Origin of the sequence: Psychromonas arctica (assembly GCF_038155225.1) — a bacterium.
Classification (GTDB): Bacteria; Pseudomonadota; Gammaproteobacteria; order Enterobacterales; family Psychromonadaceae; genus Psychromonas; species Psychromonas arctica_B.
Genome location: NZ_JBAKBA010000031.1, coordinates 1 through 45942, shown reverse-complemented (window position 1 = coordinate 45942; position 45942 = coordinate 1). Strand labels below are relative to the sequence as shown.

Sequence of the window (45942 nt, the reverse complement as noted above, 5' to 3'; positions counted from 1 at the left end):
AGCAGGCTTCAAATATTCTATTTAATTAAACTTATTTAGAAATAAGTGCAACTAGGACTAGCACTTTATTTCGTGTGTTAACTTAGTTCGATTTCGTTGTTTTCTGCTATGCCATTTAATGCATTTAATTTAATGTATTTTATTGCCGGCACAAAAAAGCCTGCGTATAGCAGGCTTCAAATATTCTATTTAATTAAACTTATTTAGAAATAAGTGCAACTAGGTCTAGAACTTTATTAGAGTAACCGATTTCGTTGTCGTACCAAGATACAACTTTAACGAATTTGTCAGTTAGTGATAAACCAGCTTTTGAATCGAATACAGAAGTTTGAGTTTCACCGATGAAATCTTGTGATACTACGTCATCTTCAGTGTAACCAAGAACACCAGCCATTTCATTTTCAGAAGCACGTTTCATTTCTGCACAAATTTCTTCGTATGTAGCTGCAGTTTTAAGGTTAACTGTTAAGTCAACAACTGAAACGTCAGCAGTTGGTACACGGAAAGCCATACCAGTTAGTAGACCGTTAAGTGCAGGAATTACTTTACCTACTGCTTTAGCAGCACCAGTTGAAGATGGGATGATGTTTTGAGAAGCACCACGACCACCGCGCCAATCTTTAACAGATGGACCGTCAACAGTTTTTTGTGTAGCTGTAGTTGCATGAACAGTAGTCATTAGACCAGATTCAATACCCCATTTATCGTTAAGTACTTTAGCGATAGGAGCTAGACAGTTAGTTGTACAAGAAGCGTTAGAAACGATATCTTGACCAGCGTACTCAGAGAAGTTAACGCCGTTAACGAACATTGGAACGTCACCAGAAGGACCAGTAAGAACAACTTTCTTCGCACCAGCTGTGATATGTTTACGAGCTGTTTCGTCAGTAAGGAAGAAACCAGTTGCTTCAGCTACTACGTCTACATTTACAGCATCCCATTTAAGGTCAGCTGGATCACGTTCAGCAGTTACACGTACAGTTTTACCGTTTACGATTAGGTTACCGTCTTTAACTTCAACAGTACCGTTGAAACGACCGTGCGTTGAGTCATATTTAAGCATGTAAGCCATGTATTCAACGTCGATTAAGTCATTGATTGCAACAACTTCAAAATCAGCACGTTCACATGCTGCACGGAATACGAAACGGCCGATTCGACCGAAGCCGTTAATACCTACTTTAATTGTCATTTTATTGTTCCTTATGGAGGTTTGATTTTTTAAACTTGTCATCATTATAAGCGCCAAATGCACCTAAGACTTGATGTTAGTCAAGTTATAAGCTCACAAAACAGTTTCTTAATTGTTTTTCTAAAAAAAGATACTGTATTTTTGAACTAATATCACAGTAATTAAATTACTAGGGCATATTAAGGGCAATTCCTCATAAAATAAAGGAAAACCATCATTAAACTATTATTTCTCGAACTATTTTAGCTTTTTACTTAAGTCAATAGCTAACTGTAACTAGTTCCATAACCTTATTTCATAAAATAGATTTTTTTATTTCAATTTTTGTGAATATTTTTATATTTATGAAAGTTATTATTTATTTTATAACCGTTTTAAGTGTGTGAGAGCATCCTGATTTAACTAATACACCTTGTTTAGCAGTAATTGCAGACTCTACACATAACATGGTTTTATAGCCATCATCAGGTAGATCTACGAATTTTTTGGCTATCTCAATCCATGGATTCCACACAACAACTGAGTCATTACCTTTATTATTAATGACTATCTTACGCTGATTACTTTCATCATTAACTACAATTTTTTGTTCATTTGCATCATAGATTGAGTCTACTGAACCGTTAATATTTAAAATTTGATCGCTATTCTTACGTTTACCGTTATCTAGAGAGTCTTTATAGCTAGCGGCAAGCCCTTCTACTGAGCAACGCCCACTGTCAGCGACATGTAAATAAGTATGAAGCGCACCACCATAAGTGAAGTCTTCGTTACTTGTATTATCAGTTACCAAACTTAATTCAATATGATCAGATAAAGAGGCTTTAAGTGTCAATGAGAAGTCATGATTCCAAATGGCTTTAGTCTCAGCTGTTGCCGTCAATGTAAACTCAAGATCGACACCCGTTTCATATTCATTAACAGCGGATAATATCCATTGACTAATTCGAGCAAATCCATGAGAAGGTAAATTTTTACTTTTACTTTCTTCAGTATTACCAAACCATGGCCAACAAATAGGAACACCTCCTCTAATCGCTTTACTGTGATTATAAGGCGTAGATTTACTGAGGTAGATAAGCGGTGCTTGTTGTTTGATTTGGAAATGAATTAAATGAGCGCCATGAAGAGAAAAAGTAGCGTCGAAATTTTTATGATTGATAACCACAAATTCAAAACCATTATCATCAACTTGCATGTTGATGGATGGGCTTAAATTTTTTGTTGTTTTAAGTCGCAAATGTGAAATCATTTTTGTTCCCTATGTCATGAATTGTATTTACAGCTGTTATCTTACTTCACATATTCTACTATATTGTTGATTAAAAATAATAAAACCTATTATTTGAATATTTTAAATGTACTCAAAAGAAGTTTAAATCGAAATTTCCTATGATTATTAATAGTATTTAATTTTATTTAATAAAAAAAATATCTTAATACGTGGTTGTTTATGGATTAAGTCGTTGCAAATATTCTGTATTAGTTAAATACTCATTTTAAATGATTAAAAACAGCAATAAATTAACCATATATATAGGTGTATTATGAGTAGTTCAACATTAGATTCATTTATGCAATTAAAAGGTATTGATCTTAATTTTATTGATGCTTGGGGTAAACCCACCACCGTGCTTGATGAAAACGTTAAAACGCTCATTAACCATATGGGATTCGATGCGTCAGACGATGCTGCTTTATCAGCTTATTATGAACAGGAAGAGTTACAGCATTGGTTATCTTTGTTAGCGCCTGTCTGTGTATTACAACAAGCTCCTGAATATCAACTCGAAGTTCATCTTCCTATCGACTTTGTAACAGACCCTTTGATTTATAGAATAACCACAGAAGATGGTCTGCAAATTGATAAAACAATTACCGCCACTGATTTTCCTTTATTAGGCTGCAAAGATATTTCTGATGTCGAATTTCAATTATATGAAGTGACTATCGAAGTTCCCCTTGCCCTTGGTTACCATCAATTAACTTTACTAGAAAAAGGCAATGATGAACCATTGGCTGAAATGTCTTTAATTATCACTCCTGAAACTTGTTTTACGCCAACGGCTATACAAGACGGTAAAAAGCTTTGGGGAACAAGCGTTCAATTATATTGTTTGAAAAGTCAAAATAACTGGGGAATTGGAGATTTTTCTGATTTAAAACAGTTATTAATCAAAACTGCTGAAAATGGCGGAGACTTCATTGGCTTAAATCCAATTCACGCACTCAATCCATCACAGCCACAAAATGCGAGCCCATATAGCCCTTCATCACGTAAGTGGTTAAATATACTGTATACCGATATCACTGCAGTAGCTGAATTTTCTCATTGTGATGCTTTACAAGCTGAGTTAGCCACATCTGTATTCCAACAACAACTATCAAACCTGAGAGATTCGAAATGGGTTGATTATGTTAATGTCACCACCGTTAAATTGAAGGCGCTCAGGGCGCTTTTTGATACATTAATAAATGGTAAAAAAGAAAATCAAATACGTTTAGATTCTTTGCATGAGTTTGTTACTCAGAAAGGGGACTCATTAACGCAACAAGCAGCATATGATGCGTTGCAATTTAAATTCTTAGCTGAGAATGAAGATTCTTGGGGGTGGCCATCTTGGCCTGAAGAGTTTCAATCATTTTCTAGTGAAAGTACACAATGTTGGATAGCTGATAATGAACAAGAGGTATTATTTTGGAGCTATTGCCAATGGGTTACAGAGACTCAATTAGCTGAAGCAGATGAACTTGCTCGTTCATTAGGAATGACGTTAGGTTTATATAGAGATTTAGCAGTTGGTGTAGGCAAAAGTAGCAGCGAAATTTGGGCAAATCATGATTTGTATTGTGAAAATGTTAGTATCGGTGCGCCACCTGATGTATTGGGACCGTTAGGTCAAAGCTGGGGGTTGCCGCCGCTTTCACCAGATCAACTATATAAGTCGGGCTATCAACCTTTCATTGAATTATTACAATCTAACATGAGCCATTGTGGTGCTTTACGTATCGACCATGTGATGGCCTTATTACGATTATGGTGGGTACCTGAAGGTTCAACCGCTGATAGTGGGGCTTATATTTATTACAATGTTTACGATATGTTGAATATATTAGCGCTAGAAAGCACACGTAACCAATGTTTAGTGATTGGTGAAGACTTAGGTACCGTACCCGAAGGCATGGATGTTTTATTAAAAGAGGCTGGCGTTTATTCTTATAAAGTATTTTTCTTTGAGCAAGCGCCCGATGGTGGTTTTATTTCTCCTTTACACTATATACAACAAGCAATGGCGACATTATCGACGCATGACATGCCGACGATTAAAGGTTACTGGCATTGTGAAGATCTGTATTTAGGTAGAACCCTAGGGCTGTATCCTGATGATGAAGTATTTAATCGATTACTTGCAGATAGAGTTGAAAGTAAGCAACAGATTTTAAATAGTTTACATGGCCATAACAGCGTACCGGATGATCTTTATCTGGATGCGAATACAACGGGTATGGATAAAGCATTAAATTTTGCACTTCAAAAGCACCTTGCAACGGGCAGTGCTTCATTGCTCAGTTTGCAGCTTGAAGATTTCTTAGAGATGGATCAACCCGTTAATGTTCCAGGAACAAGTAATGAATACAGAAATTGGCAACGTAAGTTAACGCATGACGTAGACGCTATTTTTACTGATACTGATATTCAGCATTTAATGAAAGCGTTAACAGAAGCGCGCGCTAAATAATTAAATTCAGGCTAGATAAACTTCGAATTAGGTATTTAATATGACTAAGAAACCAACGGTAAAGAAAGTAGCTACAAAAGAAAAAACTGTAAAGAAGACAACAGTCAAAAATGTAGTAACTCCTAAAGTAGGCGAAGAAATCAATACAATGCCATTAAAATTAACGTTACTCAACCAACTTGAAAAAGCAACATTAGCCAATCCTTTTGAACAACTAGGCTTAATTAAAAACGCCAACGGTATAGGTTTTTTATTAAGAGTCTGGTTACCAGAAGCAACAGCCGTTTCATTTTCTGCGCTTGATGGTTCGCATCTTTCTGGTGAGTTAATAAAAGTTTATGATGCTGGCTTATTCGAAGTTAGTTTACCTTCTGTTACTGATAAGTTTGTTTATCAATTAAATGCTAAATATCTAAATGATGTACATGAGTTTGTAGACCCTTATCAATTTCATGATATTGCATTTGAAGGATTATCGACATTACATGAAGCACCACAAAATGTTTATCATACACTTGGGGCACAATTAAAAACGATTGTCGATAATGACGTTAAAATTTGTGGTGTACGTTTTATTGTTTACGCACCCAATGCGAGTAGTGTTAGTTTAATCTCTGATCATAATCATTGGAATGGGCAAATTCATCCCATGCAGCGAAGTTGGTGTGGTCATTGGGTATTATTTATTCCTGGTTTATCAGCTGGTTGTGCGTACAAATTTGAATTAAAAGATGCGATGGGTAATCGTTTACCACATAAAGCCGATCCCGTTGGTTTTCAAGCTGAATTATACCCATCACATTCATCGATAGTAGTTGATCATGATGCTTATCAGTGGAATGACCAAACATGGCAAAATACTCATACCGGTGACAAACGCTTTACGGCGATGAGTATTTATGAAGTTCATTTAGGGTCATGGAAACGTAAAAATGAAAACGGTGTAGAGCGAATGCTTAGCTACCGTGAACTTGCTGAGGAGCTATTACCTTATTTAGTTGAAATGGGTTACACGCACTTAGAAGTACTCCCTATATCAGAGTTTCCATTTGATGGATCTTGGGGTTATCAACCCGTCGGTTTATTTGCTGCAACCAGCCGTTTTGGTGATGCAGATGATTTAAAATACTTTATTGACCAATGTCACCAAGCCGGTATTGGCATTATCGTTGATTGGGTACCCGCACATTTTCCTGCCGACCCACACGGTCTAGCGCGTTTTGATGGAACACCTTTGTATGAATACGAAGATCCTAAGCGTGGTTGGCACCCTGATTGGAATTCTTACATTTATGACTTTGGTCGTGACAATGTCCGTCAATTCTTAGTTGCTAGTGCACTTATTTGGCTAGATAAATTCCACGTTGATGGGCTGCGAGTCGATGCAGTTGCCTCTATGCTGTATTGGGATTACTCACGTGAAGAAGGTGAATGGGTACCTAATGTTGATGGTGGCAATCATAACTATGAAGCGATTAGCTTATTAAAATGGTTTAACGAAGAAGTGTATAGCCAATACCCTAATGCCATGACTATTGCTGAAGAATCAACAGCATTTAGTGGCGTTTCAAAACCAACCTTTGAAGGCGGTTTAGGCTTTGGTTTTAAATGGAACATGGGTTGGATGCATGACACGTTAAGCTATATTCAACAAGATCCGATGTACCGTAAATACCATCATCATGAAATGACCTTCGCGATGGTTTATCACTATAACGAACATTTTGTTTTACCTATTTCACATGACGAAGTGGTACACGGTAAAAAAAGTATGTTGAATAAAATGCCAGGCGACGAATGGCAAGCAGCTGCTAATTTACGTGCTTATATGGGATATATGTATGCGCACCCTGGTAAAAAATTAAACTTTATGGGCGGCGAGTTCGGACAAAGCCGTGAGTGGAATCATAATCAAAGTTTAGATTGGGACTTATTGGCTTTTGATAAACATAAGGGCCAACAAAAATTGATTGCTGATTTAAATCATTTTTACAAAGATAACTGTGCCATGTATGAATCAGATTATGAACCACAAGGTTTTGAATGGCTGGATCATAGTGATGGTGTCAACAGCATCATCTCATTTATTCGCTATAATTTAGATAAAAGTGAATATGTTATCTGCCTTTCTAATTTTACACCTGTGCCTCGCGAGAAATACCGTGTGGCAGTAGAAGAAGCTGGCCAATATGAAGTCGTTATCAATACTGATAGTGAATATTATTGGGGAAGCAACTATTCAATGGGTGATCTAATGGGCGTGTTTGTCAGCGAACCTTACCCTTGGCAAGGCAAAGGCCATTCAATTGTTGTTAATTTACCTCCATTATCATCAGTTTATTTGAAGAAAAAGGAAGTCTAAATGTCAAAACATGATATTAAAATAGACCTAACCACCATTAATGCTAAGCACCTATTCACTACTTCTAATGGGAAAAGCCTTCCTTTAGGAGCGACTTTAGATCAGCAAGGCTGTAATTTTTCAGTGCATAGTCAAGGCGGGAAAAGTGTTGAGTTATGTCTTTTTGATAAGCATGACAATCAAATAGACAGTTATTTTCTAAAGGTTTCTCATTCACATCTTTGGCATATTCATTTACAAGGCATTAAAGCGGGACAAAAATACGGTTATCGAGTTGATGGTGAATATCAACCTAAAAAAGGGATGTTATTTAATAATAAGCATTTATTAATTGATCCTTATGCGAAATGCTTGAGTAAAGTGCAACACAGTTTTGTACAAGCTCAGAGTGATGTTGATGATCTGTATGTCGCTAAATCGGTTGTGGTTGATGACAGCTTTGAATGGCAAGGCAGTGAAAAACCTAATATAGACGATCAAGATCGTATTTTATATGAAGTCCATACTAAAGGGTTTACTCAAACAAACCCTAATATACCCTTACCTATGCGCGGTAAATATTTAGGTTTGTCACATCCCGAAAGTATCAAACATTATCAATCATTAGGTGTGACGAGTTTACAAATCATGCCTGTTTTTAGTTTTGTCAGTGAGTCTCGTTTAAGTGGTTTAGGGTTAACCAATTATTGGGGATATAACCCCATTAATTTCTTTGCTCCGGAAACGCGATATTCTCAATATGATGCGATTTCTGAATTTAAGACCATGGTGCGAGAGTTACATGCCGCTAATATTGAAGTGATCTTAGATGTTGTGTTTAACCATACTGCGGAGTCTGGAAATGATGGTCTCGTATTAAGCTTTAAAGGATTTGATAATAGACAATATTATACTTTTGAAAGTAATAAACAGGGAATTGACTTCCAGCGTTATAGTAATCATTCCGGTTGTGGTAATACGGTTAATTTAGATTTTTCTTGGTCATTAAAGATAACACTCGATGCTTTGCGTTACTGGGTGACTGAAATGCAAGTTGATGGTTTTAGGTTCGACTTGGCAGTGACTTTAGCGCGTGAGCCACAAGGATTTACTGAAAAAAGCGCTTTTTTTAAAGCTTTATCACAAGATCCTATTTTAAGTGATGTTGTATTAATTGCTGAACCTTGGGACATTGGGCCAGGTGGTTATCGTCTAGGCGCTTTTCCTGAACAATGGAAAGAATGTAATGATCGATACCGAGATACTATGCGTTCTTTCTGGCGAGGTGATACAGGCAAAGTCTCTGAAGTGGCAACACGTTTGATAGGTTCTCACGACTTTTTTCCATTAAGTAATCGAAGTAATACTACTAGTGTTAACTATATCTGTTATCACGATGGTTTTACATTAGACGATTTAGTGTCTTTCCAAGACCGTCATAATCAAGCTAATGGCGAGAGTAATCGTGATGGTCATGGAAATAACCTTTCTGCCAATTATGGCTGTGAAGGCCCGACTAAAGATAAACGTATCAATTGCTTAAGACAGAAGCAAAAACGCAACATGATTACGACCTTGTTTTTGTCTCAAGGTACCCCGCATTTTTTAGCAGGTGATGAAATGGGGAATCACCAATCAGGCAATAATAATGCGTATTGCCAAGATAACCAAATTAGCTGGATTAATTGGGATCGTTCAGAAGCTGATTTCGCCTTGCTTGAATTTACCTCTAAGTTAATTGAATTACGCAAACAGTCGCGTTTATTTGGTGACTTGCTGCTCGACGATAACGATGAGAATAGCGATAAAGTGACCTGGTATCACCCCGACGGTTATTTAATGGAAGAAGTAGATTGGCATGCCTCTAATTCACAGGCCATTGCCGTTGAGTTAAGTGAAGCAGATCCTGAAGGTGAACATTGGTATTTAATTTTAAATGCTTCAACTTACCAAATTGCTTGTGAGTTGCCTGCATTAACAGATAACAAAGATTGGTTTATGGCATTGGATACCAGTTGTGCAACCGGTAAATTAGTCGAAGATTCAAGTAAAGTAGACATTCCTGTTCATGCCAAAGCACATTCAATATTGTTATTTAAAGCCGTTAGTCAGAAATAACGGTTTGTGTTCTTTTATAGCTTCGTATGACTATTTGCGATTTTTATTTGTAATTTTTACATCTAATTTATTATGTAAACTGCTTAGCAATAAGTGGCTTTTTCTTTTTAAGGGTTAGCTAATGGTTGCTAACATTAGTTACTGTTAGTTGAAGTTAAAGATAAAGTTAAAGATAAAGATAAAAAGTAGACCAACAGCAAAAAATTATTGCTCCACAAAAACATCACTAGATAATTTCAAACAAATAAATATACTTCATCACATTCAAATTAAAGTAGTAAAAGGCAAAAACAGTGGCAAATATAAATGACTATGCAAAAAATATCACTCCAGCGCTTTATCAGAAGCTAGCAACTGCTGTTGAAACAGGAAAATGGTTAGACGGTGCCCCGTTAAGTGAAGAACAAAAAGCACATTCTCTACAGCTAGTTATGGCTTATCAAAAAGAATTTAATATAGAACCTGATCATTTTACTATTGCTCAAAATGGTGAAATTTACATGGAGTCTAAAAAAGTATTAAAACAACAGTTTGCAGATCCTGATGATAACTCTGAAGTGCATCTCATTAACTTATAAATATTGAACGCCTATAATTAGGGCTAAGCTACGGCTAAGCGTCACTCAGTATCGGCGCTCAATAAATATGTGAGTGCTTTACACATGCCTAGCGCATAAATGATCCAGTTAAAAGCTAACTCATTTATGCACTAATGTTTCAAATATGTTTATCCACTATGTTTCTGCTTAAACTTCCTCCATTATTTATTGTCTTTAAGTTACTCTTCTATTAAACAATTTTCTGAATGGCTTAAAACCTTCATAAAAGTTAAAAATATAACAATAATTTACGTCATTAGTACCTTAATAAGTTATATTAACCACGATAGAATTTTTCTTTTTTAAGTTTAATAAAATGAACTTAAAAAGCACAAAGCTTAACTTTGGTGACTATTTAATACAGAAAAATGCCTATGAATAATGATTACAATAATCAAAAGCTATAATGCTCGGTTCGTTTGTATTGAAATTAATTAAGTTTTATTAATCAAGCTTAATCAATAGCTCTTAACCAATGGAATGTATTTATAGTCAGAAAGTGGCGCTAATAAGCGATATGTTATTAGGCTCTTTTTGAAAGAGTTGTTTAGAGGATTTGTTTAGAAGAATAAAATATTCGTCACCGGCATCAAGCTGCTGGTGGATAGTTATACCCAAGGTATTAATCTCAATTATGTAAGTAGGTATTATGAATTTATCATTAATTAAAGATGAGTTGTTAGAAGCACAAACAGTCTTATCTGCATTCTTATCAGATCAACAAAATTTACAGAATATCGAAGATGCTGCTTCGTTATTAGCGGAATCTTTCAAAAATGAAGGTAAAGTATTAGCTTGTGGTAATGGAGGGTCTCATTGTGATGCAATGCATTTTGCTGAAGAATTAACGGGGCGTTATCGTGAACATCGTCCGTCGTATCCTGCGATTGCTATTTCAGATGCCAGCCATATTTCTTGTGTCGGTAATGACTACGGATTTGAATACATATTTGCGCGTTACCTTGAAGGCGTTGGCCGCAGTGGTGATGTGTTATTTTGTTTATCAACCAGTGGTAACTCAGGCAATATTCTAAAAGCGATTGATGTTGCTAAATCTAAAGGCATTAAAGTCATTGCCTTAACAGGGAAAGACGGTGGAAAAATGGCTGGACTAGCGGATGTTGAAATTCGTGTACCGCATTTCGGTTTTGCCGATCGCATCCAAGAAGTACATATTAAGATCATTCATATCTTGATCTATTTAATTGAAAAAAAGATGGCTTAGGTTTAAACAATGTGTGAATTATTAGGCATGAGTGCCAATGTCCCAACTGATATCTGTTTTAGCTTCAGTGGATTAGTAAAACGCGGCGGTGGTACTGGCCCGCATAAAGATGGCTGGGGTATTACTTTTTACGAAGGTAAAGGCTGTCGTAGCTTTAAGGATCCTAGCCCAAGCTGTGATTCTAAAATTGCTGAGTTAGTTAAAAGTTACCCTATTAAAAGTAAATCGGTTATCAGCCATATTCGTCAAGCGAACCGTGGTGGCGTTAATTTAGAGAACACACATCCTTTTATTAGAGAATTGTGGGGACGTAATTGGACGTATGCTCATAATGGACAACTAACAGGCTATGAAGACCTAGAAATGGGCTACGCGAATCCAGTAGGCCAAACGGATAGTGAACGTGCCTTTTGTTGGATCATTGATAAATTACATAAAGAGTTTAAACAACCACCTGAAGACATGTTAGATATGTTTAGATTGGTGGCTCGTTATGCCGATCAATTAAAAGCATTAGGTGTTTTTAATATGCTATTAAGCGATGGCGAATATGTCATGTGTTACTGCACTAATAATTTACATTGGATAACCCGCCGTGCACCTTTTGGTAAAGCACAGTTGATTGATGAAGATATGACGGTTGATTTCCTAGAAGAAACCTCAGCAACGGATGTTGTGACTGTGATTGCCACTCGTCCATTAACCAAAGATGAAGCGTGGACAAAAATGGAAGAAGGGCAGTTCTGTGTTTTCCATTTTGGTGAACGAGTATTGTAATTAATTCACTTGTTATTAGTCATTTTTATTCGTCCTTTTATTTGTTAATCGTTTGTTCAAAACTATAAGCGAAATAAAAGTTGTTAATGACAAGTGTCCAATTTAATTAAACAAGCCTATCAATAGCGCTGTTGACTATAAATAAGGTGGCACATAGATGGCTGATTTATTAAAAGATGTCTATAACCATGACTACCTTAATCATGTCGCAAATGCGGTAGCTGATTATTACCCTACTTTTCATAAAAATGATTTTATTGATGCAGTTTTTAATGAAGATTGGAAAAATAAAGAACTAAAAGCACGTACAGAACATATCGCACACCAATTAAATACTTTTATCGAACTCGATTATTTACAAACGCTCGCCGTTATTAAACAAATTTCACTGCACTTCACTAGCTACAAAGGCATGTTTATCCCTGCTTTTGTTGAGTTATTTGGCTTAGATGAATTAACCGCTTCTATCGATGCACTGGCTCATATTACACAGTTTGCCAGCGCAGAATTTGCCGTTAGACCTTTTATTGAACTACACCCTGAACAAATGCACTGCATCTTATTAGCTTGGACAAAAAGTGATAATCATCATATACGTCGATTGGCTTCAGAAGGTGCACGTCCTCGATTACCTTGGGCAATGGCATTACCTTCATTTAAAAAAGATCCAAGTTACTTATTACCTATTTTAGAATCGTTGAAAAATGATGAGAGTGAATACGTTCGTCGTAGCGTAGCAAATAACCTAAATGATATTGCCAAGGATCATCCTGATGTGGTGATTGATATTGCTCAACGTTGGTTAACAGAAAGTGATTCGATACACACTAAACGTCTTGTTAAACATGCTTGCAGAAGTTTATTAAAACAAGCCTACCCTGATGCGTTAAGTTTATTTGGTTTTTTACCACCAAAAAACATAAACGTTATCGGTTTAATGGCGGATCCAAGCGTACAACTTGGTGAAGTTTTGTATTTTTCTTGTCAGATACAACATCAAAAAGGTTTACCTCTTAATAAATGTCGTATTGAATTCGCTATTGATTTTATGAAAAAAAATGGCAAGCAGGCACGTAAAATATTCCAACTTTCTGAAGCGATTATCCCTCAATATAATAAAATGATTTCGAAATCATTTAGCTTCAAAAAAATATCCACAAGACAATATTATGGTGGACAACATACTGTTGCAATCCTTGTCAACGGCGTGCAATTAGCCTCTACCGACTTTTTTTTGATAAATTAATATTTTCTTATCTTCATATTATTATGGTATATACCCGTTATCGTTCAATGTACTTTGTTCAGTCGTTAGCTTGGGCTCCAAATCAAGGCGCAACATGATGACAAGGGCAAGCCCTTATCGAAGGTTGTAATACTGAGTTGGTTTTAAAGCTAACGACCCAGAGGGCAAGCGGTGAAGTAATACCGATTACATTAAATAAGCGATCTAAATTTTGCGCAGGAAAAATGACTTAGTTTAAGGCGTAAATTGAGCCTTTCGAAGATTAACTTCGTTAATCGTCTATCGGAGAATTAACCAAAGGATGTTAATTCTTTAATGGTTATTCCCTTTACGAAATTTACAACGAAGAAATAAGTTATTTTAACAAGTAAAATAGATCAGTTAATTAGTGTGATTGGTATAAACACCTTCGTTGTTAGAAAGTGTCGATTTAACCCGTTAAATCTTCCACTTTCTGCCTAGCATTTGTTCACTTCACCGCTTGCTGATTTTTGTACCTTGAATGATAACGGGTATAGGTACTGCCGCTTTAAGTATCAGCCCCTTTATTTTTATGAACATGTCGCACTAATTCAGATATTAGCATTAAGAAAATACGAGAAATTCGACTTGTTTGTAATGGATTACGAGAAAAGTTTAATACTCATATTCCTAGTGCGATATCGTCATGTTTATAAAAATTTAAAGGGTAATTTTATGAAATATAAGGAATTATTATGACAGCAGTAAAAAATAAAATGTCATTGACCAAGAAAGTCTTAATCGGCATGGGGATTGGTATATTTACAGGGTTCTTAATCCGTACAATCTTTGCTGACGTTGCATTTGTTCAAGATTATATTGTTAATGGGCTATTTTATGTGGGCGGTAAGATCTTTATTGCCACGCTTAAAATGTTAGTTGTTCCACTTATTTTTGTTTCTTTAGTTTGCGGAACAAGCAGTTTAAAAGATATGTCTACATTAGGGCGTTTAGGCGGAAAAACCCTGTCTTTTTATATGGTGACAACTGCGATTGCTATTTCACTTGCTATTTTGATGGCTAATATCTTTGAACCAGGTGTTGGTATCGACTTAGCTCAAGCAACTACCTTTGCATCTAAAGAAGCACCATCGTTAGGCGATGTAATTATTAACATGTTCCCAACGAACCCTATTAGCTCAATGGCTGAAGGTAATACTCTACAAATTATTGTGTTTGCAATATTGTTTGGTGTCGCTGTTAGTTCATCGGGTAGTGCAGGGGAGCGCATAGCAGCAACCTTTTTTGATCTCAACAAAGTGATCATGAAACTAGTAGTGATGTTAATGAATATTGCACCTTACGGTGTATTCTTCTTAATGGCGAAGTTATTTAGTGAAATTGGTTTAGATGCGATCTTTAATCTCATTAATTACTTCTTAGTATTAAGTGCGACACTGATTTTGCATGCTTTAATTACTTACAGTACTTTCTTGAAAGTATTTACAGGATTAAGCCCTGTTAAATTCTTCAAAAAAATGGAAACAGCAATCACTTTTGCATTTTCAACGGCATCATCAAATGCAACAATCCCAGTAACATTAGAAACAGCAACTAAATACCTAGGTGTTAATAATAAGGTTGCTTCATTTACTGTACCTTTAGGGGCAACTATCAACATGGATGGTACTGCCATCATGCAAGGTGTTGCGACTGTATTTATTGCACAAGCGTTTAATATTGATTTAACTTTATCTGACTATGCTGCAGTGATCATGACCGCTACCCTAGCTTCTGTCGGTACTGCTGGTGTACCAGGCGTTGGTTTGATCATGTTAGCAATGGTATTAAACCAAGTTGGTTTACCTGTTGAAGGTATTGCAATGATCATTGGTGTTGATAGATTGTTAGACATGATCCGTACCGCCGTTAATATTACCGGTGATAGTGTAGTGACTTGTATCGTTGCTAAATCAGAAGGTGAGATGGACGTTGATGTATTTAACGACCCTAATGCAGGTAGAAATGAAGAACGTGTTGAACTAGGCTCGTTAAAAGAAAAGAATAATTAGTTTTCTTTCGATTTGATGATACTTTTCACTAAAGGTATACCTCAGTAAAATATTGAGACAAATAAAAAACCCAGTTTATAACTGGGTTTTTTATGGTTCGTTCTTTATGACTGTTTTTATTATACTTATTGAATGTAATCGGTAACGGGTATATCAGGTTCAATATGGCTTAAGAGCGACTAAAAGCATCGATGATACTACAGTCTGAATGTTCATCACCCGGACACTGTTGAGTTATTTTAGTTAACTGATCGACTATTGCTTGTTGCTGCTTAATACGCTCTTCGATTTCTTTAATTTTCTCTAATGCTATCTTCTTAACATCGGCGCTGTTTCTATCTTCATTTTCACATAACAACAACAACGCTTTACACTCTTTTAACGTAAAGCCAGCTTGCTTTGTTTTATAAATAAAATGCAACTGCTGGATAATTTCCTTGGTATAAAATCGATAATCATTTTCCTCTCTTGGCGGAGGGCTGATCAGGCCAATAGATTCATAGTGTCGAATAGATTTGACTGATAACCCTGTCTCTTGAGCTACTTGGCTAATTGACAACATATAGATTCTCCAATATTTAAATAAGTCCGTTAATGAATTTATTAACGGACTTTGATTCGTTTATTTAAGACGAGTACGTTTTAATAACAATGAGTTACTTAATACCGTTAAGCTCGATATCGTCATTGCTATCGCCGCAATCGTTGGGTTGAGATAACCAAATGCTGCCGCAGGAATCGCTAACGTGTTAAATATAAACGCCCAAAATAAGTTCTGACGAATCGTTGACCAAGTTGCTCGTGAAAGTTTAATCGCTACTGCAATTAAGCGAGGGTCATCACGCATTAAGGTCATCGCTGCCGTTTGTTTTGCAACATCACTGCCGCCACCCATTGCAATACTCACATCTGCTTTAGCTAAAGCTGGTGCATCGTTGACGCCATCTCCGACCATCGCAACTAATGAGTCTTGTTGTAAGTCCGATAATTGTTGTAGTTTTTGTTCTGGGGTCTGCTCGGCATAAAAGGTTTTAATACCTAACTGCTTACTCATCGCCTGTACAACACTATGTTTATCGCCGCTAAGTAAAATGGTCGATAAACCTAATTTATGAAGATCTTCAATCGCTTCTTTACTCTCTGGGCGAAGTTGATCTGCAATGACAAAGTAACCAATTAAAGTCTGTTGATAACAAACATAAATGATATTTTGCTCTTGATCTACATTCACCGCATGTATGGCAAGTTGTTCAGTTAAATTAATATTAAAACGTGCTAATAATTTGCTATTACCTGCAATAAGATCGTCATCATTAAAGCGACCATGGATACCTTCACCATGAATACTTTGAATGTCACTTACTTCTACGGCTTTAACATCAAGTGATTGGCAATGATCAATGACCGCTTTAGCAATAGGGTGCTTACTTGCTTGTTGTAAACCTAATAATAACGAAAAGAAGTCATGATGAAACGACGTAATATTATCTAAGCTGACTTGTCCTTTCGTTAATGTGCCTGTTTTATCAAATGCAATATGGTTAAGTTTATGAGCAAGCTGTAGCGTGTTGATATCTTTTATTAGAATACCTTTTTGAGCAGCTAAACCTGTACCAACTACCATCGCTGTGGGTGTCGCTAAACCTAACGCACAAGGACAAGCAATCACTAATACGGCAACACTGTGCATCAAGGCTTGTTCAAAGTCGCCACCGACGAACCACCAAGCACCAAAAGTAATGACTGCAATCCCTAAAACGATCGGCACAAAAATAGAACTTATTTTATCGACCAACTGCAAAATAGGGGCTTTACTCATTTGAGCTGATTCAACAAGTTGTATTATTTGGTGCAACTTAGTTTGTTCATTAACGGCGGTACTCTTCATTAATAACACACCATCACCATTGAGTGTGCCTGCAAAAACTTCATCACCTATATTTTTTAAAATAGGGCGACTTTCACCCGTTAATAACGCTTCATCTAAATAACTGCTACCTTCCACAATCACACCGTCAACAGGCACTTTATCGCCAGCTGCAATTTGTATCAGGTCATTAACTTGCACATGTTCAATTAATACACGTTTAAACTCTTTACCTTTTTTAACTAATGCGCCGATCGCTTGTAATTGACTTAATGCACTGACGGCTTTGCTACTCGCTTGCTTAGCACGAAATTCCAAGTATTTACCTAATCGAATCAACACAATGACTAATGCACTTGTTTCAAAATAAAGGTGGGCAGTACTGCCTTCTAGGAGCATATACAGACTAAAGAAGTAAGCTGCTGACGTCCCTAAAACAACTAATACATCCATATTAGCGGAGAAGTTTTTAATACTGCTCCAAGCGCCTTTATAAAAGCGAGCCCCAACAATAAATTGCAGTGGTGTTGCTAATGCTAATTCTAACCAAGGTGCTAATAATGGCGTGTCACTAAACACCATGTTTATCATTGCTAACCAAAATGGCAAACTTAGTAAAACAGCGAACGCTAGACTTAATTTCTCTTTTTGCTGCTTTTTTTGTTCTTGTTGTTGTTTTTTCTGTAATTGTTGTTGTGAAGTAATTGCAATTTTACGTGTTAACTTATAAGGACTTAACACGATTAACTGTTCAATAAATTGATCATTAATAAAGCTTTCTAAGGTTTCAATGTAAACCATTTGTGTTGCAAAGTTTGCTTTAACATCCAGAACTAACGGATGTTTTTTAAGGGCATTCAAGGTGGTTTCAACACAACTTGAACATGACCAATCTGCTTCAAAACTGATTTGTTGATAATCAGTTTGGTAGCCTTTTTTTTGCAATACCGATACAACTTCAGTTGCTATCGGAGTCGCTAATGCTGCTTCATCAATAGAGAGTGTCGCTTTTTCTAAAGTGATATTCACGTTGGCTTCAATGCCGTCAATCTCGTTAAAAGCAGTCGTTAATTTGCTCGCACATGATGCGCAGTTCATTCCATAAACGGGAAACGTTACTTGTTGTAGTGCTGTCATAGAAGTTACCTCCGGCTTAATGTCTACTCAGAAATTACTGAATAGTTATTCGATATACAAAGCCTAACCCTTCCCCTAAGGGTAATGTCAAACGTATCACAGAATTTTTATTTGTACTTGTAATTTTTGATTATTACCATAAAATTAACTGGATATAAAAACAGGTTTTAAATAGGTAGGGATGTAGTTCATGAGGTTGTTAAATCGCCATCTTACTTTTGTGTATTAAGGTTACCCTAATATGTGTGCTGATGTGATCCTCCCTGAAAATAAGGCGACCTCTAAAGCTCAGGTTCAACGTAAAATTGTACATATTGATATGGACTCATTTTTCGCATCGGTCGAAATGCGCGATGAGCCAAGTTACAGAGATATCCCGCTTGCCGTCGGAGGTAGCACACTTCAACGTGGTGTAATAAGTACATGTAACTATGATGCACGTAAATATGGCGTACATTCAGCAATGCCAACTTCCCAAGCTTTAAAATTATGCCCTCACTTAACCGTGGTACCAGGGCGCATGCAAGTTTATAAAGATGTTTCTAAGCAGATTCGAGCTATTTTCCTACGTTACACACAAATTATCGAACCTTTATCGTTAGACGAAGCTTTTCTAGACGTAACAGATTGCAAGCAATTACACGGTTCAGCGACATTGATTGCAGAAGCGATTAGAAATGATATCCGTAATGAATTAAACCTAACAGCTTCAGCAGGCGTTGCCCCTATTAAATTCTTGGCCAAAGTAGCGTCAGATATGAATAAACCTGATGGGCAATTTGTGATACCGCCTAATGACGTTCAAGGCGTCATTGATATGTTGCCATTAGAGAAAATCCCTGGGGTGGGAAAGGTGAGTTTAAAGAAACTTCATCAAGGCAATTTCTACCTTTGTGAAGATATTAAACATACCGATTATCGGGAGTTATTGAGAAAGTATGGTCGAATGGGATTGTCATTGTGGAACTACAGTCATGGTATTGATAATCGAGAAGTGATCACCGAACGTGAACGTAAATCAGTCGGAGTAGAGCGTACCTTTTCAACTAATATTTCTACTTTCGAACAGTGCTGGGAGTTCATTGAACAAAAGCTTTATCATGAATTAGATAAACGATTAGAGCGAGCTTCGCCATCGAAAGAGATCACAAAGCAGGGCATTAAGGTAAAGTTCGCTGACTTTCAATTAACAACGATAGAGCATGGACAAAATCAGTTAGATCTCGACCATTTTCGTGAACTTCTGCAAGAAATACTTCAAAGGCAAAAAGGTAGAGAGATTAGATTACTTGGTCTCAGTGTCATGTTAAAACCTGAAATAAAAGAACAACAACTTAATTTAGACTTTTAATCTTCCTCGGTTTCAGATAAACAGTGCAATTTATTCCTTAAGTGTCGTTGATTATTCCAGAGAAAATGTCAGATAAAATACATAAGTTGAAATAGGCTAAGTTGTTTTTAGATTGAAAATAAAAACTAACTCAGCCTTATTATGCCAACACTGACCAATTGAATTAATTTAATCTGATCACCAAGGTTGATGCAGGAGATTTGCGCACAATTCTTGAGGCATTTGGTCCAATTAATCGATCGATCACATTCGGTTTATGTGCCCCTAATACAACCAAATCAATTTTTAGTTTTTTAATATTGTTCAATACCTGTTCATAAACAACGCCTACTTCAACAATACATTTAATATTTTCTTGATCGGGTAAAGTGTTTTTGACCAGTTCACGAAGCTCTTCACTTGCTGCTAGTGCTGCTTTTCGTAACGTGCCTTCTTTAAAAAATGACCCTACCCAAGAGGATCTGTAATCAGGTATCACGGTAATGATCGTCAGTTTTGCGTCATCCAGACTCGCTTGTTTTTCTGCTTCAACTAATATTGCAGCCGCTTCTTTTGTATAAGCTAAATCGATAGAGCAAAGAATGTGTTTTTTCATGTGAAAATCCTTCTAATGTTGAGTCTTATTGTCGGCTTATGTTGCATGTGCAACTGAATTTATTATTTTATTCTTCAACTGTTTTTTTTGAAATAACCTTTAAGTTTCCTTTTAAATAGCCTTTCAAATTTAGCTTTTAAACTTATTCTTTACATTGAGCCTTGAAAGAAAAGTTCATCGATCTATTTTGAATGATCTCATTTAGTGTCTTATTGATATTAAGCAATAACGTAGTGTTGAATGATTGATTATTTAAACAGTTTATACCTGTTACCTAGAATGGTAACGGGTATAGAGTATGCATGGTTTAATTATTTTTACTTTTAAGTTGCTAGAAAAGTTGTAATAAATGTTATGGAAGTGTTGATAAGCAATAACGATGACTTTTTTTAACAAACAACTGTTAACAAATAACTGAGAATAAACTCCGTCTCATCTATTAAAAAATACTCCCAGTAAACAAGGTGTTTATTGGGAGTAAAGGCAATTTTCATTCAACGTTTATCTTCACTTTAAAGCGATTGGCTACATCGAAATATTACGAATACCTTCATAAATAAACTGGATTGCTAATGCAGCAAGAATAACACCTAAGAAGCGACGTAATATTTCATCACCTGTTTTACCAATCATTTTTTTAAGGTATTTAGAGGCAACCATAGCGACTAAAGTGATGATTAATACACTCACAATCGCAGCACTCACGGAAAGAATTGAATCATGTCCTTCGGTATTTTGTGAGAATAAAAGAATTGCTAAGGTTAATGTACCTGGACCTGCTAATAAAGGAATGGACATTGGGAAGACTGAAATGTCAGAGTTTTTTCCTGTATTCGCAAACTTCAACTCTTGAGTGATCATAATAAACGCAGTGTAAAACAGTAATAAACCACCTGATATACGTAGCGAATTGATATTAATCCCTAACTGTAAAAATAAAGCCTCACCATAATTACCAAATAAAATAAGTGTAATACCACTAATAATAACGGACTTGACTGCCATTAAGTTGCGGTGTTTTTGGTCACTATTCGCGGTTAATGAGTTAAAGATTAATGCAGAACCGATAGGATCGATGATAACTAATAACCCCGTCATTGCGTGAAGATATAATGCAATATCCATGTTGCTTTCCCTTTGCTTGTTAATCTAAATATGAGCACGTTTAAAGCGCTTGAACTTTTAAATTCGAATATTCAGTGCATCCATTTATGATGAAAAAGCGAATGATAATTGTCCTGTTATCATTCGCTTTTATCGTTTACTATCAATCTGTTTCGACTGTTTTTTACTTTACTTCATATTGCGTTAGATAGCATAAATTTTACGTTCTTATCTTCGCAATTATTTAAAATATAAGATGTGCGATAGCAGTAATAACTGGTAACGTTACCAAAGTACGTAGAATAAATATAATAAACAATTCGCTAATGCTCACTGGAATTTTACTACCTAGCAATAATGCGCCCACTTCACTCATGTAAATTAACTGTGTGACAGACATCGCCGCAATAATAAAGCGTGTCATGTCTGATTCAATAGACGCCGCTAAAATCGAGGGAAGGAACATATCTGCAAACCCAACCACAATGGTTGTTGATGCTTGCTCTGCTTCCGGTATTTGTAATAACTCAAGTAATGGAATAAATGGCATACCAAGGTAATTGAAGATGGGTGTATATTCAGCAATCATCAACGCAACAGTACCAATAGCCATCACCACAGGAATAACACCAAACACCATATCAATGACATTTTTAATGCCATCTTGTAATGTTGATTTTATACCATTCGATTGCTCTGCACGGGTTAATGCTTGATGAAGCCCCCATGATAAAACATGATGTCCTTCAGGCGTTTTTTCATCGTTTTCTTGACGAGCAGAACCATCAATATAAAGATCTTTTTTATTGCGTAACGGAGGTAATTTAGGCACCACAATCGCCGCCACAATACCCGCAGCACATACCGCTAAATAAAACGGTAAAAATAAGTACTCTAATTTAACTTGTGAAATAACCACTAATGAAAAGGTAATTGAAACCGCAGAGAAGGTGGTACCAATAACCGCCGCTTCACGTTGAGTATAAAAACGTGACTCATACTGTTTGCTGGTCATTAAAATACCAACACTTCCATCGCCTAACCAAGAGGCCATACAGTCAATGGCACTGCGCCCTGGTAAGTTAAATACTGGTCGCATCACTTTCGTTAACAAAGTGCCAAATAATTCTAATAAGCCAAAGTTCAATAACAAGGGTAATAACAGTCCAGCAAAAAAGAAGACACACAGTAAAACTGGCAATAAGTCATTTAATACCAATGCACCGGTATTTGAAGAGTAGATCATTTCAGATCCAAAGCGCCAATAAGTTGCAGCAATGAAAAATGCACCTAATAACCGAATAGCTAACCAAACAGGACTAACGTTTAATAAACCGTGGATAAATTTAGATTGCTGTAAAATCATCGGATTAAACAACTTACAAATTAAGCTTAACACCGCGGTAATTAACACGACCAAAGTCACGATCAAAGTAATCGAGTCGCCTAAAAAAGCTTGCAACGCTTTTGAAATAATCGCAATTGGTATAGTCAGTGCGTTATCGTATTGAATTGGTGCCATAAACAATATCAATCCAACCAATGATGGAAGGATAAAAGTTAATATTGTGCCTAGCGTAAATGATTTTCTTTGTGTCACTCTGTTTTACCTTTACTTAAAATTAAGTTGCATAATTAGTAGGAATAAGTAGCGCCATAATGCGCAGGGGCGCAAGAATACTTGCTTTATAATGTCTTGTAAATGTACATGTGATAACAATTATTGAGTAAGATCAGTGAAAATAGGTTTTGCTTTTTTTTTAATTAAAATCAGTGCTTTAAGGCTAGCTTCTAAGTAAATTAAAAATATTTTCAATTAAATTTTTGTTGCGCCATGTCTAATTATCAACTTATAACTTCATATAATGTTTTCTAATAAACAATTTTTATACATAGATACCTCTTTAGGGTTTATAATTTTAAGTATTAAATTCATGGATAGATAAGAAAGTGACCGATGAGCAAAGAACTAATTGTAGAATCTGCGAATAATTTAAAAAAAGCACTGCCGTTAATGATGAAATACTCAGTGCCTACTACACCAAGTAATTATGCACTTTGGTATCATTATGTGGCAGAAAAGAATTTAGCTTTAAAAGAATCGATGGATCACCTATTAGCTTCCTCCAGCATTTGTCCGCCAATTCAAGCTGAATCATTATATAGAGAACATGTTAGCTCTCCTTTAGAGGCCGGTACTTGGGAGTTTCGTTCAACCATTGAAAAAATGATGACGCAGCTTGATCAGCTAGTAACGGATACTCACTCCGATACCAATGAATTTGCTCAATCCTTTGAAAAAAATGTCGCCAATATTAGTAAAGTAGAAGAAGAAGGGTGGTCACTTGATGAAGTGGTTGGCTTGCTGAAAACATTAGAGAAAGATGCAAAACACATGCGCAGTGCAACGCAGTTTTTTGGTAATAGTTTAGCGATGGCAACCAAAGAAATTGGAAATTTAAAAGTACAGTTAGCAGAGAGTCGCAATGCAGCCATGTATGACTCCTTGACGGGGTTGTTTAATCGTTATGCATTTGACACTGAATTATCTGCCTACCTGCAAGCGGATACCAAAGGCTTATGCCTTATTCTTTGCGATATTGATCACTTCAAAAAATTTAACGATACCTGGGGACATTTATTGGGTGACCAAGTCTTAAAGGCAGTCGGTCGAAAAATTAATGAAAGTATGCGAGACGAAAGCACTGCTTACCGTTTTGGTGGTGAAGAGTTTGTGATGTTATTACCTAAAACGAACATTCGCATTGCTCGACACTTTGCAGAAGCGATACGTAAAAAACTAGAAAAGTTATCATTAAAAGACAAACGTTCTGGTCAAGTCATTAATAGTATTACTGCTTCATTTGGCGTGGTTGAAAGTAAACCTGATGAAACGATGACTGACTTTATTGCACGTGCAGATGAATATCTCTACAAGGCTAAAAGCTTAGGACGTAATAGAGTGCTGCCTATTTAACAATGAATGATAACGGTAATCGTTTGATACTAGCGCTAAATCTGAACCATTAGTTACATTAATAGATTTAGCTAGTTGACTAATAATTAGTATGCCCATAAAGTAAGTTTCCTTTACAGTGTTAGTCGTTATACATTGTTGTTTATCATCATAAATTGTTATTTTAAATGTAAGGTCTCCTATGGAATTATACGGTAGCTATACTTCACCTTTTGTTCGCCATTGTCGTATTGCTTTGTTACAAACAAAGCTTGATTGTGACTTTATTGAAATAGATGCAACGCAAAGTGCTGAATTATCACCCACTAAAAAAGTACCGCTATTAATTGATTGTGAATTAAAATTAACGGATTCAACCTCAATTTTAACGCATATCTATGAACTAGCTGGCGAAGGTTTTTTAACTGATGTGGAAGAAGTAGAGCTATACCATATGACCAACACAGTGCTAGATGCTTGTGTTAATTTAGTCATGTTAGGTAAGTTTGACGGAATAACACCTGAAAAAAGTGTTTACTTAACACGTCAACAAAAACGTATTGAATCTGGATTAGCGGCGATTAATGACAAAAGCTTTAGCGATGCATTACCACTGACAGATGCTGAAACAAGATTAGCTATTTTTCTAGATTGGGCTCTATTCAGAAACCTTATCTCATTAGAAAGCTACCCTGAATTACAGAAAGTATTAGATCTTGCTAACACTGATCCAATGTTTTCAGAAACAGCACCAAAAGAATAAACACAGCTTTTTAAAATTATACCAGCAAGAATGATCACCTTATTAATTCTTTTGGTATTAGCTATGCCTTAAGCCTAGCGTTTATTTTTTAAAGAGTGATAAAAAGCCCCACTATTGATATCAATAGTGGGGCTTTTTAATTTATCTCATTAAAATGTGTCGTCTTTACCAATTACGTTAAATAAGTAAAATAAAACACCTAATGAGATCACTTAGATTCAAATAATAAGTGTGAGAGGTATTACTACCCTCCATTAAATTTTAATGATCTTACACGTATTGGTGAAACCTTGTTCAATATTGTCACCGTGCGTTAACAGGATTAAATCACCTGTTTTAATTAAGTTTGCTGCTTTTAATGTATCTAATGCATTCGCAATGAACTCAACACTACTTGTCGTTGTTGATTCAAATTTAACCGGTGTCACACCACGGTATAAAGCACAGTAATTCAATGTTTGCTGATTACTCGATAAGGCATAAATCGGTAAACCAGAACTTAAACGAGACATTAACAGTGGCGTAGAGCCTGAAGCCGTCAGTGCAACAATCGCCGTTACACCGTTAGTATGGTTCGCAGCATACATAGTAGTCATAGCTAATGCTTCACCCGGATCATCAAAAGTATGATTGATACGGTGATTTGAAACATTAATACTAGGATGTTTTTCAGCCCCAATACAAACATCACTCATCGCTTTAACCGTTTCAACAGGGTAGTCACCAGCCGCTGTTTCACCAGATAACATCACCGCATCTGTACCATCGAGTACCGCATTAGCAACATCCATGACTTCAGCACGTGTTGGCATTGGAGCACTGATCATCGATTCCATCATTTGTGTCGCAGTAATAACAATGCGATTCAAACGACGAGCAGTACGGATCATATCTTTTTGAACACCCACTAAACGGGCATCACCAATTTCAACGCCAAGATCACCACGAGCCACCATCACAACGTCAGACGCTAAAATAATATCTTCTAGTGCTTCTTTTGTTTCAACTGCTTCAGCACGTTCAACTTTTGCTACAATCTTAGCAAAACAACCTGCTTCTTGAGCGAGCTTACGTGCGTAATGAATATCCGCACCGTTACGTGGAAAAGAAACCGCTAAGTAATCACAACCAATTTCAGCGGCTGTAAAAATGTCTCTTTTATCTTTGTCAGTTAACGCCGCAGCAGATAAACCACCGCCTTGCTTATTAATCCCTTTATTATTAGATAAAGGGCCTCCGATGGTGACAACCGTATGAACCTTATTACCATTAACAGATTCAACTTTAAGTTGTACTCTGCCATCGTCTAATAATAAGACATCGCCAGCTTCTACTTCTTGTGGCAATGTTTTGTAGTCAAGACCAACTTCTTGTTGATTACCTTGACCTTTTTCAATATCACTATCCAGCGTGAATTTATCACCTACAGCTAACTGTATTTTATTATTTTCAAAAGTAGATACACGAATTTTTGGGCCTTGTAAGTCACCCATGATCGCCACTTCTTTGCCTAATCTAACAGCGATTTCTCTTACTTGCTGTGCACGTTTCACATGATCCGCAGCTTCCCCGTGAGAGAAGTTCATACGTACCATATTAGCGCCAGCGGCAATGATTTTTTCTAAATTATTATCGCGATCCGTTGCTGGGCCTAAAGTAGTTACTATTTTCGTACGTCTTGCCATGTTAACTCCTGTTACATATAAAAAAATATAAGGCTAAAGAGGGTTAATGAACTTATTTTAATTATTCTTTTTCTGTTCTGTTCTGTTCTGTTCTGTTCTGTTCTGATTATATTATATTAATGCTTTCACACATTAACACGCTAATACTGTTAATACTCTTCATCGCCGGTTTTTTCAAAACGAGAATCTTGAATATCAACTTTTACTTTCTTTAAGTTGTCTCTAAATTTTGCACCACGGCGTAAAGTAAAGCCAGTAGTTAGTACATCAATTAATACCAGCTGTGCAATACGTGAAGACATTGGCATATAAACATCAGTGTCTTCCGGCACACCTAAAGATAGCACCAAATTACTTTGTTCGGCTAACGGCGAATTCGCTTCCGTTAACGCAATAACAAAGGCATCATTTTCTCGAGCAAGTTGCGCCACTTCTACTAACAGTTTAGTTCGGCCAGTGTGAGAAATTAAAACAATCACATCACCTTCACTACTATTAATACAGCTCATACGTTGCATTACGATGTCATCAAAACAAGAAACAGGAATATTAAAGCGGAAAAATTTATTAAGCGCGTCATGTGCAACAGAAGAAGAAGCGCCTAAACCGAAAAAAGAGATCTTATTCGCCTGTGTCAACACATCAACAGCACGATTAATGAGGTTAGTATCTAGCCCATTTTTAGCCGTGTTCAAACAAGCCATCGTCGATTCAAAAATTTTCGAAGTATACGCTTCAGGGCCATCGTCTTCATTTACATTACGGTTCACATAAGGCGTGCCATTGGCTAAACTTTGTGCTAAATGTAGTTTAAAATCAGGGAAGCCCTTAGTATCTAAACGGCGACAAAAACGATTTACCGTTGGTTCACTCACTTCGGCAGTTTTAGCCAAATTTGCTATGCTAGAGTGAATAGCAGTTTCAGGTGAAGCCAAAATCGCTTCTGCTACTTTGCGTTCGGATTTACTAAAAGTATCAAGGTTTTTTTTAATTAGCTCTAACGTGTTCATTTTATTATTCACTCGGTAGTAAAAAGTTGGCGACTAGTAATGGGCATGCTGACTGAAAATTTATAACTGAAAATGAAATAAAACTACATAAAAGAACATTTTCAATAACAAAGTATAATAGATTAGTGACGAATTTATGTCATTTTATTACAGGCTAATAATGTTTAAGATCAAAAATTTAAAATTTAACTTAAAGAATTGAGAAATCGATCAGTCTCTTTATCAAACATGATGTTGAATAATCAGGAGTAGGTTTATGTTATCAGTGATTGCAGATGTAGGCGGTACCAATATACGGTTAGCGGTGTTAGACATAGCAACAACAGAAATCTCCAAAGTAAGAGAATACCCATGTGCACAATTTATTACGCTCGAAGCGGCCATTGCTCAATACTTTACCACTTTTCAAGAACCTGTCATTAACCTGTGTATTGGTATTGCTTGCCCTGTAGAAAATGATCTCGTCACCATGACTAACCTGAATTGGCAATTTTCAAAAAAAGAGTTTAAACATAAATTCTCACTACAAGAACTACATGTGATCAATGACTATACAGCGATCTCTTTTGCCGTGCCTTTTGTACCAGACAACCAAAAAATAAAAATTGGTGGTGGTGAAGCTGTAACTGATGGCGTCAAAGCGATATTTGGCCCTGGTACTGGCTTAGGTGTTTCACATCTCATCAAACAAGGTGAAAAGTGGGTTAGCTTAGACGGAGAAGGCGGCCATACCAGCTTTGCGCCTAATACTTCACAACAAGCAGACGTTTTATTATTACTACAAGCACAGTTTGGGCATGTTTCAGCAGAACGCTTTTTATCAGGACAAGGCTTAGTTAATATTTATCACGCGCTTTGTCGATTAGCAGGTAAACAACCTGAGTTTTTTGAAGCGGCAGACATTACAAAAGCAGCACTAAATAATGAATGTGAATTAGCCACCCAAACCTTAACCTTATTTTGCCAAGCAATGGGCGGCTTCGCTGGTAACTTAGCACTCAGTTTAGACTGTAAAGGCGGTGTTTATATTGCGGGCGGCATCGTGCCTCGTTTTGTAGAGTTTTTTAAAAATAGTGAATTCAGAACCTTCTTTGAAGCAAAAGGACGTTTCAAAGACTATTTACAAACTATCCCAACCTATTTAATCACCCATGAAAATCCTGGATTATTAGGCGCATCAGTCTATTTAAGACAAGAATTGTTATAAATCACGGAATTATGAATGTTAACGGTTGATTTAAAGCACTGAGTTAATTATCATGCGCTCGCTTCATTGATACATCTTAAGTAATAGATTAATTAATGAACATTTACGGAGAATTGGCCGAGTGGCTGAAGGCGCACGCCTGGAAAGTGTGTAAGGGGCAACCCTTCGAGAGTTCGAATCTCTTGTTCTCCGCCACATTAAGTACCGACAAGGTACGAGAAAACCCGCAATGCTTTTACCATATAAGCTTGCGGGTTTTTTTATGTCTGAAAGCGCTGATCAGTTGTTCATCGAATCACTTAAAAATGTAAGACGATTTGTAAGATGCTCTCAACCTATTAAAAAAGATCTTACAATAAGAGCTTAAACACCACTTATTAATACTGAAATGCGTTTTATTGTGGCAGAGCAAGAAGCTACAGATTGTAGCTTCTTGCTCCTTACGATCTAAAACCCTTAAATAATATTATTTCACATAACAATTAAGCTTCTCTTACTTTATTTTTTATCGAGCATCAAATCTGATAGCGGGCTTCTGACACAATTTGCACCAGCTTGTAATACATGAGTGTAGATTTGAGTTGTACGAATATCTGTATGGCCCAATTGTTCTTGCACGGTTCGAATATCAGATCCTCTTTGTAATAAATGAGTAGCAAAGGAATGGCGTAATGTATGCGCTGTTACATGTTTATTTAAATCTAGTCTTTGAGCTGTTTTTTTGATTGTTTTTTGAATACTCGTTTCGTGAATGTGGTGGCGTCTTAAATTATTCGTGCCGGGTTCGATTGAAAGCTGCGTTGAAGGGAAGAGATAATGCCATTTAAATTCCTTCGCCGCATTAGGATATTTACCTGCCAAAGCATGCGGTAAATAGGCTCCTTTATAATAAAAATTAGCTTTTATTATTTGGTTTTGCAAAGGAATTTTGAGTTCAGGTGCTAACGTTACACGTCTATGTTTACCTCCTTTCGCATGCCAAATGTTGATTGATAGATAATCAAAATCAATATCTTGAATGCGTAACCTAACCGCTTCTATTAATCGCAACTCGCTGCCATACAATAAATAACATGGAAGTAATAATGTAGGAGGGATTTCCTTTAATAAACGAGATACTTCTTCAGGCGTTAAGACTATGGGTAATTTGGGTTGTGTACTTGTTTTATTAAACTTGAGCGCTAGCGTTAAAGGTTTGTCTAAAAACTCTCGATATAAAGAAACTAATGCATTTAGGGCTAAGGCTTGACATTATCTTAGAATAAAAAGGTGGCGCGACTTTTTTTGTATTCGCTAGATGAGAAAGAAAAGATTCGACTTCAGCGTCATGGCAAGTAAATGGGGGTTGTTTATTATTGAAGTAGATATAGCATTTTATCCAATAAACGTAAGCTTTGATGGTTTTTTCTGCATAAAACTTCAAACGCATGTTTTCACTAACGGCACTTAAAAATGGAGATTTCATTTTTATTCCTTATTGCATGTAAGTGGTGTGTTTATATACAGTGTAGGTGTTATTCCACATTTCTGCTGTAAATGCGGAATGATTCTATGTATTCACATGACCAATATTTGACAATCACTTCTAAAGTATTGATTTAATGTTTTATAAGCGTATTGTTAAATCAATTTTAACAACAGAATATATTCCGCATTTCCACCGGAAATACGGAATGGTTCTGTATAATAAGCTGTTATAAGCCCTACAGGAGTTAAGCATGGCATTCAACTTTGATGAAAAATACCTTATTGAAGCAGAAGAATTACTCAAAGCAAAGCTTCCTTTGGAATACAAAAATACTATTTTAAAAAATAATGGTGGCGAAATAGAAGTTGATGATGAAATATGGGAACTGTATCCAATCTTTGATAAAGCAGATAGAAAAAGAATTTCTCGCACCTGCAATCATATAATTTCTGAAACTAAGTCATGTAAAGAATTCGGTAACTTTTCTAGTGATTATTTAGCTATTGCAGGCAATGGTTGTGGTGATCAAATGGTACTAATCAAAGAAACTAATTCTTACTTGTCGGCAGTGCATATTTGGTCACATGAAACTGGTTCTGTTTTAAAAGTAGCCGATAACTTTGGCGAATTAACGGGCTTATAATCGGGTAGCCGGAGGTATCTAACCTCCAGCCCCCACACCACCCTGCATGCGGCTCCGCACAGGGCGGTTCATCTTATGATGAATAGTGAATATTAATCCACAAATCCTTTAATGATATCAAACCTTGTCTGGCTAAAAACTCATTACTGATCGCTATATTGATCCCTTTAGTTTTCGAACTACGACAAGGTCCTTTACTGGTGATCCCACAGGAAATAGCTAAACGTTCACTGACTCCTAGTTTGATCAATGATCTCACTTTCGTCCGTGGTTTTCGCCATTGCCGCCAGTAGCACATCCGCAATCGGCGACGGATCCAATGGTCTAGCTCAATCGTTAATTGGTAGCCCTTGGCGATGAGAAAATAATTTCCCCATCCTCGTAAATATAAATTGAGTTTATGGATCTGTTTTCCCATTGCAATTCCCCAGTTTCGATTGGTCAGTATCCGCACTTTCTCTTTAAATATTTTTAAAGTCTTCGCGTGGATCTGTAAACCACCTCGAGAAAAGCCAAAGCCTAAAAACTTCGAGCCAGATACTGGCCCGACACGGCTTTTATTTTCATTAACAATCAATTTTAAACGTTTACTGATGTAGTGCGATATCACAACTTTAACCTTGTTGCCGATAGACTTGGACTTCACTAAAATCATGATGTCGTCTGCATATCGAGCAAAGTGTAATCGCTCTCGTGTTAGCTTTTTATCCAGTTCATCCAAAATAATATTGGAAAGAAGTGGTGATAGTGGCCCACCTTGCGGTACGCCTTTATCGGATGGAAACCAAAGACCTGTTTCTGCCTCTGCAATACCTGCTCGTAAAAACCGACCGAGTAATTGCATTAATGCCTTGTCTTTGATTTTACGACCAACGCGGTTCATTAGCATGTCATGATTAACTTCATCAAAGAACTTTGAGAGGTCAATATCAACGGCTGTTTTGTACCCTTGCGAGATGCAATCTTGTACATGTGTTACCGCTTGATGTGCACTTTTACCCGCGCGATATCCGTAGCTATGAGACGAAAATACTGGTTCAAAGTAAGGCGTGATCACTTGATTCATCGCTTGTTGAAGTAGCCTGTCGATGACCGCAGGTATCCCCAAGAAGCGTTCTCCACCATCGGGTTTCGGGATAATGACCCGTCTTACCGCAAGCGGAAAATAGTGTCCTTCCATCAGTTTTGCTTTTATTCCTTGCCAATGAGCTAATAGAAATGGCTCAGCGTCTTCGAGACTCATTCCGTCAATACCTGGCGCACCCTTATTGGCTTTAACATGTTTCCATGCCGCTTTCATATTGTCGTCACTGAGCATTAACGTCATTAATGGATATTCATTTAAGGTATGGTTCATATCTGAACGCTGAGTGTCACTATCACAACATGGTGAGGTTTTGTGGTTCAAGTTCAATATGGTATCTCCTCGTTTAAGATGTTCAGGCCTTCACCGTGTCCCCTCCATTACGATGGGCGTTTGGCTACTATGCCGTCTGCTGACTTCTGCTTACTCACAGATTTAGTTACCTAAACCTGTGCTATCGGTTTTCATCGGTTTAGCTCTTTTCAGTTGATGATGCTGAAAAGCCAAGGCTGTTATAGACCAGTGCCTGACTGGTTAAGTTACCGATCGCGTGTTAAGCAGATCTCCCCAGATAAGAGCATGTACTTTCTTTGCACTGCTGCATCATTTACGGTGGCCATTAGATCACGTGGTTTCGTTGTCTTGTGCCAACTCACCTTTAGCCTACGCCTCATATGATGTTCTTGTTCATCAGCTCGCAAAGTTGCTAGCGGCTTCCTCCGGACCCATCCTCACGGATAAGCCCTTGCCATTCGCTAGTAGTTAGCGTTTAATCATTTGATTGGTTAAACGGTGATCTTCCTACAGAGGACTTGCACCTCATTAGTTCATGCCCATGCTGGGCGTACACAAGGCGTTTAAACGGACAAATTACAGTTGGCTGTCGTTCGTGCCTCACTATTTTAGCCAACAATAATTTGCCGCTTAACGTGGCGTTATACGGTTCAGGAGGATTCGTGACACCTATCATTATCAGTTTTGATTGCACAGATTATGATCCAATAGATTCGTGGATATTTCCTGATCCAAATCGTGTGGATTTTTGGGTGAACTTTACGATCGGTCCAGATCATAGAGGAGGAGACAATTTCCAGTTGCGTGTATTAACAACAGATATGGCTCAATCTGTAACTTCGTTAGCTAATGCCATTATATTAGAGCGCTACAGTTGGGATGCAGTTCTCCTGAAAGTTAAGGAAATGCTTAATCAAAGTAAAGGTGAAAGCTGGGATATAATGAGCGATAAACTATCTAAGTATATGGCTTGGGAATTTGAGAATTACCAACCATATAATCCAGTGTAAAAACCGTATAACAAGCTGTTCAAGTGGGACAAATAACAGTTGGCTGGTTCCGCTTCGCTTCACATTTTAGCCAACTACAATTTGCCCCTTAACAGGGCGTTATAAATTTAGGATTGAGCATGTCTACAGAAGTAAATTATTTAATTTTATTTGATAAAAAGATATTCCAGTTTTCTGGAGTCGAAAGGTTTTCTGCTTTAATCGGTTTAGCGGAAGGTATAAAGGTAGATAATGAAAAATCAGAAATTATTTTTAACTCTAGTATTTTTAGTTACAGTTTAACGAGTGAAGGAGATCGCTTTAAAAACCATGAAACAGAACTTTTTGACTTACAAATTGAATCTAGAAAAAATGAACAAGATGTTGAAAATCTTTTTCAGCTTTTAAGAGAAATCAGGATTATTGTTTCTAATCAAAAAGGGACTATAACACCTGTTTTTGATGGTGTGTCTGCTTATTATGCAGAAAAAGCTTATCCAATAATTCATCACATAGAAAATTTAATGAGGAAACTTTATACTAAATTTACTTTGGTTCAATTGGGACCCAAATGGGTTGATAGCATTCCTAATGAAGTAGGAGTTTCTTCAAAGGTTCTTCCAAATGGCCATAACCCTTTATATGACTTTGATTTTATTACAATTAGTGAGCTTTTGTTTAAAGATTACCCCACAAAGCAGATTGATTCAGTTGTTCTTACAAATATTAAAAAAGGTACTATCTCACCCGAAGATATTGAAGCTTATATGCCAACTTCAAATTGGGAGAGGTACTTTTCCGAGATGGTCGATTGTGAGTCGAAATATTTAGAAAATCGTTGGAAAAAACTTTATTCTTTAAGAAACAAGATTGCACACAATAAATTATTCAGTAAGTCAGATCTAAGTGATGTGAAAAAGATTTCTGAGGAAGTTAAATTAAAATTAAATCAAGCTCTAGAAACTATATCTTCTGCAAATGTTGAAACAGTTTCCTTACCAACACCTAAAGATACAGAGGTTTTAGAAGGCGAATTATGTCAGGACTCAACCCCTACTGTAGAGGCTGAAGATAGTGATAATAATCTTGGTGGCCTTGTTACACTTGCGCTAGTTGGTGCATTTCTTGGCGCAATAGCACGTGCATAAAATTTATAATCGGGTAGCCGGAGGTATCTAGCCTCCAGCCCCCACACCACCCTGCATGCGGCTCCGCACAGGGCGGTTCATCTTATGATGAATAGTGAATATTAATCCACAAATCCTTTAATGATATCAAACCTTGTCTGGCTAAAAACTCATTACTGATCGCTATATTGATCCCTTTAGTTTTCGAACTACGACAAGGTCCTTTACTGGTGATCCCACAGGAAATAGCTAAACGTTCACTGACTCCTAGTTTGATCCATGATCTCACTTTCGTCCGTGGTTTTCGCCATTGCCGCCAGTAGCACATCCGCAATCGGCGACGGATCCAATGGTCTAGCTCAATCGTTAATTGGTAGCCCTTGGCGATGAGTAAAAAGTAGTGGACACCCATTAGTTCATCGCAATAAAATCAAAGCTTTAGGGTTTGAGGTCGATGGGTGCCCAGCACTTTCCTAGGCAGATTCAGTTTGAAACGAATATAAAAGATAAAATTATCTCATATACCGATAAAATGCGAGTAAAAATAGACAGCAGTCCGGCAGGCGAAACCTTTGTCAGTAAATAAGGCAAACGACTAGGCGCTATTGAGCCTACTTTCTTTAAAATAAAAAGCGGTAATATTACGGTGAATAAAGGGATGAATAAATTCACGCTGCGCGGCCAAGATAAAGCCTATTCTTAATAAATCGTCAATGGCAAATGTACTGTTTCGTTCATTTTTTCAGAACAATGAGAAGTTAAGGAATAGTTTACATTAACGGAAGGGCTCAGCCCTTAACTCAATAAATCCCGCATATTTAGCCCTCTAATCCCATTTATGACTCAATTTAATCAATTAGTTAATAAAAACAAAATAATCTATTTAATCTCAAGTAAATGTAAGCTACTGTCATTTTTATTTAAAATAAACAGGCTGAAATGAGAAATTCTACAGCCTCGTTAGCTGCCCTTATCAATAAGGAGAATCATGAAATTATCTGAAATTTCTACGAAAGATGGTGAAGTAATCAATATTGGAAAATTTACATTACTCGTAGGCCCAAATAATGTTGGAAAGTCACAGACCCTTAAAGATATACACCGTAAGTTATTAAAAGGGCACAAAGCAGACACTACTCTAATCGATAGCATAAAAATTGATAGGCCTGAGACATTTGATAAGCTATATGAAGGATTAGATGTTCGTGTCGACCATATGAATATCGGACATCATATTATTGATAGTGTTACTTCTGACTTTGATCAGAATTCTCAGAATTCAATGATAAGGGTACAACTCGATCCTCAACGCAGACAGTTCGAACAGCATGAAGAATTAGATTATACATTCTTAGGAATTAGCAAATTTAGAGTGTTTTATATGGACTCTGAGTCACGTTTAAAAATTGCCAGTAAATTATATTCCAGAGGAAACTTCACCAAAAAACTTACTCCAAGCCCTTTATGGCTCATCAGGAGAGTTTGATAAAAAACTAAAAGATGCTTTTAAATCGACTTTTGGAATGGATATCAGACTGGATTACAGTGCGGGCTTAGAGCTGAGACTTGCTGTATCAAAAGAGTTTTCGCATATTCCTGAAGATCCAAGAGCGGCATATCCGATAATGAAGCAGTATCCATCAATTGAGCTTCAAGGTGATGGTTTTAGGAGTTTTGTTGCAGTTGTCCTCAGTCTTCTCCTTTCTAAAGATAAAGTTGTTCTTCTTGACGAACCAGAGGCCTTTTTACATCCAGAGCAAGCTAGAAGGCTTGGAAAATGGATTTCTGATCATGTTCGTGACTTTCCATGCCAACTGTTAGTTGCAACACATAATTCAAACTTTCTATCAGGTTTATTATCTGGTAGTCAATCAGCTGATATTTATAGACTTAATCGTTCAAATGATGTGACTAAATTTAATAAAATCACATCTGAAGCAACACAGGCATTGTCGAAATCTCCAATCCTTTCTAGCCAAAGAGTTCTTGAGGGAATTTTTTCTAAAGGAGTGGTAGTTTGTGAATCTGATACGGATCGGATTATATATAATGCGGTGGCTATTCATGAGCATAAGAACCAAGAGGTTCTATTTATTCACGCTCATAATAAACAGACGATTAAGAATGTAGTTAAACTATTAAGAGATGCTTCAATACCTACTGTAGCAGTAATAGACATTGATATTCTAAATTCCAAAGCAGACCTTTCTAATGCTATTCAGGCATTTGATGCTGATTTTGATAAAACGAACATTTTAGAACTACGAGAGAAAATTGCTAGCCACATTGAAAGTATATACGAAGAGGAAATATTGAGTGACCTTAAAGAATACCTATCAGAACTTTTGTCTCAATTAGATCGAGAGGAGCATTCTTTATCCGGTGCTAAGGGGGCATTAAATAGAATTCGATCTGAGTCCACAAAATGGTCAAGTATAAAGAAAAATGGAATTTCATCGTTAGAAGTACCATACCTTACAAATGCGGAAGAAATAATTGATACATGCAATGGTTTGGGGCTTTTTATCGTTCCAGTAGGTGAATTAGAAGGCTGGATGGATTTAGGGGTGAGAAAAAACAAATGGGCATTGCCTGCTTTGGAAAAAATTCATAGTGATGAATGCCCAGCTAATTTAAAAGAATTTGTTGGTTCATTGATTAGTTGTATTTACAGTGAATATAGCAGCTAATCGGGTAGCCGGAGGTATCTAACCTCCAGCCCCACACCACCCTGTATGCGGCTCCGAACAGGGTGGTTCATCTTATGATGAATAGCGAATATTAATCCACAAATCCTTTAATGATATCAAACCTTGTCTGGCTAAAAACTCATTATTGATCGCTATATTGACCCCTTTGGTTTTCGAACTACGACAAGGTCCTTTACTCGTATTTTTTATAAACTCACTGGCACAAGAAATAGCTAAACGTTCACTGACTCCCAGTTTGAGCGGTGATCTCAATTTCGTTCGACCGTAGTTTTCACGATTACCGCCACTTGTATTTACGGGAAAGACATTCGTAGTCGACGGTAGATTTAATGATCAAATTCAATCGTCAATGGCAAATGCACTGTCTCGTTCATTTTTTTCAGAACAGTGAGAAGTTAAGGAATAATTTACATTAACGGAAGGGCTCAGCCCTTAACTCAATAAATTTCGCATGTTTAACCTTTTAATCCCATTTATGACTCAATTTCATCAATTAGTGAATAAAAATAAAATAATCTATTTAATCCCAAGTAAATGTAAGCTACTGTTATTTTTATTTAAATAAACAGGCTGAAGATGAGAAATTCTACAGCCTCGTTAGGTGTTCATCTAGTTTGGAGTCAATATGTCTTATGAATGTATAATGGGTTTAGAAGTTTCTAACGATACTGACTATCAAAAATATCGTGAGAGTATGATACCAATACTTCATTCATTTGGAGGTGGTTTTGGTTTTGACTTTAAAGTTAGTGAGGTTTTGAAATCGAAAACAAATGAGCCTATAAATCGCGTGTTTACTATCGATTTCCCGAGCAAAGAGATAATGGATAGTTTTTTTACCGATCCTGAATATCTTGCAGTAAAAGTTAAATATTTCCAAAATTCTGTAAAATCAGTTACAACTATTTCTATGCATGAAAAGAACACCTAAGCAGTGACTATGGTGTCAAATTCTAATTTGTATTCATTTTAGTAATAAAGATAGTGGGCCCCCATAAACTTGGACGACTCATCATTTCTCTTCTATTTTTAGTGATAACGTTTTACATGCTAAGAGGTCGTTGTTATGAGACAACCTCGCCAATCACAAGTATCGTTATTGGATACGCCTTATAACGATTAACTATATAGTTTTTATGTTGCCATTGTTGAGAGAGCCTTAATATAACGACTCCCTCAATATTACTCTGTTTTACCTAACTGCCTGCTTATTGGCTAAATAATGGACATTTACCCGTCACAGGGATGAAGACTTACGAAGGTAATACTTCATCAACACTTTGGTTACCGTTAAAAAGCTCGGTAATAGTGCTTTTCTTAGGTGGATTTGTCACAGCAAATAACAGTGCTTTCGCCACGTCATCACGCGTGATTGTCGCTTGTTCTTTTTGCTCTGGTCGCTGATTAGTAAACTTGCCTTTCCCTGTTTCATTGGTGAGTGACCCTGGGCGAATAATAGAATAATGCAAACCACTGTGTATTAGGTGTTCATCTGCCATGTGTTTGGCAACTAAATAGGGTTGCATGTTTTCAGGCCCTTTTGATGGTGCGTCGGCACCAATCGAGCTGAGCATAGTGAAATGCTTCACACCATTATTTTTTGCATAATCGGCTGCTCTACATGCTGCCCATAAATCTATTAGCACGGTTTTATCTGCGCCAGTGTTGCCACCAGAGCCTGCTGCAAAAACAACGTTTTCACAGTGTTTGAAAGCGTGCTCAAAATCTTTGTTAAGATCTTCTTCTACGATTGATAGTTTGTCATGGTTAATATCTGATAGTTTGCTTTTATCGCGTACAAGTGCGACCACGTGTTGATTGTTATCTAGCATCAACTGTGTGAATTTTTTACCAATTTGACCACTTGCGCCAATAATTAATGTCTGTTTCATTTTATCTCCTGCTAGGTTTTAAGGTTAGGTTTATATAATTAAAAATAATTATTAATTTGGTTATTGTTAGTTGGGTTATTGCTTCTAGTTACTTATATTGCTCCTAGTCATTAGGGCTAGATAAGTCCTAGGCCCAATATCACTAACATAACTACATTTGCCGCTACACCAATCAAAAAGAAGTAAGTGCGTGGACTTGGGTTTTTCTCAGTTGCAACGGTATAGTACAAAACCATATGCACAATTCTGGCTAAAAGGTAAGTCCATATACCAATAGCAAAAATAGGGCTTTGTACATTTAAAACAAATGCTAAAAGGACCGTTCCAGCAAATAGTGCACTATTTTCTAAGGTATTGTGAAAAGTACGATGTGCTCTAAAAACAAAACTATCGTGAGATAAATTTTCATCAATTTTCCCAGGAACTGCATCGGGTTGTTTAGATTTGCTAAAGGTGGCAACTACCCACTGAATGAGTAACATCACTAAATATAAATAAAATGCTATATATCCTGTATAGGCAACGTCGTTCATCTTTCTTTTCCTTTTTATCAATTCAGTTATATTAGAGTTGCAACTATTGTTCCAACTTTAATTGATTGATATAAAAGGATTAAATAATTTCTTTCTCTAAGTTACATGCAATAAGTACAGAGGGGTTGTAAGATTTACATATGTGATTTGTTGTTTGCTTGTAGGGAGGAAAAGTAGTGGGCGGCCATAAACTTTGACGACGGATATTTTCAGTTTTATCTTTTAGTCATATCATTTTTTACATGCTAAGAGGTAACCAAAAGTAGTGGATAGTCATAAACTTAATAATGAAAAAAGGGAAGATGTGATCTCATTGGCACACCATTTGATTTACTTTCTTAACGAGTTTATTTAATTTTTAGTTCGGTTAGCTTTGTCTGAATGATTACTTAAACTATTAATCATCTTAATCAATAAACTACCTAATTGTCTTGTGTTGTATGGATTACCGTTACTATTCAATATACCGATATTAAGTTTTGAAGCGAGTTTTCTTAGTGTTGGTTTAGCTGGTGTTAATAAAATGCTATTGTTTTTTAGCTGTATCGTTCCATTTTCTAGCTCTTCGATCTCAAACTCTTCATATGTTGCCGTTTTAATGGCTGGAATAGCTCTTTGATTCATAATAGAGACTCTAAGCCTAGATAATGAGATAGATACTCTGCCGCTAGTGTTGGTATTCCCCATCATTTCTTTAGCTTTATTTATCGGTTCATTTAGTAAAACTTCAATTTGCATTTCTTCGGTATTGATCCAAAGAACAACGACTCTATCAACTTTATCAAGTGTATTGGGGTTAAATGAGATATGCCCTGAATTGCCCATTATTGCAGTGGTTTTTACAGAGACTCGCTCTCCATTTGAGCTAACAACATCGTAACCTTGTTGATTCACTTCTGTCGCCATTTGACCGTTTAAAATAAGTGCAGCGTATAACTCACCAATACGACCACTCAAATGTCTTAATTCGGTTGGTGGAACATCCCATTGCAATTCTCGTTCAAACCAAGACATTGCTTCTCCAAGAGATTGGATGATTTGCATTTGAGTTAGTGCCATTGGAACTCCGAATTTTGATTAAATAATATTTTAGGAAGTATTAAATCGCTTGATACTATTTATTCGTTTTTTAAAAAAGTAAGTGTACCGCATTTGATTCAATAGCCTGTTCTATTTAGTCTCTTTGAATCATTTATATGCTTGTTAATCAACAACTAGCAGCTTGGTCTTTTTGAAACCAATATAGCCACTCAATAACCCTATTAATCCTAATATCCCAGTTGTTTCATAGTTTAAGCCTATATTTTGGGATGTTTTAAACAAAACATTAAGAATACATAGCGTTATAATGAGTAATGATGCGTTGCTTAATAATTGAAATTTTGTATCAGGTTTTAATAATATTCTACATTCAGGGCATTTAAATGTAGTAGAGAACGCATTTATTATACGATCTTCCATTGGCACGTTCTTAAATTTAAATTTCTTACTGCATTCGGGACACTTCATTTTTTATGTCTATCTGTATGGAGAGCGTAAATTGAATGATCAACAATTTGTCCATTTAGGTTTTCAGCATTAGAAATAATACCTTCTAACCTTAGGCCTAGGCGTTCACATACTGCTCTACTGGCTAAATTTCCAGTAGCGACAGCGATTTCAATTTTATGCATTAGTAATTCATCAAATGCTATTTCTATCAATTTTTTACAAACTCGCGTCATAATGCCATTGCCTTGAACTGACTCTGTTAACCAATAACCAATGTCGACCTTTTTTAATTGGTTATTAATTGTATTGAAAGATACGTTACCAACGAGTGCATTTTTATAAAATATACCACAGACCATTGATTTTCCATCTGCGTAATCATGAAGAGACGTTCGTATGAACGAAGCAAAGTCTTGTTCAGTTTTACAGTGTTGAGGCCATGCCAGCCATTGGTCAAGGTGAATTAAGTTTTCTTGAGCCAATTGAGCGTACAATGGAGCAAAAGATTGGTTAATTAATGATAACTTAATCTCGCTATCTATCTCTAAACTGAACATATAGATTCCTTAAAGGTTTAACATTTATTGGATATGAACTCACATTCCGAGCAGCTTCTTGCCCTTGAAAATGAGGGGAAACAACCAATAGCTTTATTAGTGCATCGGAACGAAATTCACTGTTTTGAACCCAAATAATATAACCAATGATATGGTTATTAACTACCGCTACAAAGTTTAAATAACGAGAAGCTGCATTTAAATTTCATTGCAACCATTCAAATGAAAGGCTTTGCCTTGGAAATGTTCATCGGTGTGTTTGAGCAGTATTATCAAGATCTGCAAAAGCCATAAAACGCACTATCATTTTCAACTCCCGTTTAGAAATAATCATAATGCGTCTAAAGGTCTAGATTATCCAAAGCATTCAGATATAAAATAATTAGTCTTTAGTGCCGATTCTGTTCAATTGGCTACTGCTTATTTATTAACAGTAGGTGTAAACGATGAGTTGATCAGAATCGACCCATATACCAATTGGAAATATACTTTTTTAGTAAGTCAAATAGGCTTTCATTAGAGATTTATGAATAAACTTTGTTAATTTAAATACTACTTTTTATATATTATTGTTTTAACAGACTATAGTTAATTTAATTATCTAAAAAATTTATCAATAGGTTGAATTTACTATGTTTGAATTACTTTATACCAGTGTGGCACCTCAATGCTTATCTGAAGCTGAGTTAATGGATATTTTAATAAAGGCTCGAATCAAAAATAAGGAACTCGGTATCACTGGTTTGATGATTTATCATGATAGGGAGATCATGCAAATACTGGAAGGTGAAAAAACTGCAGTTAAAGCGTTGTTTCAAACTATTTGTGGTGATGTGCGACATACCAGTGCAGGTGTATTTTATGAAGGAAATATTCAAGAACGTGCGTTTACTGGTTGGTCTATGGCCTTCAAATCTTTGGACGAAAAAGCCGTAAATAAAATTACACTCGGTTATCAAGGTCTAAATAAAGCATTATCACCTGTTAATATGCTTTTAGAAAGCAACAATAGAGGAAAAAAGGCCTTAATTTCCTTGTGTGATAATTTTAAATGAGCTCTGAATAAGTTAATTATCGTCTGATAACTTTAAATTACCTCTCCTTATGTTTAAAGTGTGTGCTTAATTATTGGTTAATTCCCTATTATTCATCACATTCATTTTATCTGTGAAAGGAAGTTTATGAGTCTTTGTTACGAAGTCGCTATATTTAAAGTAGAAAAACACAATATTCCAAGAGTGATTGAACTTAGTCTTTTAATTTTTAATGAAATTAATGCTGATGAAAAGGTGATTACATCTTACGACATACTGCAAAAAACAGATGTTGCAGATCAAGTCTGTTGGCAGCTGACTTGGATGAATGAGCAAGCGGTTAAATCAACCGCGGTAAAATGGCCAAGTTTACCGAGTACAAAAGAATTAGAATCGCTTGTTGGTGAAAAGATCTATTACGGTCATTTTTTCAGTTCAATTTAATAAGGTAATGGATTGACTCAATCTATATAAAAAATTAAGGTTGAACAACCTAGAATGGGACGAGTTTCAACGAGTAGAGATGGGTGTTGGTACTATTATTCAAGTTGAATATTTCCCTAAAACGAGAAATCCTGCCTATATTTTACCTATTTATTTTGGACCTGAATGAGGTATCAAAAAATCCAGTGAACCAATTAGTGTGTTTAGCAACACCAGCTCTTGATGCGACAAATGGAATACGGTTAGCTTAATACTTTCTGGGTTATGTCTGATTATTCACGGCAACCGCTGAAATATTGCTCATGCTATACAACGACATTTAGGCAAAGTAAAAGACGCTTAAAGAGTGCTTTGAATAATCTCGCTGTCAATATTACTTCTATTCTTTAGTTTCTATTCTTCTTTTTTTAACTGTTGTTCTGTCATGATTCTGCTCTAGCTCTGTCATTTTTTACAACAAAAAAATAATGTTAATTTTCTAGGTTGAAGATTCAATTTCATCAGCTAAACGCATTTGTTTATTACTGTGAATAACCGCTGTTAGGGCAATGCTTGACGATATCAACATGATGATCGCGACAGGTTGTAAGTAACCCATACTAATAAAAGCGGCTGAGGCACTAATCGTAGCGCCCATCGTACATTGAAAAGCGCCTAATACGGCAGAGGCTGTTCCGGCATCTTTTCCAAAATACTTCAAAAAACAAGCATTCGAATTTGCCATCACACCACCATTAGCGCTGATCATGATGATAAAACCGATAACAGTGAGTGTTAAGCTTTTAGGTTCTAAGAAGCTGGAGAACACTAATAAAAGGCCTCCCGTGAATTGCATGGTTAAGAAACAACGTAACAAAAGGGCAGGTTCAAAACTGTTTAATAATACGGTATTTAATCGGTTAATAATAATGAGACCAATAATATTAGCTGCGAATAACATGGAGAATGTGTCTGTACTGACTTTAAAAATCTCCATATAAATCATCGATGAATTGGTGACAAATGTCATTAATACGGCAAAGGCAAATGCTTGTGCAATCAAATAACCAATTGCTTGTTTATGTTTAAATACGTCTATAAATTTAATGCCTTTTCTGCGTTCTACTGTTATTGCCAATTCTTTCTTTTGTTTAGAGGATTGATGGGGAATAAACATTTTTGCCAACAAAATCGCTAAACATGAAAATACAGCCATAAAGTAAAAAATCCAATCCCAACTATGAATGGATAAGATGAAGTTACCGATAGTAGGCGCAATCGATGGTGCAATCATCATGATTAAGGATACTAAGGCAAACAGTTTTGCTGCTTCTCTGCCATCTGCATTATCGCGAATAGTGGCAGGTACCCCTACGATTGCAATGCCACCGCCAATGGCTTGAAGTAATCTCCATGACCACAACACGCTAATGTGTGAGCTGGTGGTGAGTAATACACTTGCAAAGGCAAAAATACCGAGGCCTAACATCATGATAGGTAAACGACCATGTCTATCTGACAAGGGGCCGCCAATGAGTTGCCCAATCGCAAGACCAAAAATGTATAAGCTAACGGTCACCGATAGCATTGAGATATCAACCTGCATTTCATTGGCAATTAATGGCAGGGCGGGCAAATAGCTGTCGATTGCGAATGGTGAAACCGCGTATATCGATGACAGTGTCACTATTAAACGTTTACTGACTTTATTTTTATTAGTTTGTGTCATTTTGACCTCTTATTTATCTTGCCAGTAAGATAATAGGTGGATTTTATCTTACTGGCAAGATATGTTCTTGCAAGAAGCAAAGAGAAAGCGTCAGGAGAATATGACGCCCATGATCAAACATAAATATGACTAAGAGTGAAAGAGAATGAGCGCAAAAAATAGTATGAGAGAAATGCAGCGTGAAGTTCGTGAGAACTGGCCTGAATGTGCTGACACTATCTCGTTTTCTTTGTTAAAAATGACTCGGATTCATGAATTATTCAAGTATGAAATTGAATGTTGTGTAGAGCAATATCAATTACAACAAGCTGACTTTAGTGTGTTAGCAACCTTACGACGTAACCCTGAACCTTATTGCTTATCTCCCACTGCTTTATATCGTAGTATGTTTTTCAGTTCTGGTGGTTTGACAAAAATATTAGGGCGCTTAACTGATGCTGGATTGATTGAACGTATAGATAACCCAGAAGATAAACGCAGTAAGTTAGTACAGTTAAACCAAAAAGGGAAACAGTTAGTAGAGACGATCATGCCGGAGCTACATAAGCAGAGTAATTCGTTGCTTGAAGCACTGTCTGAAGACGAAACGTTACAGTTAGAAATGTTGTTGCAGAAAGTGTTAGACCATAACGAAAAAAACTAGCTGCGACTTTGTATCTAAAAACGCTTAAATTGTCTCGGGGCGCTGGCTTTAGCCTGCAGTTTTTTGTGTGTTGTTTATGCTTTGCATAAAGGAGTTGATAAGGTTAAATATTCGTAAGCTGTAGAGTGTGGTAAAGGACAAAACATAAAAGGATTAACACAAATACTCGTAAGTTAGAGAATGATCGTTAAGTCAAAAGGTTAATCGTATAAAGGTGTTTAATGTTTTGGGGCGCTGGCTTTAGCCTGCAGTTTTTTGTGTGTTGTTATGCTTTGCATGAAAGAGTTGATAAGGTTAAATATTTATAAGCTGTAGAGTGTGGCAAAGGACAAAACATAAAAGGATTAACACAAATACTCGTAAGTTAGAGAATGATCG

General features: G+C 36.4%; 36 protein-coding genes, 1 tRNA gene and 3 pseudogenes. 23 read left to right on the top strand and 17 right to left on the bottom strand.

Going from position 1 to position 45942, the window contains the following annotated elements; all coding sequences use genetic code 11:
- Window positions 1-199: 199 nt before the first annotated feature.
- On the bottom strand, window positions 200-1192 hold the full coding sequence (gap, locus tag V6255_RS12980; RefSeq protein WP_341628541.1) for a type I glyceraldehyde-3-phosphate dehydrogenase: 993 nt from the start codon (window positions 1190-1192) through the stop codon (window positions 200-202).
- Window positions 1193-1550: 358 nt separating this feature from the next.
- Window positions 1551-2444, bottom strand: coding sequence for a D-hexose-6-phosphate mutarotase (locus V6255_RS12975; RefSeq protein ID WP_341628540.1), 894 nt, complete (start codon window positions 2442-2444; stop codon window positions 1551-1553).
- A gap of 295 nt (window positions 2445-2739) precedes the next feature.
- On the opposite strand from V6255_RS12975, the gene malQ reads away from it, so the two are divergent.
- The 8 genes from malQ to V6255_RS12935 all read left to right on the top strand — a co-directional run bounded on the left by malQ (window position 2740) and on the right by V6255_RS12935 (window position 15271).
- A complete protein-coding gene (gene malQ, locus V6255_RS12970) occupies window positions 2740-4932 on the top strand; it encodes a 4-alpha-glucanotransferase (protein WP_341628539.1) in 2193 nt (730 codons plus the stop codon).
- A 148-nt stretch (window positions 4933-5080) separates the two neighbouring features.
- Window positions 5081-7294 carry a 1,4-alpha-glucan branching protein GlgB gene (gene glgB / locus V6255_RS12965; RefSeq protein ID WP_425355930.1) on the top strand — a complete coding sequence of 738 codons (2214 nt, stop codon included), beginning with the start codon at window positions 5081-5083 and terminating at the stop codon, window positions 7292-7294.
- Complete coding sequence (gene glgX, locus V6255_RS12960; protein WP_341628537.1) at window positions 7295-9391, top strand: glycogen debranching protein GlgX; 2097 nt, start codon at window positions 7295-7297, stop codon at window positions 9389-9391. It begins immediately after the preceding gene.
- A 293-nt stretch (window positions 9392-9684) separates the two neighbouring features.
- Complete coding sequence (locus V6255_RS12955; RefSeq protein ID WP_341628536.1) at window positions 9685-9969, top strand: YeaC family protein; 285 nt, start codon at window positions 9685-9687, stop codon at window positions 9967-9969.
- A gap of 670 nt (window positions 9970-10639) precedes the next feature.
- Window positions 10640-11215 (top strand): D-sedoheptulose 7-phosphate isomerase, encoded by a 576-nt coding sequence (gene lpcA, locus V6255_RS12950; RefSeq protein ID WP_160062153.1) that lies wholly within the window; start codon window positions 10640-10642, stop codon window positions 11213-11215.
- Between the two features lie 9 nt (window positions 11216-11224).
- The gene (locus tag V6255_RS12945; RefSeq protein ID WP_341628535.1) at window positions 11225-11992 is read left to right on the top strand and encodes a class II glutamine amidotransferase; all 768 of its coding nucleotides are present in this window, start codon (window positions 11225-11227) and stop codon (window positions 11990-11992) included.
- A gap of 157 nt (window positions 11993-12149) precedes the next feature.
- Entirely contained in the window at window positions 12150-13238 is a 1089-nt protein-coding gene (locus tag V6255_RS12940) for a DNA alkylation repair protein (RefSeq protein WP_341628534.1), read from the top strand.
- 716 nt (window positions 13239-13954) lie between these two features.
- The gene (locus V6255_RS12935) at window positions 13955-15271 is read left to right on the top strand and encodes a dicarboxylate/amino acid:cation symporter (protein ID WP_341628533.1); all 1317 of its coding nucleotides are present in this window, start codon (window positions 13955-13957) and stop codon (window positions 15269-15271) included.
- Window positions 15272-15440: 169 nt separating this feature from the next.
- Here the strand turns inward: V6255_RS12935 and cueR are convergent, their stop codons facing one another.
- Together cueR and V6255_RS12925 are read right to left on the bottom strand one after the other, a co-directional pair.
- Window positions 15441-15833: a Cu(I)-responsive transcriptional regulator gene (cueR, locus tag V6255_RS12930; protein WP_341628532.1), complete on the bottom strand. Its 393-nt coding sequence runs from the start codon at window positions 15831-15833 to the stop codon at window positions 15441-15443.
- Window positions 15834-15893: 60 nt separating this feature from the next.
- On the bottom strand, window positions 15894-18275 hold the full coding sequence (locus V6255_RS12925; RefSeq protein ID WP_341628531.1) for a heavy metal translocating P-type ATPase: 2382 nt from the start codon (window positions 18273-18275) through the stop codon (window positions 15894-15896).
- A 241-nt stretch (window positions 18276-18516) separates the two neighbouring features.
- On the opposite strand from V6255_RS12925, the gene dinB reads away from it, so the two are divergent.
- On the top strand, window positions 18517-19626 hold the full coding sequence (gene dinB / locus V6255_RS12920) for a DNA polymerase IV (RefSeq protein WP_341628530.1): 1110 nt from the start codon (window positions 18517-18519) through the stop codon (window positions 19624-19626).
- A 163-nt stretch (window positions 19627-19789) separates the two neighbouring features.
- On the opposite strand, the gene V6255_RS12915 is transcribed toward dinB, so the two are convergent.
- The 3 genes from V6255_RS12915 to V6255_RS12905 form a co-directional block, all read right to left on the bottom strand.
- Entirely contained in the window at window positions 19790-20221 is a 432-nt protein-coding gene (locus V6255_RS12915; RefSeq protein ID WP_341628529.1) for a universal stress protein, read from the bottom strand.
- A 525-nt stretch (window positions 20222-20746) separates the two neighbouring features.
- The gene (locus V6255_RS12910; RefSeq protein WP_341628528.1) at window positions 20747-21346 is read right to left on the bottom strand and encodes a MarC family protein; all 600 of its coding nucleotides are present in this window, start codon (window positions 21344-21346) and stop codon (window positions 20747-20749) included.
- Between the two features lie 223 nt (window positions 21347-21569).
- Window positions 21570-22925 carry a YjiH family protein gene (locus V6255_RS12905; protein WP_341628527.1) on the bottom strand — a complete coding sequence of 452 codons (1356 nt, stop codon included), beginning with the start codon at window positions 22923-22925 and terminating at the stop codon, window positions 21570-21572.
- Window positions 22926-23282: 357 nt separating this feature from the next.
- On the opposite strand from V6255_RS12905, the gene V6255_RS12900 reads away from it, so the two are divergent.
- Both V6255_RS12900 and V6255_RS12895 read left to right on the top strand, forming a co-directional pair.
- Window positions 23283-24302, top strand: a complete 1020-nt coding sequence (locus V6255_RS12900; RefSeq protein ID WP_341628526.1) for a GGDEF domain-containing protein — start codon at window positions 23283-23285, stop codon at window positions 24300-24302.
- A 181-nt stretch (window positions 24303-24483) separates the two neighbouring features.
- On the top strand, window positions 24484-25044 hold the full coding sequence (locus V6255_RS12895; RefSeq protein WP_160062135.1) for a glutathione S-transferase family protein: 561 nt from the start codon (window positions 24484-24486) through the stop codon (window positions 25042-25044).
- A 254-nt stretch (window positions 25045-25298) separates the two neighbouring features.
- Here the strand turns inward: V6255_RS12895 and pyk are convergent, their stop codons facing one another.
- Both pyk and V6255_RS12885 read right to left on the bottom strand, forming a co-directional pair.
- Window positions 25299-26729 (bottom strand): pyruvate kinase, encoded by a 1431-nt coding sequence (pyk, locus tag V6255_RS12890; RefSeq protein ID WP_341628525.1) that lies wholly within the window; start codon window positions 26727-26729, stop codon window positions 25299-25301.
- Between the two features lie 149 nt (window positions 26730-26878).
- Window positions 26879-27739 (bottom strand): MurR/RpiR family transcriptional regulator, encoded by an 861-nt coding sequence (locus tag V6255_RS12885; protein WP_341628524.1) that lies wholly within the window; start codon window positions 27737-27739, stop codon window positions 26879-26881.
- A gap of 256 nt (window positions 27740-27995) precedes the next feature.
- Between V6255_RS12885 and V6255_RS12880 the strand changes: the two genes are divergently transcribed.
- Window positions 27996-28946 carry a glucokinase gene (locus V6255_RS12880; protein WP_341628523.1) on the top strand — a complete coding sequence of 317 codons (951 nt, stop codon included), beginning with the start codon at window positions 27996-27998 and terminating at the stop codon, window positions 28944-28946.
- Between the two features lie 107 nt (window positions 28947-29053).
- Window positions 29054-29141 (top strand) — tRNA-Ser (locus tag V6255_RS12875).
- A gap of 303 nt (window positions 29142-29444) precedes the next feature.
- Here V6255_RS12875 and V6255_RS12870 read toward each other — a convergent pair.
- Window positions 29445-30411, bottom strand: a pseudogene (locus tag V6255_RS12870) (integron integrase).
- A 253-nt stretch (window positions 30412-30664) separates the two neighbouring features.
- Between V6255_RS12870 and V6255_RS12865 the strand changes: the two are divergent.
- Window positions 30665-31057, top strand: a complete 393-nt coding sequence (locus tag V6255_RS12865) for an SMI1/KNR4 family protein (RefSeq protein WP_341628522.1) — start codon at window positions 30665-30667, stop codon at window positions 31055-31057.
- 73 nt (window positions 31058-31130) lie between these two features.
- Here V6255_RS12865 and ltrA read toward each other — a convergent pair whose 3' ends face one another.
- Complete coding sequence (gene ltrA, locus V6255_RS12860; RefSeq protein ID WP_341628521.1) at window positions 31131-32414, bottom strand: group II intron reverse transcriptase/maturase; 1284 nt, start codon at window positions 32412-32414, stop codon at window positions 31131-31133.
- 683 nt (window positions 32415-33097) lie between these two features.
- Between ltrA and V6255_RS12855 the strand changes: the two genes are divergently transcribed.
- Complete coding sequence (locus V6255_RS12855) at window positions 33098-33445, top strand: Imm8 family immunity protein (RefSeq protein WP_341628520.1); 348 nt, start codon at window positions 33098-33100, stop codon at window positions 33443-33445.
- Window positions 33446-33564: 119 nt separating this feature from the next.
- The gene (locus V6255_RS12850; protein WP_341628519.1) at window positions 33565-34572 is read left to right on the top strand and encodes a hypothetical protein; all 1008 of its coding nucleotides are present in this window, start codon (window positions 33565-33567) and stop codon (window positions 34570-34572) included.
- Window positions 34573-34654: 82 nt separating this feature from the next.
- On the opposite strand, the pseudogene V6255_RS12845 reads toward V6255_RS12850, so the two are convergent.
- Window positions 34655-34945 (bottom strand): annotated as a pseudogene (locus V6255_RS12845) (group II intron maturase-specific domain-containing protein); the annotation flags it as partial.
- A gap of 81 nt (window positions 34946-35026) precedes the next feature.
- Here V6255_RS12845 and V6255_RS19335 point away from each other — a divergent pair.
- From V6255_RS19335 to V6255_RS12830, 4 genes and pseudogenes are all read left to right on the top strand, one after another.
- Window positions 35027-35330 (top strand): annotated as a pseudogene (locus tag V6255_RS19335) (hypothetical protein); the annotation flags it as partial.
- 209 nt (window positions 35331-35539) lie between these two features.
- Window positions 35540-36037: a hypothetical protein gene (locus tag V6255_RS12840; protein ID WP_341628517.1), complete on the top strand. Its 498-nt coding sequence runs from the start codon at window positions 35540-35542 to the stop codon at window positions 36035-36037.
- The gene (locus V6255_RS12835) at window positions 35958-37241 is read left to right on the top strand and encodes an ATP-dependent nuclease (protein WP_341628516.1); all 1284 of its coding nucleotides are present in this window, start codon (window positions 35958-35960) and stop codon (window positions 37239-37241) included. Before V6255_RS12840 ends, V6255_RS12835 begins: the two co-directional genes overlap by 80 nt.
- A 646-nt stretch (window positions 37242-37887) precedes the next feature.
- A complete protein-coding gene (locus V6255_RS12830; RefSeq protein ID WP_341628515.1) occupies window positions 37888-38193 on the top strand; it encodes a DUF1330 domain-containing protein in 306 nt (101 codons plus the stop codon).
- Between the two features lie 322 nt (window positions 38194-38515).
- Here V6255_RS12830 and V6255_RS12825 read toward each other — a convergent pair whose 3' ends face one another.
- The 4 genes from V6255_RS12825 to V6255_RS12810 form a co-directional block, all read right to left on the bottom strand.
- On the bottom strand, window positions 38516-39154 hold the full coding sequence (locus tag V6255_RS12825) for an SDR family oxidoreductase (RefSeq protein ID WP_341628514.1): 639 nt from the start codon (window positions 39152-39154) through the stop codon (window positions 38516-38518).
- 116 nt (window positions 39155-39270) lie between these two features.
- Window positions 39271-39687: an MAPEG family protein gene (locus V6255_RS12820; protein WP_341628513.1), complete on the bottom strand. Its 417-nt coding sequence runs from the start codon at window positions 39685-39687 to the stop codon at window positions 39271-39273.
- 351 nt (window positions 39688-40038) lie between these two features.
- Window positions 40039-40746, bottom strand: a complete 708-nt coding sequence (locus tag V6255_RS12815) for a DUF6998 domain-containing protein (RefSeq protein ID WP_341628512.1) — start codon at window positions 40744-40746, stop codon at window positions 40039-40041.
- 446 nt (window positions 40747-41192) lie between these two features.
- On the bottom strand, window positions 41193-41735 hold the full coding sequence (locus tag V6255_RS12810) for a GNAT family protein (protein ID WP_341628511.1): 543 nt from the start codon (window positions 41733-41735) through the stop codon (window positions 41193-41195).
- 632 nt (window positions 41736-42367) lie between these two features.
- On the opposite strand from V6255_RS12810, the gene V6255_RS12805 reads away from it, so the two are divergent.
- The gene (locus tag V6255_RS12805) at window positions 42368-42790 is read left to right on the top strand and encodes a BLUF domain-containing protein (RefSeq protein WP_341628510.1); all 423 of its coding nucleotides are present in this window, start codon (window positions 42368-42370) and stop codon (window positions 42788-42790) included.
- A 126-nt stretch (window positions 42791-42916) separates the two neighbouring features.
- The gene (locus V6255_RS12800) at window positions 42917-43213 is read left to right on the top strand and encodes a hypothetical protein (protein ID WP_341628509.1); all 297 of its coding nucleotides are present in this window, start codon (window positions 42917-42919) and stop codon (window positions 43211-43213) included.
- Between the two features lie 478 nt (window positions 43214-43691).
- Here the strand turns inward: V6255_RS12800 and V6255_RS12795 are convergent, their stop codons facing one another.
- Window positions 43692-44921 carry a multidrug effflux MFS transporter gene (locus V6255_RS12795; protein WP_341628508.1) on the bottom strand — a complete coding sequence of 410 codons (1230 nt, stop codon included), beginning with the start codon at window positions 44919-44921 and terminating at the stop codon, window positions 43692-43694.
- 145 nt (window positions 44922-45066) lie between these two features.
- On the opposite strand from V6255_RS12795, the gene V6255_RS12790 reads away from it, so the two are divergent.
- Window positions 45067-45564 (top strand): MarR family transcriptional regulator, encoded by a 498-nt coding sequence (locus tag V6255_RS12790; RefSeq protein ID WP_341628507.1) that lies wholly within the window; start codon window positions 45067-45069, stop codon window positions 45562-45564.
- Window positions 45565-45942: the final 378 nt, after the last annotated feature.

What these genes read in the sequence shown, in the direction of transcription:
- gap (WP_341628541.1), bottom strand. Translation starts at nt 1,192, where the DNA reads ATGACAATTAAAGTAGGTATTAACGGCTTCGGTCGAATCGGCCGTTTC.
- V6255_RS12975 (WP_341628540.1), bottom strand. Translation starts at nt 2,444, where the DNA reads ATGATTTCACATTTGCGACTTAAAACAACAAAAAATTTAAGCCCATCC.
- malQ (WP_341628539.1), top strand. Translation starts at nt 2,740, where the DNA reads ATGAGTAGTTCAACATTAGATTCATTTATGCAATTAAAAGGTATTGAT.
- glgB (WP_425355930.1), top strand. Translation starts at nt 5,081, where the DNA reads ATGCCATTAAAATTAACGTTACTCAACCAACTTGAAAAAGCAACATTA.
- glgX (WP_341628537.1), top strand. Translation starts at nt 7,295, where the DNA reads ATGTCAAAACATGATATTAAAATAGACCTAACCACCATTAATGCTAAG.
- lpcA (WP_160062153.1), top strand. Translation starts at nt 10,640, where the DNA reads ATGAATTTATCATTAATTAAAGATGAGTTGTTAGAAGCACAAACAGTC.
- V6255_RS12945 (WP_341628535.1), top strand. Translation starts at nt 11,225, where the DNA reads ATGTGTGAATTATTAGGCATGAGTGCCAATGTCCCAACTGATATCTGT.
- V6255_RS12940 (WP_341628534.1), top strand. Translation starts at nt 12,150, where the DNA reads ATGGCTGATTTATTAAAAGATGTCTATAACCATGACTACCTTAATCAT.
- V6255_RS12935 (WP_341628533.1), top strand. Translation starts at nt 13,955, where the DNA reads ATGACAGCAGTAAAAAATAAAATGTCATTGACCAAGAAAGTCTTAATC.
- cueR (WP_341628532.1), bottom strand. Translation starts at nt 15,833, where the DNA reads ATGTTGTCAATTAGCCAAGTAGCTCAAGAGACAGGGTTATCAGTCAAA.
- V6255_RS12925 (WP_341628531.1), bottom strand. Translation starts at nt 18,275, where the DNA reads ATGACAGCACTACAACAAGTAACGTTTCCCGTTTATGGAATGAACTGC.
- dinB (WP_341628530.1), top strand. Translation starts at nt 18,517, where the DNA reads ATGTGTGCTGATGTGATCCTCCCTGAAAATAAGGCGACCTCTAAAGCT.
- V6255_RS12915 (WP_341628529.1), bottom strand. Translation starts at nt 20,221, where the DNA reads ATGAAAAAACACATTCTTTGCTCTATCGATTTAGCTTATACAAAAGAA.
- V6255_RS12910 (WP_341628528.1), bottom strand. Translation starts at nt 21,346, where the DNA reads ATGGATATTGCATTATATCTTCACGCAATGACGGGGTTATTAGTTATC.
- V6255_RS12900 (WP_341628526.1), top strand. Translation starts at nt 23,283, where the DNA reads ATGAGCAAAGAACTAATTGTAGAATCTGCGAATAATTTAAAAAAAGCA.
- V6255_RS12895 (WP_160062135.1), top strand. Translation starts at nt 24,484, where the DNA reads ATGGAATTATACGGTAGCTATACTTCACCTTTTGTTCGCCATTGTCGT.
- pyk (WP_341628525.1), bottom strand. Translation starts at nt 26,729, where the DNA reads ATGGCAAGACGTACGAAAATAGTAACTACTTTAGGCCCAGCAACGGAT.
- V6255_RS12885 (WP_341628524.1), bottom strand. Translation starts at nt 27,739, where the DNA reads ATGAACACGTTAGAGCTAATTAAAAAAAACCTTGATACTTTTAGTAAA.
- V6255_RS12880 (WP_341628523.1), top strand. Translation starts at nt 27,996, where the DNA reads ATGTTATCAGTGATTGCAGATGTAGGCGGTACCAATATACGGTTAGCG.
- V6255_RS12865 (WP_341628522.1), top strand. Translation starts at nt 30,665, where the DNA reads ATGGCATTCAACTTTGATGAAAAATACCTTATTGAAGCAGAAGAATTA.
- ltrA (WP_341628521.1), bottom strand. Translation starts at nt 32,414, where the DNA reads ATGAACCATACCTTAAATGAATATCCATTAATGACGTTAATGCTCAGT.
- V6255_RS12850 (WP_341628519.1), top strand. Translation starts at nt 33,565, where the DNA reads ATGTCTACAGAAGTAAATTATTTAATTTTATTTGATAAAAAGATATTC.
- V6255_RS12840 (WP_341628517.1), top strand. Translation starts at nt 35,540, where the DNA reads ATGAAATTATCTGAAATTTCTACGAAAGATGGTGAAGTAATCAATATT.
- V6255_RS12830 (WP_341628515.1), top strand. Translation starts at nt 37,888, where the DNA reads ATGTCTTATGAATGTATAATGGGTTTAGAAGTTTCTAACGATACTGAC.
- V6255_RS12825 (WP_341628514.1), bottom strand. Translation starts at nt 39,154, where the DNA reads ATGAAACAGACATTAATTATTGGCGCAAGTGGTCAAATTGGTAAAAAA.
- V6255_RS12820 (WP_341628513.1), bottom strand. Translation starts at nt 39,687, where the DNA reads ATGAACGACGTTGCCTATACAGGATATATAGCATTTTATTTATATTTA.
- V6255_RS12815 (WP_341628512.1), bottom strand. Translation starts at nt 40,746, where the DNA reads ATGGCACTAACTCAAATGCAAATCATCCAATCTCTTGGAGAAGCAATG.
- V6255_RS12810 (WP_341628511.1), bottom strand. Translation starts at nt 41,735, where the DNA reads ATGTTCAGTTTAGAGATAGATAGCGAGATTAAGTTATCATTAATTAAC.
- V6255_RS12805 (WP_341628510.1), top strand. Translation starts at nt 42,368, where the DNA reads ATGTTTGAATTACTTTATACCAGTGTGGCACCTCAATGCTTATCTGAA.
- V6255_RS12800 (WP_341628509.1), top strand. Translation starts at nt 42,917, where the DNA reads ATGAGTCTTTGTTACGAAGTCGCTATATTTAAAGTAGAAAAACACAAT.
- V6255_RS12795 (WP_341628508.1), bottom strand. Translation starts at nt 44,921, where the DNA reads ATGACACAAACTAATAAAAATAAAGTCAGTAAACGTTTAATAGTGACA.
- V6255_RS12790 (WP_341628507.1), top strand. Translation starts at nt 45,067, where the DNA reads ATGAGCGCAAAAAATAGTATGAGAGAAATGCAGCGTGAAGTTCGTGAG.